Genomic DNA, 56573 nt, shown 5'->3' with positions numbered 1-56573 from the left:
ACCCCGGACGGCAAGCCGGTGGGCCGGGTGACATCCGGAGCCTACGGCTACTCGGTCGGGAAGTCGCTGGCGCTGGGATATGCCAACCCGGCAGTTGCCAAGCCGGGGGATGAGGTCGAGGTCTATATCCTGGGCAAGCCGCACAAGGCGCGGATTCTGGAAGCTGCGGCTTTCGACCCCTCCGGCGCGCGCCTGCGGGCCTGAGATCCACCCAACCAGTCAGCGGGCCGCCTCAATTGGCGGCCCGAATTGAATCGAGAGGGGCAGTGCCGACCGCGGGCGGAAGCGAAGCGCCCGCCCATGGGGGCGGTCGGGCGCTGCCCGGCCTTCGTCCGGGCGGGTCTTTTGTGCAAGGGGGCCGAAGTATTAAATCGGCTGCATCCCTGCCGTCAGCCACTCCGCAAATGCCTGCTCGTCCACATCCCCGGTGGCGAGGTCCTCCATCATCCGCACACCCTCCACCGGCTCCGGGCGGAACTGGTATCCGTTCAGCCGCAGAAACGTAACGGCGGTCACGAAGGCCGTGCGCTTGTTGCCGTCGACAAAGGCATGCGCCTTGGCAATCCCGAACGCATACGCCGCGGCAACCTCCGCCACGCCTGCATCCGAATAGGCCGCCAGGTTCATCGCCCGCGCGCAGCCCATCTCCAGCAATGCCCTGTCGCGCATCCCCGCCGCGCCGCCGTGGCGGGCAATCTGCCGGTCATGAATAACAGTAACGGCTGCCAGCGGCACCCATTTGTAGGTGCTCACGCCAGGGCCTGAAGCAGACCGCGGTTCTCATCCATCACGATCTCGGCCGCGGCCAGCGCCTCGGCCACCGAGGGGTCATGCGCCATCACCCGCAGGCTGCCGTCATCGCCGCGCACCACAAACAGCGTGTCGCCTTCCTTGGCGTCCAGCATGGTGAGCATCTCTGTCGTCAGCGTGATGACGGCAGAATTTCCGACTTTCCTGATTTTGGTCTCAATCATTGGCAGGCCTCATGTATATATACTCGTATATACGGCAAGGGCCACAGAATTTCAATGTCCGCGGCAAACGGCGGTCAGGCCCTACAACTCCATTTCTGCCGCAGCCTTCAGCAGCCAGGTCTTGAAATGCTTGACCGAGGGCGTCGCCGCCTTGTCCTTGAACGTGGCGAAATAGGTCCAGGGGCAGTCAAGGTCGAACGCGAACGGCTCCACCAGCCGCCCGCTGGCCACATGGCTCCGCACCAGCGATTTCGGCAGCACCACGCAGCCCATGCCGTTCACAGCAAACTCCAGACCCATGTTGGAGGAATTGGTCTGCAGCCCGCCCTTATGCTCAATCCCGGTCAAGCCAAAGTGCTTGGCGATCTTCTCCCAATAGACCGGGCGGCCCAGGATGTGGATCAGCTTGGCCTCCGCCAGCTGTTCCGGCCGGGTCAGCGCCTCACCGCCAACCCGGTAGTCCGGCGCGCAGACCAGCGCCAGCTTCTCGTCCCACAGCTTCACTGCCGGCCCGATCACATCATCCACATGGTTGATAGTGATCGAAATGTCAGAGACCTTGGTTTCCACATCCACCCAAATGGTGCTGTGAATGGTCAGGTCGATATCCGGATGTGCCGCGGTGAACTCCTCGACCACGTTGATCAGCCATTTCTCCGCCAGGCTGACCGGGCAGGAGATCACCACCTCCCGCTTGTGGCTTTGCGAGATCAGGAGCTGGGTGGCTGAATCAATCTCCTGCAGCGCATGGCGGACCGAGGGCAGATAGGCCTCCCCCACATCGGTCAGCGACAGCGACCGCGGGTGGCGCACGAACAGCGGCCGGCCGATGAATTCCTCCAGGCTGCGCACGTGGTTGGACACCGCGGACTGGGTGCAGTTCAGCTCATCCGCCGCCGAGGTAAAGCTGAGATAGCGCGCGGCGGCCTCGAACGAGCGCAGGAATGTCAGGTGGGGGAGATTCTTCATCAGGCAGTCCGCTGGCGGTTTCGGGGCCATGTTCACATGCTTTGGAATGCGCCGCAATTCCCAAGGGTTAGCGGCCCGGGATGGTTCAAAAACGACGTCCAGCACGCATTTCACGAAATAAAGCAGGCCTATGACCCCGGTTTATTTGCGGGTCACCGGCCCCCGGAAAGCCTAGCCTGACGCCCAAACCGCCCCTGCGAGAGATCCGCCATGACTGCCGCCTTCGACCGCGCCGCCGACTTCACCTTCGGCCTCACACCCGCCGTTTTGCCGGAAACCACCCGCGAGGCGGCGGCGCTGATGTTCCTCGACACCCTGGGGATCACCATCGGCGCCACCCCGATGGAGGCCGGCCGCATCGCCCGCGACACCGCCGTGGCGCTCTATGGCTGCGGCGAGGAGGGTTTGGCCGCGCGCATGATGTTCGACGGCCGCAAGGTGAGCGTCGCGGGGGCCGCCTATGCCGCCGCCACTGCCACCGACAACCTGGACGGCCATGACGGCTATGCCCCGACCAAGGGCCATATCGGCGTGGTGGTAATCCCTGCCATCGCCGCACTTGCGGAAACCGTGCCGGACTTTTCGGGGCCTGAGGCGCTGGCGATCACCACCCTGGGCTATGAGCTGGCGGGCCGCGCCGCCCTGTCGCTGCACGCCACTGTCAGCGACTACCACACCTCCGGCGCCTGGAACGCGCTGGGGGTGGCCGCGATGGCGGCCCGGATGCGCGGCCTTTCCCGCGCCCAGCTGCGCGAGGCGCTGGGGATCGCCGAATTCCACGGCCCCCGCAGCCAGATGATGCGCGAAATCGCCAACCCCTCGATGCTGCATGATGGTTCGGGCTGGGGCGCGATGGTGGGTATGTCAGCGGCGGTTCTGGCGGAGAAAGGTTTCACCGGCGCGCCCGCAATCACCATCGAGGAAGACCGGGTAGCGGAGCACTGGGAAGACCTCGGCAGCTTCTGGCAGATGGAGCATCAGTACGTGAAGCCCTACCCGGTCTGCCGCTGGGCCCATGCCCCGATCGACGCGCTGCGCCAGGTGATGCTGGAGCACGGTCTGACTCACGAACAGCTCGCCAGGATCCGCATCAACACCTTCCACGAAAGCGCCTGCCTCTACCCTGGCATCCCCGCGACCACCAGCCAGGCGCAGTATTCGCTGGGCTTTGCGGTGGCGGTGCAGGCGGTCCATGGCCGCATCGGCGTCGAGCATATCTCAGGCGCGGGCCTGGCGGATCCGCTTGTGGCCTCGATCCACGAGCGGATCTCGGTTGCGGAAGCCGCGCGCCATTCGGTCCGCTTTCCGGCCTGCCGGGTCGCCGATGTGGTGGTGACGCTGACCGACGGGCGGGTGATCGAATCCGGTGACGTCCACGCCCGCGGCGGCCCCGAAGCACCGTTCTCGCAGGCGGATGTGGTGCGCAAGTTCATGGAATTCGCCACCCCCGTGTTGGGCGGGACCCGCGCCGCTGCAATCCGCGATGCCGTGCTGGGGTTCACCCGGGACGGCAGTAAATTCTCCGATCTGAGCCGCTTGATTTACGCTGCGCCTTAAGCGGGTGGAAGCGAGGGGCCGGCCCCTCGCGCTCCCCGGAGTATTCTCGCAAAGGTGAAAACGCCAGGGGACCGGGAAGCTCCCTGGCGTTTCGCGCTGCAAGCGGGCTCAGCCGAAGTGCAGGGTTTTGACTTCCTGATAATCCTCCAGCCCCAGCATCCCGCCTTCGCGGCCGTTGCCGGACTGCTTGTAGCCGCCAAAGGGCGAACCATAGTTGAAGCCGCCGCCGTTGATATGCACGGCCCCCGCCCGCAAGCGGGCGGCGACCCGCTCGGCCCGCTCCTCGTCGCCCGTCTGCAAATAGGCCGCCAGCCCGTAAGGCGTGTCATTGGCGATGCGGATGGCATCTTCTTCGTCCTCGAACGGGATGATCACCAGCACCGGGCCAAAGATTTCCTGCTGCGCAATCTCCATGCCGTTGGTGACATCGGCAAAGACAGTGGGGCGCACGTACCAGCCCGTGTCCATCCCCTCGGGCCGGCCCAGACCGCCAGCCAGCACCGTGGCCCCTTCGTCGATGCCCTTTTGGATCATGCTCTGCACCCGGTCGAACTGGATTTGGTCGAACAACGGGCCGATGTGATCGCCTTCCTCCGCCGGGTCGCCCACGGCCTGGCCCTCGGCCGCCGACCGGGCGATGTCCAGCACCTGATCGTAGCAGCTCTTCTCCACCAGCATCCGGGTCGGCGCGTCACAGCTCTGCCCGGTATTGTACATGCACTCCAGCACCGAGGCGGTGACCTTCTCCTCCAGATCGGCATCGGCAAACACCAGGTTCGGGGATTTGCCGCCCAGCTCCAGCGTCACCCGCTTTACCGTGTCGGCGGCGTCCTTGGAGACCGCAATCCCCGCCCGCGTCGAACCGGTAAAGGACATCATGCCGATATCCGGATGCCGCGACAGCCCGGCGCCAACGGTCGGCCCGTCGCCGTGGATCAGGTTGAACACCCCCGCCGGGAAGCCCGCATCATGGATCATCTGCGCATAGACGGCGGCGGACATCGGCGTGTGCTCCGACGGTTTCAGCACGCAGGTGCAGCCGGTGGCCAGCGCCGGCAGCACCTTGAGCGCGATCTGGTTCACTGGCCAGTTCCAGGGCGTGATCAGCCCGCAGACGCCAATCGGCTCACGCACCAGGATATCGCCGTTTGGCAGCGTCTCGCGCAGCTCCTGGGTTTTCAGCGCGTCCAGGATGCCCTCCAGATGGCCGATCCCGGAATCGGCCTGGGCATCGCGCGCCATCGAAATCGGCGCGCCCATCTCAGCCCGAATTGCCTGCGCCAGCACTTCCCGCCGCTCTTTGCTGATCTCCAGCAGCTTCTCCAGCAGCGCAATCCGCTCCTCCCGCGAGGTCCGTGAGTAACTGCCGAAGGCTTCCTTGGCCGAAGCGACAGCAGCGTCCACATCCATTTCGTCACCGAGGATGATCGTCCCGATCTGCTCCTCCGTGGCCGGGTTCAGCACCGGGAATTCCCGGGTCGAATGCGGCGTCACCCAGGCGCCGCCGACATAGAATTTTTGCAGTTCCATCAGGTTGTTCTCACTTTCACGTCGCGGTTGCGGTTCGGCTGCCAGGCAGGGCCGCCGGCGGGCTGACAGCCGTGATCCAGTCCGCCCGCGGGCAAACAGTGGACGGGCCGTGTGCTTGCGTCAAGCTCGGGCACAGGCAGGCGGTTGTGCTCCTCCTGGCTGCCAAAGCCCTGCGCGTTGGCCCGGCAGGATGGCCTTCCACCGCCTTGCCTGAGGGGCCAAATCCGGCAGAACCACCCGGTTTTCCGCAGTTGCCGGCCTGTGGGCCAGGCGCATCAGTACCCCGCAAAGTCTGCCCTTGCGGCAGGAAGTTGTTCGCCGCAACAGCCGGTGCTGCCTAAGATTGCTGTAATGCCCGCATCAGACCGGGCGCCCAGAGGCAAGCCATGAGCAGATCCAATTGGACAGCCCGTTCCGTGCTGCTGGCCGGAACTCTCCTGTGCAGCTGCACCGTTGCAGGCCGGGATTACCAGCGCCCCGGTTTCGCGGTGCCCGCCAGCTATTACCAGTCCCGCACCTATGCCACCGTCCAAGGCGCAACCGAGGCCTGGTGGCAGGCGCTGGACGATGCCACCCTGAACCGCCTGGTGGCGGCAGGCCTGGCGCAGAACCTGAACATCAAGTCTGCCCGCCAGCGTCTCAAGGCCGCCGAGGCCGTGCGCCGCGCCAGCGGCCGCCCGCAACAGGTAAGCGGCGATCTGGAGGGCAGTTCAATCTTCTCGCGCCGTGAATCGCAGGACGGTTCGACCAGCCTCGACTCCGCCGAAATCGGCGCCACCTATGTCTTCGACCTCTTCGGCGGTTTCCAGCGCCGCTCGGAACGGGCCGTTGCCGACCGCGACGCGCAGTTCTACCAGATGGCCACCACCCGGCTGGCGATCATCGACGCGATAACGCGTACTTATATCGAGGCGCGGTTCTTCCAGCGCGGCGCCGCCGTCACCCGCAAGACAATTCAGCTGCGCCAGCAGATCCTGGCCACGGTGGAGGAACTTAAGGCCGCCCGCGCCGTCCTGGCCCTGGACCTGGAGCGCACCAAGCTGCAGGTCGCCAGCGCCAAGGCCGATCTGCCGGCCTTCATTTCCAACTATGAAACCTCCGTTTTTGCGCTGGCCACGCTCCTGGACCGCGACGCCGCAGAGGTGTTTGCAATGATGCAGAGCGGCTCTGGCCAGCCTTCCCCCGCGACCCAGCCGGAGCTGGGGGTGCCTGCTGCCCTGCTGCGCAACCGGCCCGACGTGCTGCTGGCCGAGGCCCAGCTGCGCAGCGCCACCGCCGATATCGGCATCAACGAGGCACAGCTCTATCCGTCGCTCGAAGTTACCGGCTCCATCGAGGCGTTCCGCGGCCTGCCCGACCTCTACCAGATCGGCCCGGCGCTGACGCTGCCGCTGTTCAACCGCCCCGTGCTGCGCGCCTTCCACCAAAGTGCCATCGCTGAGGCCAAGGCCACCGAATACGATTACCGCTCAACGGTGCGCGGCGCGGTGGAAGAGGTGCAAGCGCAGCAAAGCGCGCTCAAGTCCGCCCGCGAACGCACCGCCGCGCAGGCCCGCGCGGTCAATCTGGGCACCAAGGTTGCCGGTCTCGCGCGGGAAACCTTCCGGGCCAATGAAATCACCCTGTTCGACCTCCTGAACACCGAAGAGGCGCTGCGCGACAACGAACTGAACCTGATCGCCGCGCGGCGCGACCTGGCGCTGGCCTGGTCCCGCCTGCAGATTGCTTTGGGTAAAGGCTGGGCCCCGGACCAAAACCCGGCCGCGGCGGCGAGGCAAGGCCCTGCGGCAGAGTGAAAAGCCGTTTCCCTGCGAGGGAAACGGCCATGAAAGATCAATTTTTCATGGCTGAAATCCGCGCCGGATTTCAGCCCCCGGCCAGCCTCAGGCCTTCTGCTCTTCCTGCATCCGCTCGACCATCTGCCGCGCGCGCTTGCACTGCAGCTTGTCGCGCAGCGGGCTGTCGGGGTCGATGTCCTTGGAGCAAACCACACATTTGTCAGCACCGGAAATCGCATTCAGGCCGCCGCAGCTTCCCTTGATCTTCTTGCCCATCAGCATGACGCCCAGCGACATGCCCAGGGTCACGATCAGCAGCAGGATGAAGGCCAGAAGAAAGGTGCTCATTGGGGTCCCTCGCAGTATCGCTCAGTACGCGGCTCAGTTTCCGGTCAGCGCCTCGAAAGCGCTGCTCTGCGCTGTCATATAGGCATCTTCGCCGGCTTGCACGTCCCGATCTATGAAAAACACGGCAAGTTTATGCTGCTCCGCCAGCTTCAGCCCGTCCTCGCTGCCCAGAACCAGCATCGCGGTCGCCCAGGCATCCGCCAGCATCGCGTTTTCCGCAATCACCGTGACCGAGGTTGTCGGATGCGTCACCGGCCGCCCGGCGACCGGATCAAGGATATGGGAATAGCGCTGGCCCTCGTGCTCGAAATAATTCCGGTAATCGCCGGAGGTCGCCAGGCCCAGGTTGCTGACCGGCACGATCAGCTGCACCGTCTGCGCCGCGGCGTCCGGTTTCTCGATGCCGATGCGCCAGGCCTCGCCCTTGGCGTTCTCGCCCTTGGTGACCAGATCGCCGCCGATTTCCACCATGTAATGCTCGACGCCAAAGCCCTGCAGCGTCTGCGCCACCGCATCGACGCCATAGCCCTTGGCGATGGCCGACAGGTTGATGCCGGTCTCCGGCGCCGACTTCTTCAGGGTCCCGGCCCCGGCATCCAGCGTCAGCAGCCGTGCCTGCCCGACGCCCTCCAGCGCCTCAGTGATGGCCGCATCCGATGGCACCGGGTCCTCCGGCTTGCGCGGCCCGAATCCCCACAGCTCGATCAGCGGGCCCAGGGTCACGTCGAACTTGCCGCCGGTTTTCTCATGCACGTCGTTGGCCGCGGCCAGCACATGGGCAAACTCCGGCGAAACCCGCACCGGCGCGGTGCTGCGCGCGGCCGAAAAGGTGGAAACCTCCGAGGCCGGATCCCAGTTCGACATCTTGGCATTGACCGCCGCCAGGGTGGCCTCCACCTCCGCCGCCAGAACCTCCTGATCCAGATCCTCGCCAATGGCGATCACGCTGTAGGTAGTCCCCATGGTCTGGCCCGTCAGGCGCACCTCCTCCGGCTCGCTGCCGAACCAGCAGCCGGACACCAGCAGCACCGCGGGCAGGATCAGGGCAAGCAGAAACCGTCTGGGCATCGGTCAACCTCCGGGGATAAAGCTGGCGCTGCTATGCCCCTGCCCCGCGCCAGAGTCAAATGCGGCCTCAGAACTTCAGCGGCAGAAAGGCCAGCGCCAGAAGGCCCAACGCGGCCGGCACGCCGTAAAGCCACGCCCTGAGCCGCGCATCATGCGCCTCGGACTTCCAGTTCTGCCGGTAAAGATGGCCGCAGACCACCACCAGGAACACGGTCAGCGCGCCGGTCACAGGGGTCAGGTAAAGGGTTTCGAACATATTGTTTTCCGGCCTTTGTTAGCGCTCGCGTCATTTCGCCCCTTCCCGGATCGTGATCCGCCGTTAAGATGGGGGCAGGACCTGATGCAGGATAGGAGGAGACCCGCGCATGGCACCGTTCTCATACCAGCCTCCGACCCGGGGCGACAAGGCCGGCCAGGAAAGCCACAGCCAGTCGCCCGAGTCGAATTTGTCGCACGGCCAGTCGACCGTTGCGAAACTACTGGAGGCCAAGGGCGACGCGATTTTTGCGATCCGCCCGAACGACACCGTCGGCCATGCGGTGGAGGCCCTGCGCGACAAGCGCATCGGCGCCCTGGTGGTGACCGACCAGAACGGCGCGCTGCAGGGCATCCTGTCGGAGCGCGACATCGTGCGCCGTCTGGCAGAGACGCCGGGCCACACCCTGCCGCAGCTGGTCGAGGATATCATGACCCGCGAGGTCAAGACCTGCGATCCGGACGATCTGCTGATCGACGTGGCCAAGGTGATGAACGAGGGCCGCTTCCGCCACCTGCCGGTGGTCAAGGACGACCGCCTGTGCGGCATGATCACCGTCGGCGACGTGGTGAACTTCCGCCTGCAGGAGCTGGAGTATGAGGCCCTGCGCATGAAGCAGATGATCGTCGGCTGACTCAAGGTTTGCGGCAGCGGCGGATCAGGGAAATGGGCCGCCGCCCGTCTCCTGCAGGTGTTCCAGAAACCCCTGCAGGTCCCCGGCCCTGGCCAGCGCCTCCATCTTGCGCTTGATCGCGGGGCCATAGACCGCCCACATCTTGAGGCGCAGCGCCGCGCCCTCGGCGGTTATGTGCAGTATTTTACCGCGCCGGTCCTGCTCAAAAACCGTTTCGCGCACCAGCCCTTGTTTGATCATCTGCGCCAGAATGCGTGACAGGTTGGACTGTTCGAACAGCAGGTTCCTGGTCAGCTCAAAGGCGCGCACGCCGCCCTCCCCCGCCATTTCGATCCCCCACAGCACGTCATACCACCGCAGCGGCGGCAGCCCGGCCTCCCGCAGCTCCGCCTCCATCTCCCGGTGCGCCTGACGGTGAGCCCGGTTCAAAAGAATCCAGATTTCAGTTTCCCGTTTGCTTGGTGTCATTTGCCTTCACGAGTTGGTGAGCGAACTGGCCGCCAGGCCAGTTGCTTATGGATACGCCGAAATAGATGTCATAGCATCTACCTTGCATTCAATGCGTAAAAGGACCCTAGAACTTCACAATCGCCTCAAGACATATCAGACAGGAAGAACCTCATGCTGATCAAGATTGCCCCGCTTGCAACCGCAGCCCTGCTTGCTGCGCCCGCCGCCCTGGCGGCCACCTACAAGACCGATCAGGGCCATACCGAGGTCCGGTTCAGCTGGAGCCACGCAGGTGTCTCGATGCAAAGCGGTGAATTCACCGAGGCAGAAGGCACGCTAGAGCTGGACGCGGAAAACCCGGAGGCATCCTCGCTGACTGTCACGATCCAGGCAGACAGTGTCTCCACCGGGTTCGGGCCGCTGGACGACCACCTCTCCAGTGCCGATTTCCTTGAGGTCGCAACCTATCCGGAAATCACCTTTGTCAGCACCGGCATCGAAAAAACCGGCGACAAGACGGCCAAGGTAACCGGCGACCTGACCATTCACGGCACCACTCATTCCGTGGTGCTGGATACCACCATGACCCACCTGGGTCCGCATCCTCTGGGCGGGGCGCTGGAGTATTACCAGGGCGAATGGGCGGCCTTTGAGGCGACCACTACCATTGATCACCAGGCCTTTGGCGTCGGCGGCTTCTCCACCGGCCCGATCACCATCCAAATCGTCAGCGAGCTGAAGGCGGAGTGATCTCTGCCCCGCCGGTGCACGGCCGGTGCACAGGGGGTGTACAGGGGGTGTACAGGGGGTGCACAGATATCACCCCCCCTCCCCGGCCCGTTTCTGAGAACAGAAAAAGCCCCGGATGTTTCCACCCGGGGCTTCTGATTTTCTGCCTTGCTCTCTGGCTTAGCCGCCGAAGTCGTCGAGCATGATGTCCTCGCGGTCCACGCCCAGATCCAGCAGCATGTTGATCACCGACTGGTTCATGATCGGCGGGCCGCACATGTAGAATTCGCAGTCTTCAGGCGCCGGGTGGTTCTTGAGGTATTCCTCGTAAAGGACGTTGTGGATGAAGCCGGTGTAGCCTTTCCAGTTATCCTCCGGCTGGGCGTCGGACAGGGCGACGTGCCATTCGAAGTTGTCGAACTCCTCGGCCAGCTGGTCGAAGTCCTCGACAAAGAACATCTCCTTCTTCGAGCGCGCGCCGTACCAGAAGCTGATCTTGCGGTCGCGGTTCTCCAGCCGTTTCAGCTGGTCGAAGATATGGGAGCGCATAGGCGCCATGCCGGCACCGCCGCCGATGAAGACCATTTCCTTCTGGGTGTCACGGGCGAAGAACTCGCCGAACGGGCCGGAAATGGTGACTTCGTCACCCGGCTTCAGGTTGAAGATGTAGGACGACATCTTGCCTGCCGGAATATCGGTGGAGCCCGGCGGCGGCGAGGCCACACGGACGTTCAGCATGATGATGCCCTTCTCGTCCGGGTAGTTCGCCATCGAATAGGCGCGCTCGATCGGCTCGTCCACGACGGATTTGTACTGCCACAGATTGAAGCGGTCCCAATCCTCGCGGTACTCCTCCTGGATGTCGAAGTCGGTGTAGGACAGCTGGTGCTCCGGCGCTTCGATCTGGATGTAGCCGCCGGCGCGGAAGTTCACGTCCTCGCCTTCGGGCAGTTCCAGAACCAGCGCCTTGATGAAGGTCGCCACGTTGTCGTTGGAGCGCACCTTGCAGCGCCATTTCTTGACGCCGAAGACCTCTTCCGGAACTTCGACCTCCATGTCCTGCTTGACCGCGACCTGACAGGACAGGCGGTCGCCGCAGGCGGCTTCGCGCTTGGTGATGTGGCTTTCCTCGGTCGGCAGGATGGAGCCGCCGCCGGAATGCACCCGCACCCGGCACTGGGCACAGGTGCCGCCGCCGCCGCAGGCGGAGGGGACGAACAGTTTCTCTGCCGCCAGCGTTTGCAGCAGCTTGCCGCCCGCAGGCACCGAGATGGTTTTTTCACCGTTGATGGTGATGTTGACATTGCCGGTCGCGACCAGGCGGGAGCGGGCAGCCAGAATGATGGCCACCAGCGCCAGCACGATCACCGTGAACAGAACAACGCCGAGCGAGAAAGTTTCCATAACTTCAGACGCTCCCTTACAGTTTGACGCCGCTGAAGGACATGAAGGCCATCGCCATCAGACCCGCGGTGATAAAGGTGATGCCCAGGCCCTGCAGGCCGTCCGGCACGTCGGAATACTTCAGCTTCTCGCGCACACCCGCCATCGCGGTGATCGCCAGCGCCCAGCCGAAGCCGGAGGAGAGGCCGTAAGTGGTTGCTTCCGCGAAGTTGTAGTCGCGTTCCACCATGAACAGCGAGCCGCCCAGGATGGCGCAGTTCACCGTGATCAGCGGCAGGAAGACCCCCAGCGCGTTGTAGAGCGGCGGGAAATACTTATCGAGGATCATCTCCAGGATCTGCACCATCGCCGCAATCACCCCGATATAGGAGATCAGGCCGAGGAAGGTCAGATCCACATCCGGGAAACCCGCCCAGGCCAGCGCGCCCGGCTTCAGCAGGTAGGTCAGCAGCAGGTTGTTGGTCGGCACGGTGATCGCCTGCACCAGCATCACCGAAATCCCCAGACCCAGCGCGGTGGAGATCTTCTTGGACACCGCGATGAAGGTGCACATGCCCAGGAAGAAGGAGAGCGCGAGGTTCTCGACAAAGATGGCCTTAACGGCGAGTGAAATCAGCCCTTCCATCAGTGCGCCTCCACGGATTGGATTTTGTATTCACGCTCTTCCACCTGGTTCGGTTTCCAGGTGCGGAACGCCCAGATCAAGAGGCCGATCACGAAGAACGCCGAGGGGGGCAGCAGCAACATGCCGTTCGGGACATACCAGCCGCCGTTGTTCACGGTTTCCAGGATGGTGATGCCGAACAGGGAGCCGGAGCCGAACAGCTCGCGGACCACGCCCACCAGCATCAGGATCAGGCCGTAGCCCAGACCATTGCCCAGACCGTCGATAAAGGACGCCACCGGCGGGTTGCTCATGGCAAACGCCTCGGCGCGGCCCATCACGATACAGTTGGTGATGATCAGGCCGACGAAGACCGACAGGGTCTTGGAAATCTCAAAGGCATAAGCTTTCAGCACCTGGTCCACCAGGATCACCAGCGAGGCGATGATCACCATCTGCACGATGATCCGGATCGAGCTGGGGATCTGGTTCCTGAGGATCGAGATGAACATCGACGAGAACGCGGTCACGAAGGTCACCGCCAGGGTCATTACGAATGCCACCTGCAGCGACGAGGTCACCGCCAGCGCCGAGCAGATGCCCAGCACCTGCAGGGTGATCGGGTTGTTGTCGACCAACGGGTCGATCAGCATGTCTTTCTTGCTCTGGGACATCAGAACTCTCCCGCTTGCAGTGACTTGAGGAACGGCCCGTAGCCTTCTTCGCCCATCCAGAACCGCACCAGGTTGTCCACGCCGACAGAGGTCAGCGTCGCACCGGCGAGGGCGTCGATGTGGTGTTCGGGTCCGGCGGCAGGCACGGTCTTGGACACGGTGATCTCCAGATCGCCGTCTTCATCCCGCAGCTCCTTGCCATGCCACAGTGCTTTCCAGCGCGGGTTGTCCACCTCGGCGCCCAGGCCCGGGGTTTCGCCGTGCTGGTAGAACTGCAGGCCAAAGATGTCGTTGCCGTTCTCCTCCACCGCGATGAAGCCATAAAGGGTGGACCACAGGCCATAGCCGTGGATCGGCAGGATCACCTTGTCCAGATCGCCGTTTTCCTCGCGCAGCAGGTACACGGTCTTGTAGCGCGACTGGCGGCCGATGCCCGCCGGGTCATTCACCAGCTCGCGGCTCAGCTCCGGATCCTGCGCGGCGGCAAGGCCGTCAAAGGTGGCGGCGTCGAACTGGTCGGTGAAGGTGCTGGTTTCCAGATCCAGCACCTGCGGCTCAAACGCGGCAAAGGCTTCGGCCACGTTCTGGCCCGGCTCATAAAGGCCGGCCACCTGCAGAACGTTCAGCTGCTTGTCGCGCTTCTTGTTGGTTTCCTGCACCGGGCGCAGGGACACGGCGGCGGTGGACACGATCATCGAGGCCACCAGGCAGACGGCGACGGCGATGAACACGGTCTTGCCAACCGAATCCGGCGATGCGGCGAGGAAGCGGCCAATCAGGCCCTTGCTTTGGGTATCAGCCATGGCGGCGCGCCCTCCGTTTGATGTTTGCCTGCACGACGAAGTAGTCGATCAGCGGTGCAAAGACGTTGCCGAACAGGATCGCCAGCATCATGCCTTCGGGGAAGGCCGGGTTCAGCACCCGGATCAGCACCACCATCACGCCGATGAGGGCACCATAGATGTAGCGGCCCGCGTTGGTGTGCGACGCCGAGACCGGCTCGGTCACCATGAACACCAGGCCAAAGGCATAGCCGCCCAGCACCAAGTGCCAGTACCACGGCATCGCGAACATCGGGTTGGTGTCGGAACCGATAACGTTCAGCAGCGCTGAAAAGCCGATCATGCCGCCCAGGCAGCCCACGATAAGGCGCCAGTTGGCAATCTTGGTCGCCAGCAGGAAGACCAGGCCGATGGCGCAGGCCAGCGTCGAGGTCTCGCCAAAGCTGCCCTGGATGGTGCCATAGAACGCATCCGACCATTCAATGCCCTTGGCGGCCAGAGCCTGCACGCCCTCAGCAGCGGACACACCCAGCGCGGTTGCGCCGGAGAAGCCGTCAACCGGGGTCCAGACACTGTCGCCCGACATGTTGGCCGGATAGGCGAAATACAGGAACGCACGGCCCGTCAGCGCCGGGTTCAGGAAGTTCTTGCCGGTGCCGCCAAAGACTTCCTTGCCGATCACCACACCGAAGATGATGCCAAGCGCCACCTGCCACAGCGGCGTCGAGGCCGGCAGGATCAGCGTGTACAGCATCGAGGTGACCAGGAAGCCCTCGTTCACCTCGTGGCCGCGGACGGTCGCAAAGACGACCTCAAAGATGCCGCCCGCAACCAGCGTCACGATGTAGATCGGCAGGAAGTACAGGAACCCGTGCGCGATATTGGCCATCGGGTTCGCCGCATCCAGCGAAATGCCGAACATCTGCAGCAGGGCAATCCGCCAGCCGGTCGCGGCATCGGACCCCAGCGCTGCAATTGCCGAGTTCGCCTGATAGCCGGTGTTCCACATGCCCCACAGGATGCACGGGATGGTGGCGATCACCACATAGGTCATGATCCGCTTCATATCGATGTAGGAGCGGGCATGCGGCGCCACGGTGGTGACGGTTTTCGGGGTATAAAGGAAGGACTCCACCATTTCGTAGACGGGGAAGTACTTCTCGTACTTGCCACCCTTCTCGAAATGCGGCTCGATCCTGTCAAAGAAGCTGCGCAATCCCATCCGGCTCAGCCCTCCTTTTCAATCTTGGTCAGGCAGTCGCGCAGCGCCAGCCCGTATTCGTACTTGGCCGGGCAGGCAAAGCCGACGAGGCCCATGTCCTCTTCATCCAGCTCCAGCGCACCCAGCTCCTGTGCGGAGTCGGTGTCCATCACCAGCAGCGCGCGCAGCAGCTGCGTCGGAAGGTAGTCCTGCGGCATCAGCCGCTCGAAGGTGCCGGTGGGCACCATCGCCCGGCGGCCGCCGTTGAGGTTGCTGGTCAGGTTGAACAGCTTGCGGCTGAGGGCAGAGCCCAGCACCGGCTGCACGGCGTATTTGCCGGGCATCGGGCGGATCCAGCCCATCGGGATCTGCTCGCGGTCTTCCTCGATGATCGCGACCTGGCGGGCAAAGCGGCCCAGATAGGCCAGCGGCCCTGCCGCCTGGCGGCCGGACAGGATCGAACCGGAGATCACCCGCACCGGGCCGTCAACGGCGATCTCGCCGCGGGTCAGCTCCTCGGTAGAGGCGCCCGTCACGGTGCGGACCAAACGGGGGCTGCGCGCAGCGGGACCGGCGATGGCAACCACGGTGGAGGGGTCCAGGTGGCCGGTCAGCAGCAGGCGGCCGATGGCGATCACGTCCTGATAGGACACGGTCCAGACCTGATCGTCAGCACGGACCGGATGCAGGAAGTGGATGTGGGTGCCAGCCAGGCCCGACGGATGCGGCCCGTCAAAGGCAGCAGCTTCCACACCGGCAAGATTGGCACCGGGGATGCTGTCGCCTGCCTTCTGGCACAGGAAGGTGGTGCCGTCGGTCAGCAGGGTAATCGCCTTCAGGCCCGCCTCGAACGCCTCGGCAGCGTCATTGATGATGACCGCGGCATCAGCGGCCAGCGGCTCGCTGTCCATCGCGGTCACGAAAATCGCTTCGGGCTTGGACCCCGGCTGCGGCATCTTGGAATAGGGACGGGTGCGGAACGCGGTCCACAGACCGGCCGCGCACAGCTTGGCGGTCAGGCCCTCAGCCGTGCCGGCATCGCCAACGGCGGAGAAATCGATGCCCTTGTCTTCGGCATCCGAAATCTCGATCACCACGCTTTGCAGAACACGGCGCGCACCGCGGTTGATCGCCACGACCTTGCCGGTCATCGGCGCGACCATCACCGCGTCTTCCGCGTCCTTGTGGCAGAACAGCGGCGTGCCGCGCTGCACGTCCTCGCCTTCCTGCACCAGCATGCGGGGTTTCAGACCCAGATAGTCGGGGCCCAGCACGGCCACCGAGGTGATGGCGGGGCCTTGGTGGATTGTCTGTTCCGGTGCGCCTGTCACCGGCAGATCCAGCCCCTTTCTCAAGTTAAATGTCTTCATATTTGCGCTACGTCCCTCCAAGGCCGAATCCCGTGGCGGTTCTTACCCCGTTCCGGCAGCGGCGGCAAAGAAAACGCACAAAACGCCGTTTTCCGCACATCCGCACAGCCTGTCCTGATTTCCGGCGCACTCGAATCAAATTCGGCACCGATTGGCAAGGCTGTGGCCCTGCCTGTATCTCAAATTCCTGTGCATAGCGCGGATTTGTCAGCCTGTTGGCGCTCACGGGCCTTGGGAAACCGTCAAAGCAGGCGGGCGGAAACGGCAACGCCGTTCCGGCAGGCGCCGCTAAAGCGGGCCTGTGTGCCTGCCTGGCTCAACGGTGCGTTGAAACTGATTCTACCAAATACTGCGTATTCAGGCGTCCCAGACGGCCTGCGGTTCGCCCATCAAATCGCGGTCAACGGTGATCCCCAGCCCCGGCGCATCCGGCACCAGCACGCCGCCGTCCATTACGGCTGCGTCGAACTCTGCCGTTTTCAGCGTCACCATATCGCGGCAGTCCAGAATGCAGCGCAGCGACCTTTCCGGCACCGTCGCGCCCAGATGGGCGATGGCCGAAAACGCCACCACCGATCCGACGGTATCCTGCACGCTCACGGTCGCGCCCGCGGCCAGGCACATGTCGCGGTGCCGACGCCCATGGGTCAGCCCGCCCGCCTTGGAGATCTTGAGGCCGATACCGTCGGCCACATCCTCCGCCAGCATCAGGGCGACATCCTCATCCTGCTGCACCAGCTCATCCAGGATGATCGGCACGGTGCAGCGCTTGCGCAGCGACATCGTCTCGCGCCAGGTCTTGCAGGGGGCCTCCATCACGAAATCCAGCCCCTCCGGCAGCATCCGCAGCATCCGCAGGGCGGTTTCCGGCGTCAGCCCGCCATTGGCATCGACCAGGAAGAACTCGCCCGGTTGCCGGTCGGCCAGCGACGCGCGGATGCGCTCGGCGTCCAGCGCCGGGCCGCCCTCGGCATCAAGCGCGCCGATCTTCACCGAATGGCCCAGATAGCCCATCTCGCGGTGCTGAGCGACACGGGCGCGCATGTCCTCGGGTGAGCCTGCATAGATCGAAGAGATCACCGGCAAGCGTTTCCCGGTAGAGCCGCCCAGCAGCTCGCAGACCGGCATGTTCACCGATTTGCCGAACAGGTCCCAGCAGGCCAGATCAATTGCGGATTTGGCATGATTGTGGCCCAGCAACGACTCGTCCATCGCCTCGTTGATGCGGTCCATCTGCCGCGGGTCGCGGCCCAAGAGATAGGGCGCAATCTCGGCGATGCCCGCGCGTGCGCCCAGGGCGTGCGCGGCGATATAAGTGGAGCCGAACGGCGTGCTCTCGCCCCAGCCCTCGAGGCCCGTATCGGTGGTGATCCGCACAAAAGATGCATCAAAGCTGCGGTACTCCCGCCCGCCTGACAACTTGTAGACGCCGCCGGAATAGGGCAGATCCAGTTGATAAAGCTCGATTTTCTTGATCTTCATGCCTCAACCTCCGGGATCATCAGCACCAGCTTGCCGGTGTGCTTCTTGCTCAGGAAGTCCTCCTGCGCCGTTGCAATCTCGCTCAGCGGGTAGGTCTTGGCGACCAGCGGGCGGATTTCCCCGGCTTCGATGTAGGAGATCAGATTGGCGAACACCTCATCCTCCTGGAAGGTGCAGCCCATCAGGGTCAGATCCTTGAGGTAGAGCGTGCGCACGTCGATCTCAGAAATCGGCCCGGCGATGGCACCGGCGGTGGCGTAACGTCCGCCGCGCCGCAAAACGTCCAGAAAAGAGGGCCACTGCGGACCGGCCACCAGGTCCACCACCACGTCGATGGACCCCTCGCCCAGCTCCTTCACCAGGTCGGCGTTGCGGTCGACCACCCGGTCGGCCCCCAGCGCCAGGACCTCCTTCGCCTTGGCGGCGGAGGACAGCGCAATCACTGTGGCCCCGCGGCGTTTGGCCAGTTGCACAGCAGCAGAGCCGACGCCGCCCGAGGCGCCGGAGATCAGCACGGTTTCGGCGCCGAGGCCCACCCGGTGCAGCATGTTCTCCGCCGTGGAATAGGCGCAGGGGATCGAGGCCAGCTCCGCATCGGACCAGTCGCAGTTCACCGCGTGGGTTTCCCGCGCAGGCGACACCGCGAACTGAGCAAAGCCGCCGTCGCATTCGCTGCCGAAGGTCCAGCATTCATGGGGGCGGTAATCGACGTAAGTTCGCAGCATGTTGCGCACCAGAACCCGCTCGCCGATGCGGGCGGGGTCAACGGTCTCGCCCACCGCGGCGATATAGCCGCAAGCGTCGGCACCTTGAATGCGGGGAAATTCCAGCGGCTTGCCGGACCAGCTGGCGTCGTCGTCGTTGACGCTGTCAAAGCCGGTGGCGCCGCCGGCGTTGGTGTCGGCGTCCACCGCCTTGGAGTACCAGCCGATACGGGTGTTGATGTCAGTGTTGTTCATGCCCGCCGCCGCAACGCGGATCAGCACTTCACCTGGGCCGGGCTGCGGCACCGGCACGTCGGTGCGGTAGTCCAGTTTCTCGATGCCGCCGTGGCCGGTCAGCAAAACCGCTGCCATTTTCTCCGGGATCATGCCCCTGCCCTCCCCTTTCAGAATTAGATTGGCCGGCCCTCCCCTGCCGGCCAAAACAGGCTGCTGTCCCCGCGGGGACAACGGCCTGAAACTTGTGTCACAGCTCCAGCGGATGCGCCCGGCCGCGGTCCGCCAGGCGGCGGTTCAGCTCGCGGGCTTCCGGCAGCCCGGCCTCCAGCGCAAAGACAAAGGCGTGGGTCAGGTAGAAGCAGGCGGCGTCGATATTGCCCGCCGCCTCCGCCATGTCACCGGCCAGCGTGTAAAGCCGGACCAGCTCTTCGCTGTTCTTGTCTTCATGCGCCTGCAAAAGCGCCCGGTCGAGCTCTGCGCGCTCCATCGCTCAGCCCTTCAGCGAGATCGCGATGTTCTTGGTGCGCACATAATTATAAAGCGCCTCCAAGCCCTTCTCGCGGCCGAAACCGGATTTGCCGACGCCGCCAAACGGGGTGGAGATGCCGCCCGCGAACCATTCGTTCACGAACACCTGCCCCGCCCGCAGACGGTTCGCGACGCGATGCGCCCGCGCCAGATCGCGGGTGAAGACACCGGCCACCAGCCCGAACTCGGTGCCGTTTGCCATGGCAATCGCTTCCGCCTCGGTGTCAAACGGAGTGAAGCAGGTGACGGGGCCAAAGATTTCTTCCTGCGCCACGCGCGCGCCCGGGTCCACATCCGCCAGAATGGTAGGCGCCATGAAGTAGCCTTCGCGCTCCAGCCGGGCACCGCCTGAGGCCGCGCGGGCGCCGCTTTGGCGGGCCGTAGCGGTGAGGGTTTCGATTCCGTCGAGCTGACGGGCAGAGATTACCGGCGTGAGTCCGGGGTTTTCCAGCCCGTGGCCGACGCTGAGGCCACCCGCCAGCGCTGCGGCGCGTTCGACCGCCTCGTCATAGATCGAGCGGTGCACCAGGACCCGCGACATGGCGGAGCAGACCTGGCCCGCATTGTAGAAGATGCCGCTTTGCAAGGAGGACATCAGCGTGTCCAGATTGGCATCCTCAAACGCCACCGCCGCGGACTTGCCGCCCAGCTCCATCAGCGCGGGCGTCACCGGGTTGGCGGCGGCGCGCAGGATGGCCTGGCCGGTTGGCACCGAGCCGGTGAAGACGATCTGATCCACCGCCGGGCTTTCGACCAGCCGCGCGCCGAGTTCAGAGCCGATGCCATTCAGGATAGACACCGCCCCCGCGGGGACCTCAGCGCGTTCCAGTGCCACACCCAGCATGGCGAGCGCCATCGGGTCCAGCTCGGGTGATTTGATGATCACCGAGTTACCAACCGCCATCGCAGGCGCCAGTGAGCGCGCCGCAATCGACACCGGGAAGTTCCACGGCACGATCTGCGCGGAAACGCCGTAGGGCTCATAGACCGTAAAGTCAGCGTAATCGGGGCCGAGCGGGATCGACTTTCCTTCGATCTTGTCGGCCATGCCGCCGTAGTATTCGAAATACTGCGCGGCCTCTTCGAATTCATCATGCGCCGCGCTGAGGCTCTTGCCGCTTTCCCGGCACAGAAGTTCAGCACCCTCGTCGGCAATGCCCCGGATCTCCGCCGCGATGCGCTGCATGAGCTGGCCGCGCTTGGCGGGTTTCATCGCCGACAGATCGCCGCGCTCGAAACTTGCCCGCGCCGCTTCCAGCGCCTTTTCCAGGGTTTCCTCACCCGCCAGCGCGCAGTCACCCACGTGGCTGCCGTTGCCGGGATCCTCGACGGCCATGCGCGCACCGCCGTCGCCTTCGACCCATTCGCCGGCCAGGAAATTCCTGGCCAGCCCGTCTTTCAGGAAAGACCTCATGCCTCGCGGCCTTTGGTCACCTGATCGGCCACCCAGGCGTGGAAGTTGTGGGTCGGACCGTCCATCGCCGGCGAAAAGCGGCCGCCGTCGAACAGCTCGCCGTGGCGGCCTTTCTGCATACCCTCGACGACAAAGACGTCTTCCTCGAACACAGTCTTCCACAGTTTCGCGTTTTCGGTGCGCAGGTCTTCCAGCTCCGGCGTGTCCTCGTTGGACTTCGCGTAGTAGAGCTCGATGTGCTCGACGGTGTTTTCGGTGTCGACCGGCTCCAGGATGATCGCGAACGCATGGTCGCGCTGCACGCCCAGCAAGACGTTCGGATAAACCGCGGTGTATTCGCCGCCCTCATCCCATTTGCTGCTTAGGCCCTCGAAATCCGGGAACAGCTCGCCGTTTTCGCCCTTCAGCTGGCGGTAGACCAGGGTGCCTTGGCCGGAATACTTGCCCGGCACCTCGATGTTGTAGTGGTCTTCCAGCCGGGAATAGCTGTTGAGACCCGGATGCACCCACGGCAGGTGGTAGCTTTCGCAGTAGTTCTCGACCGCCAGTTTCCAGTTGGTTTTGACTTCCAGCTTGAAGCCGGAGTCTTCACCGCCGTGGTGCACCGGGGTCTCGAATTCCTTCCAGCGCTCCAGCAGGTCGGCGTGGGCCTCCTCGAATTCCGGAGCGGTGCCGTCGACGTTCACGAACACCACATCGCGCCAGACATAGGAGCGGATGCGCACCAGGCCCAGTTCGTCCAGCTTGATGTCTTCATGCTTGTTGTTGCCGGGGCCGCCGACATGCGGGGTGGAGACCAGGCGGCCATCGAGGCCATAGCACCAGCTGTGATAGGCGCAGCGGATGGCGCCGCGGATCTTGCCCGGCTTGTCGACCAGGATCATGCCGCGGTGGCGGCAGGTGTTCTGAAAGACGCCGACTTCGCCGTCCTTGTCGCGCACGATCAACAGCGGCATGCCCAGGAAATCCACCGGCTTGGCATAACCCGGCTCCGGCACATCCTTGCCAAATCCGATGCCGGACCAGTTCTTGAACAGGACTGAGCGTTTTTCTTCGGCAAAGACGGCGGGGTCGATGTAATGGGCGTTCGGCAGGCCGTTGGCCACGTTGACCGGAGCCATAACCGGGGCAAGCGTGTCATGCTTGTTCATCTGGGTCTCTCCAAGGCAGGAAATAGATGTGCGCGTTTTGCGCCATTGAAGGGAGAGAGCGGATTCACTCAATATCAGGAATTTTCGCGCTGGGATTAGCTGGATTCACCTGAACTTCGATTGACCTCGTCAATGACCCAATTGCGAAGCAATCGGGCGGATTCCGACAGTTCTGCGTCGGGGCGGCCCACCAGATGGAAGCCATGCGGCGCGGCCAGAACATGCGGGCCGATCGGCACCAGCTGGCCGGTGGTCAGCAAGGGGTGCAGCAGCCGCTGCCAGCCCAGCACCAGCCCGACCCCGTCCTGCGCCGCCTGCAGCGCCACCGCGTAGTTGTTGACGCGCACGCCCGGCGCGATGGGACCGTCATAGCCCAGCTGCTGGAACCAGTCCGCCCAGGTCGTCCAGCTCTTGTCGTCGGACTCCAGATGCAGCAGCCGCTGCTGCGCCAGTTCCTCCAGCGGGCAGCCGGTGAGCTTGTCCGCCAGTTCCGCGTTGCCGACCGGCACCAGATGGTCGCGGTAGAGTTCGGTCTGCTCCACCCGGGTATCCCGTTCACGCCCGTAACGGATATAGAAATCCACATCCGGTACGCTGCGCAGGGGCCGGTCGTTGACGATCTGGTTGACGTTCACGTCCGGGTGCTTGCGCCAGAACCGCACCACCGAGGGCGACAGCCACAGAGAGGCGACGGCGGAGGTGGAGCCGATGGTCACGGTATCACCAGTCTGCCGGTCGCGGATGGTTTTCAGGCTGAGCGAGATCTTGGAGAACGAGGATGCCAGGGTTTCAAACAGCGCCTCGCCTTCCTCCGTCAGTTCCACGCCGCGGTGTTTGCGCTGGAACAGCGGCACCTGCAGCTCTGCCTCCAGCGCCTTCACCTGGTGGCTGACGGCGCCGGGGGTGACAGACAATTCCTGCGCGGCGTTCTTGAAGCTGAGGTGCCGGGCGGCGGCCTCGAATGCGGCCAGAGTGGTGAGCGGCGGCAGGTTGTAGTGGCGGCGGGACATCTGCGGCTCCTGGCATGTGGCTCGGATGAAAGGGCTTCATTCCAATATGGGAAATGCAGCTTTGAAGGCCAGCAAAGATTTCGCCCCAAGCCCGCCGTTTTCATTCGATGAAAACGGCCATGAAAAAACGATTTTTCATGGCCGGAAACCGCGCCGGTTTCCGGCTCCTAGCCGATCCGGCCGCGTTGCAGCATCGGGGTTACGTTAAATGCTGCCTTATACACCCGCGAGAAATGGCCCGGGCTGTCAAAGCCACAGGCCAGTGCCACATCGGTCACCGAGGCCTCGGTCTGGATCAGCAGGTTGCGGGCGCGCTCCAGCCGCATTTCCATCGAGTATTTCTTGGGCGAGGTGTTCAGGTATTTGCCGAACAGCCGTTCCAGCTGGCGGGTGGAGATGCCGATATCATCGGCGATGCGGGCGGGTGAGATGGGATCGCTGATGTGATCCTGCATCATGTGGATGGCGCGGGCCAGGTGCGCGTTGCGCATGCCGTTGCGCGATTGCAGCGAGACCTTCTGCTCCGCCGTGGCATTGCGCACCGCGTTATAGACCATCTGATCTGCCACCGCGACGGCCAGGTCATAGCCGTGGCCGCGCTCGATCAGATGCAGCATCAAATCCGCCGTCGCAGTGCCGCCCGAAGCCGTCACGTGCTTTTCATCCGCCACGAACACATTGCGCACCAGGTTCACCTCGGGAAACGCCTCCATGAAGCTGTCGTGGTATTCCCAGTGGATTGCCGCCTGCATCCCGTTCAGGAATCCCGCTTCGGCCAGCACCCAAGCGCCGGAGCACAGCGCGCCGACTGGTGTCCCCCGCGCCCTCTCCCGGCGCAGCGCCGCCAGCAAGGGTTTGGTGACATGGTTGCGCATGCGGATGCCTGACAGCGCAAACAGCCGGTCGCATTTCGGGATCGCGTCAAAACCGTAATGCACCAGCGTAACCGAGCCGTTTGAACAAGTCGCGGTCTCGCCGTTCTCCGATCCGAACGACCAGTCATACAGATCCTCGCCGCTGACCAGGTTTGCAATGCGCAGGGGCTCCACCGCGCAGGAAAACGCAAGGTGGGAGAACTCCTCCACCAGCAGAAAGGCAAAATGCTGTGTTTTAGACATGGGACTACCGCCTGACAAGTAACGCTGGGCGGGCCTGGCTGCACAGCCCTGCGGCCCGGACAGGCTAAGCCTCCCGCCCTGCCGGCCGCAAGTGGTGAGCACCCGCAGTTTGCACACACCATATTTTTTCTGTGTACACAATATGTATTTTCGTGTCATAGAGGCCGCGAACAGACGAATCCGTCCCGCAGCAGCGGCAGGAGAGATCCCCATGAAAGACGCCTCAAAGAACCGGAAGGCTGCGCTCTACAGCCGCCTGAAGACCGCAATCATGACGCTGGAGCTGCGCCCCGGCGCCGATCTGGACGAGGCGAAGCTGTCCGAGGAGTCTGGCCTGTCGCGCACCCCGCTGCGGGAGGTGCTGCGCCAGCTGGCGGGCGAGGGATATGTGGATCTGCGCGAAAACCGCGGCGCGCGGGTCAGCGAGATGTCGCATATGACCCTGCGCGATTTCTTCCTGGCCGCGCCGATGATCTATGGCGCGGTCATGCAGCTGGCAGCCAAACACGCCACGCCCGCGCAAGTCTCGGCGCTGAAAGCCGCGCAGGAGGCGTTCAAGGCGGCACTGCGCACGGGCTCCAGCGCCGACCGGGCGATGGCCAACAACCGTTTTCACGAGATCACTGGTGAAATGGCGGACAATATCTATCTGCTGCCGTCCTTCCAGCGGCTGCTGATCGACCATGCCCGCATCGGCATGACCTTCTACCGCCCCCAGGACGCCCGGATGGCGGAAAACCTGGATGAGGCCAGCAGCCAGCACGACACCATCATCGCCGCCATCGAAGCGGGCGACGAGGCGGCGGCGGGCCAGCTGGCAATTGAGCATTGGAACCTGTCACGCGACCAGATCGAGCTGTTCGTCATGCCCGCCGGGCTGGACGTGCCGCTGGGCACAATCGCGCGCAAAACCCCTGCATGAGGACGCAGATGACCCCTATTTTCAAGTTCGAAGGGATCTACACCCCTGTGGTGACACCCCACTTTGAGGACGGCAGCGTCAATTGGGACGCGCTGGCCGATGTCATCGAATATCTGATCGACGCCGGTGTGCACGGGCTGATCTCCGGCGGCTCCACCGGCGAGAACTATGCTCAGACCGTGGAAGAGCGCGTGGCCCTGGCCCGCTTCACCCATGAACGGCTGAAGGGCCGCCTGCCGCTGGTGGTGGGCACCGGGGCGATGCTGACCAGCGATTCCATTGCGCTGGCGGAAGGCGCCAAGGAGATCGGCGCGGATTCGATCCTCTTGGCCTCGCCCCCCTACTCGGTCCCGACTGACCGCGAAAACGCGCTCAATGCGTTGGCCATCGACAAGGCCGCGGATCTGCCGGTGATGCTCTATAACTACCCGCACCGCACCGGCACCATGATGGGCGAGGAGTTCCTCGACCGCGTCGGCCGTTCCCGCAATTTCTGCGGCATCAAGGAAAGCTCCGGCGATATCAACCGGGTGCATCTGCTGGCGCGGGACTATCCGCATATCCAGCTGGGCTGCGGCATGGACGACCAGGCGCTGGAGTTCTTTGCCTGGGGCGCGCCCTTCTGGGTTTGCGGCGGCTCGAACTTCCTGCCGAAGGAACACGTGGCGCTCTATAATGCCTGCGTGATCGAGGGCAATTTTGCCAAGGGCCGCCGGATCATGTCGGCAATGATGCCGCTGATGCGTGTCCTCGAACAGGGCGGCAAGTTCATCCAGACCATCAAACACGGTGTCACCATGAACGGCATCGATGCCGGTGCCATGCGCGCGCCGCTGAAGGGGCTGAACAAGGACGACAAACGCGCGCTGGAACAGGTCGTGCGGGTGCTGAAACAGAAAATCGCAGATATCGAGGCGGAGGGCTGATCCATGTCGCTGCTTACACAGGACGAATACAAATCCATCGCCGCCAATCTGGACCTGCCCACGGGCGCGTTCATCGACGGCAAATTCTGCCCGGCCGCGTCCGGCAAGACGTTCGAGACCGTGAATCCGGCCACCGGCGAGAAACTGGCCGACATCGCGTCCTGCGGCGCCGCGGATGTTGATGTCGCGGTTGAAAAGGCGCGCGAAGCCTTCGACGATGGCCGCTGGTCCCGCCTGCACCCGTCAGAGCGCAAGGACGTGCTGATCCGGCTGTGCAAGCTGATGACCCGCAACGCCCATGAGCTGGCGGTGACGGAAAGCCTGGATTCCGGCAAGACCATCTATGACTGTGAAACCGTAGACGTGCCGGAGACCATCCACTGCCTGAAATGGCATGCCGAAGCCATCGACAAGATCTATGACCAGGTGTCGCCCGCCTCCGACGATCACATCGCCATGGTGGTGCGCGAGCCGATCGGCGTGGTCGGCCTGGTGCTGCCCTGGAACTTCCCGCTCTTGATGCTGGCATGGAAGATCGGCCCGGCGCTGGCCGCAGGCTGCTCCGTGGTGGTGAAACCCGCCGCCGAGACCACCCTGACCGCGCTGCGGGTTGCGGAACTGGCAATGGAAGCGGGCCTGCCCCGCGGTGTGCTGAACATCGTGCCCGGCGGAGGTGCAGAGGTGGGCGAACCCATCGGCCGCCACATGGATATCGACATGGTGTCCTTTACCGGCTCCACCGTGACCGGCAAGCGCTTCCTGACTTATTCCGCGGAAAGCAACGCCAAGGAGGTGGTGCTGGAGATGGGCGGCAAGAACCCCGCCATCGTCATGGACGACGCCGAGAACCTGGACCGGGTGGCATCGCATATCGTGAACGGCGCCTTCTGGAACATGGGCGAGAACTGCTCTGCCTCCTCCCGCCTGATCGTGCATAAGGATGTGAAGGCAGAGCTGCTGGAACGCATCGCGCATCACGCCAAAGCGTGGAACGTCGGCGACCCGCTGGACCCGGAAACCCGCATGGGCGCGCTGGTGTCTGCCGCGCATTTCGACAAGGTTTGCGGCTATCTGGAGCAGGCCGACAACGTGGTGCTGGGCGGCAAGGCGCATGACGGCGCATTTGTCGAGGCCACGGTCGTCGAGGTGCCCGGCAACGACACGGTGCTGGCGCGCGAGGAGATTTTTGGCCCGGTGCTGTCGGTGATCGAGGTTTCCGGCTTTGACGAGGCGATCCGCATCGCCAATGAAACGCAATACGGCCTCTGCGCTTCGATTTTCACCGCCAACGCCAAGCGCGCGATCCGCGGTGCCCGCGCCATCCGCGCAGGCACGGTGACGGTGAACAGCTTTGGCGAGGGCGATATCTCCACCCCCTTCGGCGGCTACAAACAGTCGGGCTTTGGCGGCCGCGACAACTCTGTCCATGCCCACGACCAGTACACCCAGCTGAAAACCATCTGGATCGACCTGGCCGACGACGCAGACGAGGCCGTGGATTGACCGCGTACACCGCCCAGCGTCTGCCCAAGCAGACAGGGGCTGCGGGATGGAATGCCATCCTGCCGCCCCAGGCCCCCTTGCCGGTGCTGGACTGCGATCTGACCGCCGATGTCACCATCATCGGCGGCGGGTTCGCGGGGCTGTCCGCCGCCCGCCGCCTGCATCAGCTGGACCCTTCGCTGAAGGTGGCGGTGCTGGAAGCCGGCCGCTTTGCCGAAAGCTCCGCCGGGCGCAATTCCGGGTTCATGATCGACCTGCCGCATGATCTGGCCTCCGACAATTACGCGGGAGCGGGGCTTGAAGCGGACAAGGCTGCCATCGCCATGAACCGCAAGGCCATCGCGTTTGCCAAAGACGTGGCCGAAGACTGCGCCCTGCCGCAGGAGATGTTTGATCCCGCCGGCAAGATCAACGCCGCCGCGACCAAGGCCGGCGACAAGCACAACCGCGATTTCGCCGCCCATCTGGAGCGGCTGGGCGAACCGCATACGCTTCATTCCCAAGCGGAAATGCAGGCGCTGACCGGCAGCCCGCATTACACCTCCGGCCTTTATGCGCCCGGAACCGTGATGATCCAGCCCGCGGCCTACGTCAGGGCATTGTCCAGCCATCTGGCCGGGCAGGTCAGCGTGTTCGAAAACTCCCCCGCCACCGGGTTTGAGAAACAGGGCAACGGCTGGCTGGTCCAGACGCCAAAAGGCCGGATCTCCACCGGCGCGGTCATCCTCGCCAACAACGGCCACCTTGAAAGCTTCGGCTTCTACCAGCGCCGCCTGATGCACATCTGCCTCTATGCCTCGATGACGGAACGGCTGACGCCGGAGCAGATCGGGCGGCTGGGCGGTGAATCCCGCTGGTCGGTCACGCCGGCGGATCCGATGGGCACCTCGGTGCGGCGGATTTCCGGGTCTTACGGCGACCGGATCCTGATCCGCACCTGCTCCAGCTTCCACCCGACAATCGAGACCAGCGACGTGCGCCTGCGCAACGCGGGCTGGGTGCACGACCGCAAGTTCAAGGAGCGGTTCCCGCAATTGGGCGGCGTGCGGATGGAGCACCGCTGGGCCGGGATGCTGTGCCTTAGCCGCAACGGATCGGCGGCGTTCGGGGAGCTCGACCAGGGCGTCTATTCCACCTGCTGCCAGAACGGCCTCGGCATTGCCCGCGGCACCCTGCAGGGCATGGGCATCGCCGAGTTGCTGGTGCAGGGCGGCTCAGACATCGCCAGCCACTTCCTGGCCCAGCCGGTGCCGCCGAAGCTGCCGCCGGAACCCTTTGCCTCGCTTGGCGCCAATACCTACCTGGCGTGGAAGGAATGGCGGTCAGGCAAGGAGTAGCGGGGGCATCCTGCCGGATGCCCCCGGCGGGATCAGCTCGCCAGCACGTTGCGGAACAGCCAGGGATCGCTTTCGTCGATGTCCTCGGGGAACTGCACCCAGCGGTCTTGCAGCGGCGTCCAATCGGTATAATGCGCCTCGACCGGGCCAAGATAGGGCCGCTGCACCTCAAGACAGCGGGCATGGTCCATCTCGTCCGTCTCGACAATCCCGGCCTCGGGATTTTCCAGGGCCCAGACCATGCCGGCCAGCACTGCCGAGGTGACCTGCAGCCCGGTTGCGTTCTGATAGGGCGCAAGATCGCGGGCCTCCTCATTCGACAGCCGTGAGCCGAACCACAGCGCGTTCTTTTCGTGGCCATAGAGCAGCACGCCAAGCTCATCGATGCCTTCGATGATCTCGTCCTCAGTCAGGATATGGTGCCGCTCCTGCTGCTGGCCCGAGCCGAACAGCTCATGCAGGCTCAGCACCGCGTCGTCGCAAGGGTGATAGGCATAGTGGCAGGTCGGGCGGTATTCGGGATCGGCGCCCGCGCCCACGGTGTAGTAGTCGGCGATCGAGATCGCCTCGTTATGGGTGACCAGAAAGCCGAACTGCGGCCCCGGTGTCGGGCACCAGGTGTGCACCCGGGTGATTGCGCCCGGGCGCTCCAGCCAGATGGCGGCTTGGCAGCCGGTGTCCTGCCGGTGCCCGTTCTCGGGGAACCAGGTCTCGTGCGTGCCCCACCCCAGTTCGGCGGGCTGGAAGCCTTCGGCGATAAACCCCTCGACCGACCAGGTGTTGACGAAAGTGCCCCTGGCGCGCGGCACCCGGCGGGCCTGGGTATCCCGTTCGGCGATATGGACGCCCTTGACGCCAAGCGACTGCATCAGCCGCGCCCAGCCCTCTCGGCTGGCAGGCGTCTCAACCTCGCGGCCGGTATCGCGGGCCAGCGTCAGCAGCGCTTCCTTGACGAACCAGCTGACCATGCCGGGGTTGGCACCGCAGCAGCTGACCGCCGTCGTGCCACCGGGATTGCGCGCCTTTTCATCCCTGACCGCCTGCCGCAGCGCGTAATTTGTACGGGCCGCGTTGTCGGTGGTGCCGAAGTAGTATCCGGCCCAGGGTTCCACCACGGTATCGATGTACAAAACGCCGAGCTCCCGCATGAAGGTCATGAGTTCGAGCGAGGACGTGTCCACCGACAGGTTGACGCAGAACCCTTTGCCCTCGCTGAACAGCCCGCCCAGGACCTCACGGTAATTTTCCGGCGTCAGCGAGACCTGCAGATGGTTGATCTTGTGCTGGCGCAGGAAATTTGCCTTGGCGGCATCTGGCTCGATGACCGTGAGCTTGGAGGCGTCGAAATCGAAATGGCGCTCGATCAAGGGCAGCGTGCCTTTGCCGATCGACCCGAAGCCGATGATGACGATGGGACCGTCGATCCGGCCATAGATGGGATAGTCTTGTGCCATAAGGGTCTCCTCGCAGAATCGGGCGCTGCCGCCAGTATGGGCCAGCTGGCGGAAATCCGGGTGCGAATAATGCGCTTGGAGCCTTTCAGCAGCTTTACGTCCGCCGCCGGAAGTATCGGCAGCCTGCCTAATAATTGGGCACAGCCGGGCGGTACGCCGTCCGCGCGCCCTGGCAGGCCTTTACAGATTGCACGCCCCAAGCCGATGTACTGGCTCATGCCTGATGCCCTGTCCATCATCGTCGTCGAAAGCGACCGGGAACGCGCGTTCATGATCGTGGACGGACTGCGGGAAGCCGGGGAATTCGATATTCAGGTGATCTCAGAGCCATCCGGCCTTGCCCGCCAGATACAGGTCCGGGACCCGGACGTCGTGCTGATAGACATCGCAGACCCCTCGCGCGATGTGCTGGAAGAGCTGACATTGGCCTCCGGTCCAAAGGAGCGCCCGGTGGCGATGTTTGTCGACCGCAGCGCGGAAGGGCTGTCCGCGGCCGCCGTCGAGGCAGGTGTCTCCGCTTATGTGGTCGACGGGCTGCAGCCTTCCCGGCTGAAGCCGGTTCTGGACGCCGCCATCGCGCGGTTCCGGATGTTCCACCGGATGCGCACCGAGCTGGCCGAGGCCAAGCGGGCACTGGAAGAGCGCAAAGTGATCGACCGCGCCAAGGGCATGATCATGAAGGCCCGGGGCATCGAAGAGGATGCGGCCTATGCGCTGTTGCGCAAGGCCGCGATGGACCAGAACAAGCGCGTCGCAGAGGTGGCGCAGGCGCTGGTGACGGCGGCGGGGCTGCTGGCATGAGCCTGACGAGGATCCCTGCCGGTTATGTCCCGCTGACGGATGCCGCGCCGCTGATTGCCGCACAAGAGATGGGGTTTGCCGCGGAAGAGCGGCTGACGCTGGATTTGCACCGCGCGCCGTCCTGGTCGTCGCTGCGGGACATGCTGGCCTTTGGCCAGGTGGATGCCGCCCAGATGCTGGCCCCGGTGCCGGTGGCGGCGGCCATGGGCCTGGGCGGTGCCAGCGCGCAGTTTTCCGTGCTGTCAGTGCTGTCCATCAATGGCACCGTTATTGGTGTCAGCAGCAGGCTGGCCCGCAAAATGGCGGCTGCGGGTTACAGCTTTTCCTTCGGCGATGCAGTTGCCGCCGGGCGGGCTTTGGCTGCCGCCTCCGGCGGGGAGCTGCGGATTGGTGTGCCCTTCCCCTTTTCCATGCATGCCGAGCTGCTGGCCTATTGGCTGGAAGGGCTGGGGCTGAGCACATCTCAGGACATCATAATCCGCACAGTGCCGCCGCCGCTGATGGCTGACGCACTCCGGCGCGGCAGCATTGACGCCTTCTGCGTCGGCGAGCCCTGGGGGTCCATCGCTGTCGAGCAGGGCGAAGGCGCGCTGCTGCTGCCGGGCCGGGCCATCTGGTCCTGCGCGCCGGAAAAGGTGCTGGCCGTCCGCAGCGATTGGGCCGAAACGGAACCCAGCCTGTCCGGCCGGCTGATCCGGGCGCTGTGGCGCGCAGGGCGCTGGCTGGCCGATCCCTCCTGCCGCGGTCTGGCCGCGGAAATTCTGTCCGCCCGCCATTATCTCGACCTGCCCGCCGAAATCATCGAGCGCGGCCTGCTGGGCAAGTTCACTGTGACCGCGCAGGGGCTGCAGCGCGAAGCGCCTGGCTTTGTCGGCTTTCATGACGGTTCCGCCGGCTTTCCCTGGCGCAGTCAGGCCCAATGGATTGCGCTGCGGCTGGCGAAACGGAACGGCCTGGATCCGCAGACCGCGCTGAAAAAAGCGGCGCCTGTGTTCCGCAGCGATTTGTACCGCACCGCCCTGAGCGGCACGGGCGCGGAGCTGCCGGCAGCATCGTCCAAGCTGGAAGGCGCGTTGGACGCCGGAACGCTGGCCGCCGGAGAATCGGACCCGGCCGCCTTGCTGGAAAACCGGTTCTTCGATGGCCGCGTTTTTGATCCCTTGGCCGCCGGCTGATGAAAAATCAGGCAATCTGCTGAACACCAATGCTGCAATGCAGAATTTCTCGCTGCATCAGCAAAGAACCCTTTGGCGCCGGGCCGCTCTTCCTGCACACTGAACCCAGACAGGCAATGGCGCCTGACAAAAAAGTTTTTCCCGACGACCGGGTTTCACTGAGCAAAGCCGCTCGACCCACCGCCACTCCTCCCGGCGGTGCGCGTCAGCGGCTTTTTTTCTGTCCGGGCGTCTGCCCCGGACGCAGCAAACAAAGGAAACCAACCCGATGAAGACCCTGATCCTTGCCCTCGCAGGCTCCACCGCCCTGACTGCCCCGGCACTGGCTGACATGCTGGAGCTGGAAAAGGACGTGCTGACCTTCGGCTTCATCAAGCTGACCGACATGGCGCCGCTGGCGGTCGCCTATGAACAGGGGTTCTTCGATGACGAGGGGCTGTTTGTTACGCTGGAGGCGCAGGCCAACTGGAAGGTGCTGCTGGACGGGGTGATCGACGGCACCCTGGACGGCGCCCACATGCTGGCGGGACAGCCGCTGGCCGCCACCATCGGCTATGGCACCGAGGCGCATATCATCACCCCCTTTTCGATGGACCTGAATGGCAACGGCATTACCGTCTCCAACGAGGTCTGGGAGATGATGAAGCCGAGCCTGCCCACCGACGCTGACGGCAAGGTCTCGCACCCGATCTCCGCCTCCCATCTGAAACCGGTGATCGAGGACTTCAACGCCAGGGGCAAGCCGTTCAACATGGGCATGGTCTTCCCGGTCTCCACCCACAATTACGAGCTGCGCTACTGGCTGGCCGCCGGCGGCATCAACCCCGGCTACTACAGTCCCGAGAACGTGACCGGCCAGATCGCCGCCGAAGCCTTCTTGTCGGTGACCCCGCCGCCGCAGATGCCCGCCACGCTGGAGGCCGGCACGATCTCCGGCTACTGCGTGGGCGAGCCCTGGAACCAGCAGGCGGTGTTCAAGGGCATCGGCGTGCCGGTGATCACCGACTACGAACTGTGGAAGAACAACCCGGAAAAGGTCTTTGGCATCACCGCGGAATTTGCCGAGGAGAATCCCAACACCACACTGGCGGTTGTCAAAGCGCTGATCCGCGCGGCGATGTGGCTGGATGAAAACGATAACGCCAACCGCCCGGAAGCGGTGGAGATCCTCAGCCGCCCCGAATACGTCGGCGCCGATTACGATGTGATCGCCAATTCGATGACCGGCACCTTCGAATATGAGAAAGGCGACACCCGCGCGGTGCCGGACTTCAACGTGTTCTTCCGCTACAACGCAACCTATCCGTTCTATTCCGACGCGGTCTGGTACCTGACCCAGATGCGCCGCTGGGGCCAGATCGCCGACCCCAAGCCCGACAGCTGGTTCGATGAGGTCGCCCGCTCTGTCTATAAGCCGGAGATCTATCTGGAAGCGGCCCGGCTGCTGGTCGCGGACGGCCTCGCCGATGAGGCGGACTTCCCCTGGGAGAGCGACGGCTACAAGGCCCCTACCCCGCCGGAGGATGTGATTGACGGCATCCCCTATGACGGCCGCGCGCCGAACGCCTACCTCGACAGCCTGCCGATCGGCCTCAAGGGCAGCCAGACCGTCGTTGGCAACGCCGTCCAGGGCTGAGCCCGGACGGGAGGGCGGGCGGGGCGAGGCTCCGGCAGGAGCGAGCGCCGTCCCCCTCCCCCGCATCAGCCAACCCAGCAAAACGCCAAGGTGAGACCTTCCCCATGACAACCGTTGACCCCGCATCGCTCAACACCGAGGCCCGCCGGGCCAGGCTTTTCAACCGCATCAGCAAGGCCGACGCCTGGTTTCAGGTACTGGGCCTCGCCTGGATCACCCCCATCCTGAAGGCCGCAGCGGGCGACAACCCGCGCGCCCAGGCCAAGGAAATCTGGCGCCTGCTGGCGGTGCCGCTGCTGGCCATTCTCGGGTTCCTGCTGCTGTGGGGCACGCTGGCCCCGCGGGTGCAGACCTCGCTCGGCGCCATCCCCGGACCCGCCCAGGTCTGGGCGGAAGCCGTCAGCCTGCACCAGGACGCGCAGCAGAAGGCGGTCAAGGAAGCCGCCTTTTACGAACGGGTCGACCAGCGCAACGAACGGCTGATTGCCCAGGGCAAGGCGGACCAGGTCAAGGACATCCCCTATACCGGCGCGCCCAGCTATTACGATCAGATCTGGACCTCGATTCAGACCGTGTTCTTCGGTTTTTTGATCGCGGCGATTGTGGCCATCCCGCTGGGCATTCTGGGCGGGCTGTCACCGCTCGCCAATGCGGCAATCAACCCGCTGGTGCAGATCTTCAAGCCGGTCTCGCCGCTGGCCTGGCTGCCGATCGTGACCATGGTGGTCTCGGCGCTTTATGCCAGCAATGACGGGCTGTTCGCGAAATCCTTCCTGGTCTCCGCCATCACCGTGACCCTGTGCTCGCTGTGGCCGACGCTGATCAATACGGCGCTTGGGGTGGCCTCCATCGACAAGGATCTGGTGAATGTCTCCAAGGTCCTGAAGATGAGCACCCGCGCCAAGATCACCAAGCTGGTGCTGCCCTCAGCGCTGCCGCTGATCTTCACCGGGCTGCGGCTGTCGCTCGGGGTCGGCTGGATGGTGCTGATCGCCGCCGAAATGCTGGCCCAGAACCCCGGCCTTGGCAAATTCGTCTGGGACGAGTTCCAGAACGGCTCCAGCCAGTCGCTCGCCCGCATCATCGTCGCGGTGCTGACCATCGGCATCATCGGCTTCCTGCTGGACCGGGTTATGTACGCGCTGCAGTCGCTGTTCACCTTCTCAAACAACCGGTGACCCGTCATGAGCATTCTTGAATTCAAAAATGTCTGCAAAAGCTTCGGCGAAGGCGCAAACCGCACCGGCGTGCTGAAAAACATCAGCCTCAGCGTTCAGGAGGGCGAGTTTCTGGTGCTGCTGGGCTTCTCCGGCACCGGCAAGACAACGCTGATCAACCTGATGGCGGGGCTGGAGACACCGACCTCCGGAACCGTAACCTTCAAGGGCCGCCAGATCACCGGCCCCGGCCCCGAGCGCGGCGTGATCTTCCAGAATTACTCTCTGATGCCCTGGCTGACAGTGGCGGGCAACGTGGGACTGGCAGTGGACTCGCTCTTTCCCGGCCTGGCGGCTGGCGAAAGGCAGGCCAAGGCAGCGCATTACATCCGGATGGTCGGCCTTTCCCACGCCGCCAGCCGCCGCCCGGCGGAGCTATCGGGGGGCATGCGCCAGCGGGTCAATGTGGCGCGGGCGCTGGCGATGGACCCGGAGGTGCTGCTGCTGGATGAGCCCCTGTCGGCGCTGGATGCGCTGACGCGCGCCAACCTCGCCGATGAGATCGAAGCGATCTGGGAGGCGGACAAGAAGACCTGCGTGTTGATCACCAATGACGTGGACGAGGCGATCCTGCTGGCCGACCGCATCATTGCGCTCAACCCGGACGGCACGCTGGGAGAGGAGTTCAAGGTCACCCTGCCCCGCCCGCGCGACCGCAGCGCGATGAACCACGACAAGACCTTCAAGACGCTGCGCGCCGGGATCACCGGCTACCTCATGGACGCAGGTATCAAGGGCAAGACCGGCGGCGACAGGGTGCTGCCGGATGTGACCCCGATCCACAAGCTGCCAGCCGCGGTTGCCGAGGCCGGCAAGTCGATGGCCGAAGAACGCTACCTGGATTTTTCCCAGCTCCACAAGATCTACCCGACGCCGAAGGGGCCGCTGACCGTGGTCGAGGATTTCAACCTCAAGATCAACAAGGGCGAGTTCATCTCACTGATCGGCCATTCGGGCTGCGGCAAGTCCACCGTGCTGACCATGGCAGCCGGGCTGAACCCGATCTCCAAGGGCGCGATCAAGCTGGACCGCCGTCATGTGGAGGGCGCCGACCCGGAGCGCGCGGTGGTGTTTCAGTCGCCAAACCTGTTCCCCTGGCTCAGCGCGCGGGAGAACTGCGCCATCGGCGTCGACAAGGTCTATCCCAAGGCCAGCCAGGCGGAACGGCAGGACGTGGTGGAATACTACCTCGAACGTGTCGGCCTGGCGGACGCGATGGACAAGCCCGCAAACGCCATGTCGAACGGCATGCAGCAGCGGGTCGGCATCGCCCGTGCCTTTGCGCTCTCGCCCAAGCTGCTGCTCTTGGATGAACCCTTCGGCATGCTCGACAGCCTCACCCGCTGGAAGCTGCAGGAGGTGCTGATGGAGGTCTGGAGCCGCACCAAGGTGACCGCGATCTGCGTGACCCATGACGTGGACGAGGCGATCCTGCTGGCGGACCGGGTGGTGATGATGACCAACGGCCCGCAGGCCACCATCGGCAAGATCACCGAGGTCAACCTGCCCCGCCCGCGCACCCGCAAGGCGCTCTTGGAGCACCCGGATTACTACACCTACCGGCAGGAGGTGCTCGATTTCCTCGAGGAATACGAGCACGGGGCGACACCCAAGCCCAAGGCAGCCGCAAACCAGATTGCAGCGGAGTGAGACCATGACCCAGAAACTCGTCATCATCGGGGCCGGCATGGCCTCTGGCCGGGTGATCGAGCATCTGCTCGACGCGGACCCGGATGCCTATGACATCACCCTGTTCAACGCCGAGCCGCGCGGCAACTACAACCGCATCATGCTGAGCCCGGTGCTGTCGGGCGAGAAGACCTATGAGGAGATCGTCACCCACTCGGACGATTGGTATGCACAGAACGGTGTCACCTGCCGCTTCGGCGAGCATGTGGTGAAGATCGACCCCGAGATGAAAGTGGTCGAGGGCGAGAACGGCCATGTGCCTTACGACAAGCTGGTGATCGCCACCGGCTCCGCCCCCTTCATCATCCCGGTGCCGGGCCACGATCTGCCGGGGGTGATTTCCTACCGCGACCTGGACGACACCAACGCGATGATCACCGCCGCCGCCAATGGCGGCAAGGCGGTTGTGATCGGCGGCGGCCTCTTGGGGCTGGAGGCGGCCGCGGGGCTCAAAGAGCGCGGCATGGATGTGACCGTGCTGCATCTGATGGGCCACCTGATGGAACGCCAGCTGGACGAGGCCGCAGGCTACCTCTTGCGCAAGGATCTGGAGGCGCGTGGCATCACCGTGAAGACCCAGGCCTCTACCAAGGCGATCCTGGGCGAGGACCGCGCCGAAGCGGTGCTGCTGGAAAGCGGCGAGACGCTGGGGGCGGATCTGGTGGTGATGGCGGTGGGCATCCGCCCGGAAACCCGCCTCGCCACCGATGCGCATCTGGATGTGGCGCGCGGCATCGAGGTGAACGCGCAGATGCAGACCTCGGACCCGGATATCTACGCGGTGGGCGAATGCGTGGAGTTCGGCGGCCATCTGTTTGGCCTCGTCGCGCCGCTCTATGATCAAGCGAAGGTGCTGGCGGACAGCCTGCTGGATCAGCCGAATGCCTTCGTGGTCAAGGAACTGGCCACCAAGCTCAAGGTCACAGGCTGCGACCTGTTCAGCGCCGGGGATTTCGCAGAGGGTGAAGGGCGCGAGGATATCGTCTTCCGCGACCCGGCCCGCGGCATCTACAAGCGGCTGGTGATCGAGGACGACCGGCTGGTCGGCGCCGTCATGTATGGCGATACCGCCGATGGCAGCTGGTTCTTCGGCCTGATCAAGGACGGCACCAACATAGATGAGATGCGCGAGACGCTGATCTTCGGCCCGGCCTTTCAGGGGGGCGCCTCCGCGGACCCTCTGTCAGCCGTTGCAGCCTTGCCGCCTGAGGCGGAGATCTGCGGCTGCAACGGCGTCTGCAAGGGACAGATCACCAGCGCCATCAAAGGCGGCGCCAACGACCTCGGCGCGATCCGCGCCACGACCAAGGCCAGCGCCTCCTGCGGCACCTGCACCGGGCTGGTGGAGCAGCTTCTGTCGGTGACGCTGGGCGACGATTACGCCGCCCCGCAGGCGCAGCCCATCTGCGGCTGCACCCATCACACCCACGAGGACGTCCGCCGCCTGATCAAGTCTCAGGAGCTGAAAAGCCAGGCGGCGGTCTGGCAGGAGCTTGGTTGGACCACCCCAAACGGCTGCCATGTCTGCCGCCCGGCGGTGAACTACTACCTGCTGGCGGACTGGCCGCTGGAATACCGCGACGATCCGCAGAGCCGTTTCGTCAACGAGCGCAAGCACGCCAACATCCAGAAGGACGGCACCTTCTCGGTGGTGCCGCGCATGTGGGGCGGCATCACCACCCCGGATGAGCTGCGCGCCATTGCCGATGCCGCGGACAAATACGATGTGCCGACGGTCAAGGTCACCGGTGGCCAGCGCATCGACCTATTGGGCGTCAGAGGCGAGGACCTGCCTGCGATGTGGTCCGATCTGAACAAGGCAGGCCTCGTCTCTGGCCACGCCTATTCCAAAGGGCTGCGCACCGTGAAGACCTGCGTCGGCACCGACCACTGCCGCTTCGGCACGCAGGACAGCACCGGCCTTGGCATCAAGCTGGAGAAGCACCTCTGGGGCTCCTGGACGCCGCACAAGCTGAAGCTGGCGGTCTCCGGCTGCCCCCGCAACTGCGCCGAGGCGACCTGCAAGGACATCGGCGTGGTCTGCGTTGACAGCGGCTATGAAATCCACGTGGGCGGCGCCGCGGGCATGGAGATCAAGGGCACCGAGATCCTGTGCAAGGTGGCCACCGAAGAAGACGCGATCGAGGTGATCTCGGCGATGACCCAGATCTACCGCGAAAACGCCAAGTACCTGGACCGGATCTACAAATGGCTCGCCAAGGTCGGCCTCGACTGGGTCAAGGAACAGATCGTGGAGGACGTTGAGAACCGCAAGGCGCTCGCCGCCCGGTTCGAGCTCTCGCAATCCGTCTACCGCAAGGACCCCTGGGCCGAACACGCGCAGGACAGCACCACCCGGGCGCAATACGCGCCGCTTGCCAATCTCACACTGGAGGCTGCCGAATGAGCTGGATCGACATTGGCCATATCGACGACATCCCGCTGCATGGCGCGCGGGTGGTGAAAACGCCCGTGGGCTGCGTCGGCTTGTTCCGCACCGGCCCGTCGGAGGTCTTTGCAGCCTCCGACCGCTGCCCGCACAAGGGCGGGCCGCTGTCCGAAGGCATCGTGCACAGCCAAAGCGTGACCTGCCCGCTGCACAACTGGGTGTTCGACCTCAACACCGGCGAGGCGCAGGGCGCCGACGCCGGCCGGATCGAGACCTACCCGCTGCGGGTCGAGGCAGGCCGCCTCCTGCTCGACGGCGCCGCCGTCGGCAAGCGGAGCGCGGCGTGATGGCAGGCCCCGGCTGCAAGGAGGTCCGTTCAACTTGTCCCTATTGCGGCACCGGCTGCGGCGTGCTCCTGCGCCCGGACGGCCAGGGTGGGCTGGCGGTGCGCGGCGACCCGGACCACCCGGCCAACCGCGGGCGGCTCTGTTCCAAGGGGCTGGCGCTGGGGGAAACCCTGGGGCTGGAGGGCCGCCTGCTGGCGCCGCAAGTGATCGGGCAGGAAACGGATTGGGACAGCGCACTGGATCTGGTGGCCGCCAAGTTCCGTCAAGCCGTGGAGGAGCACGGCCCGGGCAGTGTCGGCTTCTACCTGTCGGGGCAGATGCTGACCGAGGACTATTACGTCGCCAACAAGCTGATGAAGGGCTTTCTCGGCTCCGCCAATATCGACACCAACTCGCGCCTGTGCATGGCTTCGACCGTGGCCGGTCACAAGCGCGCCTTTGGCACCGACACGGTGCCCGGCACCTATGAGGATCTGGACGAGGCGGATCTGATCGTGCTGGTGGGCTCCAACCTCGCCTGGTGCCACCCGGTACTGTACCAGCGCATCCTGGCGGCACGCGAAGCCCGCGGCACCCGGCTGGTGGTAATCGACCCCCGCCGCACGGCGAGTTGCGAGCAGGCGGACATGCACCTGAAGCTGCGCGCGGGCAGCGATGTGGCGCTGTTCAACCGCCTGCTGGCGGCGCTCTATGAGGGCGGCGCGCTGGATGCAGACTACCTTCGGCACGTGGAAGGGCTGGGCGCGGCGCTGGAAGCCGCCTTTGCCTCTGATGCCGCGGTGACCGGGCTGGAGGAGGCTGAACTCGCAGCGTTCTGCGATCTGTGGATGCGCACCGAAAAGGTGGTGACCATCTTCAGCCAGGGCGTGAACCAATCCACCTCCGGCACCGGCAAGGTGAACGCCATCCTGAATTGCCACCTGGCAACCGGCCGGATCGGCAAGCCCGGCTGCGGGCCGTTCTCGGTGACCGGCCAGCCCAACGCCATGGGCGGGCGCGAGGTGGGCGGGCTGGCCAATATGCTGGCCTGCCATATGGATCTGGAGAACAGCAGCCACCGGGCTGCGGTGCAGAAATTCTGGGGCGCCCCTGCGATACCCGACCGCGCGGGCCTGAAAGCGGTCGACCTGTTCCGCGCCGCAGGCGACGGGCGGCTCAAGGCGCTGTGGATCATCCACACCAACCCCGCCGTTACCATGCCGGAAGCCGATGCTGTACGCGCCGCGATCCAAGCCTGCGACTTCACCGTGGTGAGCGACATCACCGCCGCGACCGATACGGCGCGGCTGGCGGATGTGCTGCTGCCGGCCGCGGCCTGGGCGGAAAAGGACGGCACCGTCACCAATTCGGACCGCACCATCAGCCGCCAGCGCGCCGTTCTTCCTGCGCCGGGCCAGGCCCGCCCGGACTGGGACATTCTGGCCGATACGGCCAGGCGCATGGGCTGGGCCAAAGCCTTTGACTATCAGACCCCGGCGCAGATCTTCCGGGAGCACGCAGAGCTTTCGGGGATCGCGGGCCGTTTCGGGCTGGATTTCGATATCTCCTGCCTCAGCCGTATGTCCGATGCAGACTACGGCGCGCTCCACCCGGTCCGCTGGCCGGTCAGCAACAGCCGTCAGGGCGGGCGCTTCTTTGCAGAGGGGAAGTTCTATCACCCAAACGGCAAGGCCCGGATGCTGCCGGTCCGCTGCCAGCCGCCGGCGGCTCCCCCTAGCGCTGATTTTCCGTTCCGCCTGAATACGGGGCGCATCCGCGATCAATGGCATACGATGACCCGCACCGCGCAGTCCCCGCGCCTGTCGGGGCACCTTGCCGAGCCTTTCGCCGACATCCACCCGGAAGACGCCCGCAAGCTGGGGGTCCAGTCCGCCGACCTGCTGCGCCTGCGCAGTCCGCATGGGCAGGCGATCCTGCGGGCGCGGATCACGGCGGATGTGCAGCCCGGAGACCTGTTCGTGCCGATGCACTGGACGGGGGAAACAGCACCGTCGGCGCGCGTCTGCTCCTTGGTTGCCGCTGCGACCGACCCGGTGTCCGGCCAGCCCGAAAGCAAGGCTTCGGTGGTGGCCGTGGAGCGCCTGCAAGCTGCCTGGTATGGCTTTGCCGTGTCCTGCCGGCCGATGAAACCCGAGGCAGAATACTGGGCCATGGCGCGGACGGAGACCGGATACCGCGCGGAACTTGCCGGCCTGACGCCGCTCTGCGATCCGGAGGCCGCGGCGCGCAAGATGTTCGCCTTGCCCGATGCCGAAATCCAGATGATGACCGACAGCCGCAGGGGAATTGCCCGGTTAGCCTTGCACCAAGGCGGCAAGCTGATGGCGGCGCTGTTCATAGCGCCGGAGCCGGTTGCCGTCCGCCGCGACTATCTGGCGGGATTGCCTGGCACCGGCATGGCAGAGGTACTGACCGGACAGCCGGCGGAAGACCTGCCGGATCCCGGCCCGGTGGTCTGCTCCTGCTTCAATGTCGGGGCAAACACGATCCTGCGGGCCATCGAGACGGGCAGCCTCGTCAGTGTCGCCGATGTCGGCGCGGCGCTGCAGGCGGGCACCAGCTGCGGCTCCTGCCGCTCAGACATTGCCGGGCTGCTGGCACGCCCCCGCTTCAAACAGGCCGCAGAATAGAGAGCTTGCAAATGACACATCTTTCCGTACCGCCGGTCCCCTCCGGCACACTCGCACTGGTCGGGGCCGGCCCCGGCGCCAGCGACCTCCTGACGCTGCGGGCCGTGCGCAGGCTGCAGCAGGCTGACACGGTGTTCTACGACCGCCTGGTTGACCCCGAAGTCCTTGAACTGACCTCCCCCGCCGCCAGGCGGATTTTCGTCGGCAAACATGTCGGAGCGCATTCCTGGCCGCAGGAGAAGATCAACAGGGTGATGGTTGCGGAGGTGCTGAAGGGCCGCCGCGTTGTCCGCCTCAAATCAGGAGATCCGGGTATTTTCGGGCGTGCAGCGGAGGAACTGGAAGCGGCGCGTGCGGCAGGGATCAACGCGGAAATTGTGCCCGGCATCACTGCCGCCTGCGCCGCCGCCGCCCAAACAGGCATTCCGCTGACTGAACGCGGCGTTTCCGACACGCTGGTGCTGACCACAGCGAAATGCAAGGCCGGCGACCCGCTGCCCGATTGTGCCCGCCATGCCAAGCCGGGAACCACGATTGTCTTTTATATGTCCGTCCAGCAGGCCTCGCGCGTAAGCGGCGCGCTGCTCCGCCTCGGCATCCCCCCGCGCACGCCGGTGGTTATTGCCGTTGATGCGGCCAAACCGGGCGCGCGAACCGTGTTCTGCGACATCGGAACGATCCCGGAAGCAGTGAGACAGCACGCAATAACCGGCTGCGCAACACTCATCATAACCTGGCCGAAGACCTGCGCAGAACAGACGACGCCTGTGACAGGGAATGTCCAGATGGCGCTTTAGGGGCGACATTAACTGCTAACCTTATGAGGCCAGCGAAGGATTTCCACCTGTCTGCCGGTGCCGGGGCTAGTTTAACCGCCCCTTCCGGAGCTCGATGAGACCACGCAGCGCACGCAAAAAGACCCCGCGGTCGCGATGGCCAACTTGCGATAGCATCGAAATCACCTCGCTCTGCTCCCGTGTCAGCGTACCGCAAGACTCCGGCATGTCCGGCGAAACCATGTGGGCCCGTGAGACCAGCAGCGCAAGCGACCTCTGGTCCAGTCCTTCGGTCAGATCAGACCAAAAGCCAAGGCTTCTTCCGGACGCCTCGCAGGCCTTTCTCAGGAGCTCGCGTTCGCCTTGGGACAAGTCCCGGCCGCCCCCGGCGTGAAAAAACTTTTTGTCTGTCTGCTCCAATAGAAACTCGCCTATTCATAAACTGCGCACACGCATTGATTGTTGATGCTTAGACTGATAGGTGTCAACTATTGGTTTAATAATTCACATATGTAAACTTTTGAGGCGAGGATGATAGCTGACCGCATTGATGCTGCCTGCAAGGTCGCTGGTGTGAAATTGAAGACAGCCTGCACGATTTCGGGCGTCAATTACGGCACGCTCCGAAGCCAGATGAGGAATAACCGCGAAATCCCCGCGTCCTCGCTGGCGCTTCTTTCCGCCGGCCTGCGCGTTCCCATCCAGTTCTTCTTTGACCTCCCCGGTGAAAACCTGTCGTCTGTAACCCGACTGAACCGCTGGTGGGCGGCAGAGGCCGCCAATACGGAACATGCCGCGTGCTCCAGGGCGGGTTTCAACGTGACAACGGACCACATTCTGGATTGGTACCACCAGGAAGGCGGTCAGCTGAACAACTGGGAGTGGTTTGAGGACCAGATTGACATCTACGAGCCTCTAGAGCCTACGGACCGGATCATGCACCCGATCCAGATCGGCAAGCGCAGCGCCGCCGCAGAGCGGCTGATGCTTGCCGGGAACCGTGACTTTTACCGCATCGTCGGATCCTTCGAAGAGAAGATTATTCAGCGCGCAATGCATTCGCATAGAATGCTCAGCGAGGTTCCGTACATCGTCACTGATGAAGAATTGGACGTGCTCATCAAGGGGTTGCGGGTGCGCGGCGGCTACCGCAAGGTGACAATGCGGGTCACCGGCCCCCAAGGAGAGCCGGTGACTGCTGTTTTCTCAAAGCTGACCTGGCTCGACACTGCTGACAATGTGCGAGAAGTGGACCGCGTTGAGGCCTAGGATCATCTGATCGTTTGCCAGGCCTTCCGGAACCGGATCCGCCCAGGAAATCGCGTTACGGTATTTGCCGTTGAAACCGTAGTCATCCGCCAGGCGGCGGTGCTTGTAGGCAATGATCGTGTACATCCAGTCAAAGTCCCACCGCGAGGCGGCCAGCAGCTTCACATATTGTGCGAAATCGCCAAGCCTGCGGATGCCACCCCGTTCGTCCGGCGCAACTTCGATACCGCCGAAGTAGATAAGCCTGCCCTGGAATTCATCGACCAGCGGCTGCGAGACGCTCGCCACGACCCCGTCGCGGCCGCCATAGCGGGAGGATGCGAGGCCCCGGAAGTAGTTCCCGAAGTCCTTGCTTCCAAGGTCCACACTCTTGGCCGAGATGCAGGTAATGCAACGGTCTTCCCTTTTCAGGAAGAGCCAGAATGCCCTGCCCGAATTCAGGTCGTCTGCACTGACCTCGGACATCGGATGGACGCGCTTCTTTCCCACATCCTCAAGAAGGGCTGGCAGCTGTTCCGGGTTGGTACACACATGGAGGGTCAGGCCATCTGCGTTGAACCTGTCTTCAATAGCCCGCATGTGTGTGAGGATGCTCTTACGTTCCATGTTTTTCTCCTTACAAAAATGGAATGCTGCACTCGCAATGCGGGTGCAGGTGTAAGGTTTCCCTCATTTTTAGTTGTAGAACAGGTCTTTCCCGCAGGTTGCAGAGCGCCGGGCCGGGTAAGCACCAGGAATTCTGCGGGCCGACCGGTTTCCAGCAGCGGAAAGGCCGGTTTAGGTCTTGAAATAGGTGCCGGCGGCGCCGGATCCGGCGCAGATGGGCCAAAACGGGCAGGTTTCGTCCCCGCCCGTCCAGACGTTGCGGGCCGTCAGTTTCACCAGCGTATTGTTCAGCGCTCTGACTTCGGCATTGGCAGTGGTTCAGGGCCATTATTCGCAGGCAAAGCGCGTAAGTGGATGTGGTTTCCCGCAATCTTCCTGTGCTTGCCCTGAAAAAAGAAAGCCCGCCCGGTTTAAGGGGCGGGCCAGTCGGGGAGGAAAGATCAGTAGCTCTGATTCAGCTCATCCGCCGCGGGAATTTCGCGCTCGCGCCGGGCGATGTAGTCGAGCAGTTCCTCGTTCTTCGCCTCATCCAGCTTGGGCTCTTCGTAATCCGCCAGCAGCTTTTTGGCGCGGGTCAGGGCGCGTTCGGTGATCTCGACGCTGCCTTCGGCCTGCCATTGCTCGATCGAGTTGTTGTCGAACAGCTCCGGCATGAAGAAGGCTTCCTGGAAGTTCGCCTGGGTGTGCGGGTGGCCCAGGTAGTGGCCGCCGGGGCCGACATCGGGAACCGCCGCAATGGCCTGGTCGAAGTCGTGCCATTTCGGGCCTTCCGCCATCCGGTAAGCCATCGCGCATTGCTCCGCATCGACGATGAACTTGGCAACCGAGCAATGCATCCCGGCCTCGTTCCAGCCCGCCGAGTGCCAGATGTAGTTGGCGCCGGCGTGGACGACAGCCTGAAGGGTGGTTGCGGATTCGTAACCTGCCTGCGCGTCAAAGGTCTTGGCGCCGCCCAGGGTGTTGGAGGTCCGCCACGGCACATCGTAGTAGCGCGCCATCTGGCCGATCATGAAGTTCATCAGCGAAATCTCGGGCGTGCCCGCCATCGGCGCGCCGGATTTCATCGAGACGGTCGACAGGTAGTGGCCATAGATCGCCGGCGCGCCCTTGCGGATCACCTGGGTGTAGGCCAGTGCGCTCAGCGCCTCGGCGTTCAGCTGCGCCACGGTCGCGGGGACCGAGGCCGGGGTGTTGGCGCCGCCCAGGACAAAGGGCGAGCACAGCACCGGCTGCTTGCGTTTGCAGAAGGCGCGCATCGCGCCCAGCATGGTTTCATCCCAGACCAGCGGCGAGTTGCCGTTGCAGTTGCCGGTGGTGACCGGGTGATCCTCCAGGAAATCCTCGCCGAACAGGATCGCGCACATCTCCATCACGTCTTCGGCGTTCTTGGGGCTGGTGGTCATGCCCATGAACGTCTTGTCGGAGTATTTCATCGACGAATAGGTGATCCGCAGGTGGCGCTGGCTGATCGGATGATCATAAGGCTCCACAATGTGGTGGGCCGAGGAATGCAGGGCCGGCATCATATGCGCCAGCTTGTGGAACATCGCCAGGTCTTCCAGCATCGGATTGCGGCGCACGTCCTCCAGGTCGCGCAGGAACGGCGCGCCGGTCATCGGCACAAAGATCGAGTGCTTGCCGCCCAGGCGCACGTTCTTCTTGGGGTCGCGCGCGTGGTAGGTGAAATCGCTGGGGATGGTTGCAATCAGCTCCCGCACCAGGCCGCGGTCGAGATAGACCAGCTCGCCCTCGACCTTGGCACCGGCTTTCTTCCAGTCCTGCAGCGCAATGGGGTCGCGGAACTGGACGCCGACATTCTCCAGGATGTCCATCGAGGCATTGTCGATCATCTCGACCTGGGCTCCGTCCATCACCTCGCACAGGGGGATGTTGCGGGTCAGGCCCGGCAGCATGTCGAATTTCGGCGCGGTGCGCAGGGCGCGGCGGGCGTTGCGGCCGCCGGAGCGGGTGCGCGGGACAGTGGCTTGCTCATTCATGGCAGGGATCTCCTTTGACCGGCAGTTTCGCCAAAGGATTGGGGTTTCACCTGCAGGATTGCGAAATACGGTTGCAAAAACCGACATTCCATTTGAAGGATCCGCCTTGAGGGCGCGGAAGCCGCTGCCGGTGCGCGGGCGAAGGGGTTGTCACCGCCTGTATAGACCCTGATTAGAGCCTGTTTTGCTTTCTCTGCGGGAGTTTCCGGGCCGGGGCGAGTCGCGCGCGGACTCCGGTTGCGGATCGTGCACAGTGCGGAAGCGATTTTGGCGCCTCCCCTGCCCCGTTCGTCCTGAAAGTCATTTTGCTTATTCATTTCAGTTACTTATTAGCGTTTTCTGCCCAACTCCCGCAAGCCGGCAAAAAACCTAATATCCGGTCTGCAACCTGTAAATGAAGGAATCTATTGCAAAACGCTGTTCGCATTGCGTATAGAAACGATAAATAAAGCGCTGACGCAAAACAGCGTTACTATCGAGAGGGCAGCAGTTGGCAGTAGCACTCCACATCAATCAGCGAATCCGCGAAAACGCGGAGAACCTCAGTGCGGCCCTCGAAAGCCACATGCTGGCCAGTTTTGCGCCGGATGCAAGGAAGGAATTGCGCCTGTTCAGCGCCGGGGAAGCGGCGGAGATGCTGGGCATCTCCCCCAGTTTCCTGCGCAAGCTGCATTTTGAAGGCAAATTCCCCGAGGTGCACACCACACCGGGCGGCCGGCGCCATTATTCCGCGGCCGATCTGCTGGAAATGCGCAAGATCCTGGATGCCTCGGCCAAGACGCCGGGCACCTACCTGCGCGGCCGCCGCGAGGGCGACAAGGTGCAGGTGCTGTCCTTCCTGAACTTCAAGGGCGGATCGGGCAAAACCACCTCGTCCATTCACACCGCGCAGCGGCTGGCGCTCAAGGGCTACCGGGTGCTGGCGGTGGATATCGACCCGCAGGCGTCCTTGACGACGCTTTTCGGCTATAGGCCAGAGGTCGATTTCCTGGAAACAGGGACGATTTATGACGCGATCCGCTATGAAGACCCCCTGCCCCTGCGCCAGATCATCCAACAGACCTATTTCACCGGCCTCGACCTGGCGCCGGGCGGTCTGATCCTGCAGGAGTTCGAGCATGAGACCCCGCAGGCGCTGATCAACAACGTGCAGCCCGCGTTTTTCGCGCGCATGGCCGCAGCGCTGGAGGAAGTCGAGAAAGATTACGACGTGATCATCTTCGACTGCCCGCCGCAGCTGGGCTATCTGACGATGTCTGCGCTCTGCGCCTCCACCGGTGTGATCATCACCGTGGTGCCGAACATGCTCGACATCGCCTCGATGTCGCAGTTCCTGCAGATGTCGGCCGAGTTGCTGGATGTCGTCTCGAATGCCGGGGCAGCTCTGGAGTTCGATTTCCTGCGGTTCCTGATCAACCGCTACGAGCCGAACGACGGACCGCAGCAACAGGTGGTTGCATTCATGCGGCAGCTTTTCGGCGAGGAGGTCATGGTCGCCCCGATGCTGAAATCCACCGCGATTTCCGACGCGGGCCTGACCCAGCAGACGGTTTATGAGGTCGAAAGATCCCAGTTTCACAGGTCAACCTATGACCGTGCGGTGGATTCACTCAATCAAGTGAACGATGAAATAGAGTCGCTCCTTCAACAAGCATGGAGGCGTTGATGGCACGCAAAGGCATTCTCAGCACGGCACTCAACAGCCCGGCAGCATCCGCTGGCGGGCCGAAACCCAAGATGATGCCGCGCGGCGCGGTCGGGGCGCTGCAATCCTCGCTCAGCAAGCTGCAGGAAAGCGCGGTGCAGGAAATCGACACGGCCCTGATCGAAGACGCGGGCTACGAGGACCGTCTGGGCATGGATGGGGCCGCCTTCAACCAGTTGAAGGACAGCTTGCAGACCTACGGCCAGCAGGTGCCGGTGCTGCTGCGCCCGCATCCCAAGACGCAGGGGCGGTTCGAAATCGTCTATGGCCGCCGCCGTCTCAAGGCGCTGCGCGAGCTGGGCCTGCCGGTCAAGGCGATGGTGCGCCAGCTGGACGACCACGCACTGGTGATGGCCCAGGGCCAGGAAAACACCTCGCGCCAGGACCTCAGCTTTATCGAAAAGGCTGCCTTTGCGGCGCAGCTGCAAGCGGATGGCTATGGACGGCAGACAATTGCCGCCGCGCTGTCCATCGACCTGCCGATGGTGTCGCGGATGCTGAAGGTCGGCACTGCCTTTGATCTGCCCTTCCTGCGGGCCATCGGTTCTGCCCCCGGCATTGGCCGCGACCGCTGGATGATGCTGGTCAAGCTGTTCGACGACCCCGCGGCACGGTCCCGGGCCCACACCCGGACAAACCGGCCCGATTTCACGACTTATGACTCCGACGGGCGGTTCGAGGCCGTTCTAAAGCACGCCCAGGGGGTGACCCAGGCGCCGGAACCAGCCCCTGCCCCGCCCAAGACGCGCGCCCTGCCCGGCAGCAACGGCGCTGAGGTCGCAGGCATCAAGACCACCGCCAAGGGCATCACCCTGACGATCTCCGGCAAGGACACGCCCGGTTTTGACACCTGGTTCGACGCCCACGCGGAGGAGATCATGGCAGAGCTTCACGGCCGCTGGCAGCAAGACCAGCCTGAGCAGCCGGAAGAGTAACAAGAGCAGAGAAAACAGGACAGGAGGCACGTAGCAGGCAAAAGAAAAGCCCCCCAGGACATTACATCCCAGAAGGCCGTTCTCAGATTTAGCACCTTTGGAATAGCCTCTCAGACTCGTCAGTGTCAACTCCATGCGCCGCATGGGGGCGGGTATTTTTTGTCTTTCGTGAAAAAATCATGGAACAGGCGTCCCAAATCGCATTTGGGCGGCAGGATCCGTGCGGCCGGCTGGCAGGTACCCACGACAAGTGGGACCTTCTGGCTGCGCTCACGCACGCCGCCGCGGAATTCGAGCTGAGCCACCGCACCCTAGGGGTGCTGAAGGCCTTGCTCACCTTCTTTCCAGACCGGGCGCTGCCTGCGGAGCCGGACAGCGCTGTCGTGTTCCCGTCGAACCGCAAGCTGATGGAGCGGCTCAACGGGATGCCCGAAAGCACCCTGCGCCGCCATCTGGCCGCTCTTACCCGGATCGGCATTGTCAGCCGGAAAAACAGCCCCAACCGCAAGCGCTACGCGCGCCGCAGCGGCGATCAAACGGCGCTGGCCTTCGGGTTCGATCTGTCCCCCCTCGCCCGGCACGCCGGCCAGATCTTTGACGCCGCGCTGGAGGCCAAGGCACGTGCCGAGCATCTGGCGGTCCTGCGCGACCGGGTTGCCGTACTGCGGCAGGAATTGCAGGAACTGGCGTGCGGCGCTGCTGAGTTGCTGGAAGCTGCCCGCAAACTCCTGCGCCGCAAACCCTGTGAAACCGAATTGAACAATATGGCCGAAGCCCTGCGTGGTGAAATTGCCAGCCGTACACCTGCGGAAGCCCCCCAGGTCTCCAAGACTCCTGCACGCGTTTTGAGCGCCAGCGGCAGCCGGAATGAGCGGCACATACAGTATTCAATAAAAAAAGATTCTGACTCTGAAGCGGCGCAAGCCGAAGCGCCCTCCCCTCAGGCCCAGCATTCAGATTCAAACGTTAGAGCAGCTGAGAAAGCCAATGACCTGACCACCGTCCTGCGCGCCTGCCCCGAAGTGCAAAGCTACTATCCGGGCGGGCTGCGCAGCTGGCAGGATGCAGACCGGATTGCAGAGAAGTTGTCGCCGATGATGGGGATCGAAATGCCCGTTCTCAGCGATGCACGCGCCGCTATGGGCCGCAAAGATGCGGCAACTGCCGTAATGTGCATTCTGGAGAAGCTGGGCTCTATCCGAAGCCCCGGCGCCTATCTGCGGCGTCTGGCGCAAAAGGCACGGGCCGGTCAGTTCTCTACCGCTCCGATGCTGAATGCGCTGCTTCAGACTGCCGGGGCGAGGCAAGTTGTCAGCTGACAATTTTTGCCTAAGGCGGTTTTGCGGTTGGGTAGCAGGCTTGGAATTGCCCCCTGGTGTTTGCGCATTCCCTGCCCTGCAAACTGGTTGAAGCCTGCCTGGTCAGGCCGCTGGAGCAGAATTGCCAGCTGACAATTCTTCCACCCGGTTCGGGTTCTCAGCGCAACGAGCGCCCGTCGGCGAAAACAATTCCGGCTGATCGAAGCGCCGCCTTGGTTCGCTTGCGTATTGCGGGAAACTAAAAATTGTCAGCTGACAATTTTCGCCTCTACCGCTTCGTCCGCGTCATTCCAGGGATTGCCTTTGTTGCATCCGGACGGCCAAAGTGACGGCAACGCTCCCAGCCCAAGGACCCCGCCGCCCATGCTTTCCATTCTGCGCAATCGGACCTACCGGCATTTGTTTCTCGCCCAGATCGTCGCGCTGACCGGCACCGGGCTGGCCACTGTGGCGCTGGGGCTTCTGGCCTTTGATCTGGCGGGCGAGCGCGCGGGTTTGGTGCTGGGCACCGCGTTGACGATCAAGATGGTGGCCTATGTCACCGTGGCCCCGGTCGCGGCCGCCTGGGCGGAACAGGCCGACCGGCGGAAGATGCTGATCGGGCTGGATCTGGTGCGGATGTCGGTAGCGGTTTGTTTGCCGTTTGTTTCCGAGGTCTGGCAGGTCTATGTGCTGATCTTCGTGCTGCAGTCGGCCTCTGCCGGGTTCACCCCTGCGTTCCAGGCTTCGATCCCCGACGTGCTGACGGAGGAAAAGGATTATACCCAAGCGCTGTCCCTGTCGCGGCTGGCGTTTGAGCTGGAAAGCCTGGCCAGCCCGATGCTGGCCGCGGCGCTGCTGCTGGTGGTCAGTTCCGGCACGCTGTTCTGGGGCACTGCGGCGGGGTTCGCCGGGTCCGCCTTGCTGCTGCTGACAATCGTGCTGCCGTCGCCAGCGCCCAAGGCGCCGAGGCCGGTCTGGGAGCGCACCACCCGGGGCCTCCGAAACTATCTGAGGACGCCGCGGCTGCGCGGGCTGCTGGCGCTCAATTGGGTGGTGTCTGCCATCGGCGCAATGGTGATCGTCAACACGGTGGTGCTGGTGCGCGCAGGCATGGCGCTGCCGGAAAGCTCCGTGGCGCTGGCGCTGGCGGCGTTCGGCGGCGGGTCGATGCTGTCTGCCATGCTGCTGCCGCGGCTGCTGGAACGGCTGCCGGACCGGACTGTCATGCTGGCCGGGGCAGGGCTGAGCATTGCTTGTATGGCCAGCCTGTCGCTGGCCGCGTTTGCTGAACCGCTGACGTTTGCACGGCTGGCAATTGGCTGGGCGGTGATCGGAGCGGGCTGGTCTGCGGTGCTGACACCCTCGGGGCGGCTCTTGGCGCGGTCGGCCCATGCGGCGGACCGGCCGGCCATCTTTGCTGCGCAGTTCACCCTGTCGCATGCTTGCTGGCTGGTTTTCTATCCGCTGTCGGCCTGGCTGATGGCCGCCTGGGGAGGAGCCACGGCGATGCTGGCGCTGGCGCTTCTGGCCGGGGCAGGGCTGATCGCCGCGCAGCGCCTGTGGCCCAAGGACAGCGCATCCCCCGTAGCCCACAGCCATCCGGACTTGCCAGCGGACCATCCGCATCTGCAGGGCGCTCGCCCGCACGCGCATCCGATCATCATCGACGATCTGCACCCGCGGTATCCGCAATAAGAGGCTGAATACCGCTGCCGGGCAGGGCGCGTCGCTTTCATTTTATGACTAGACATAATATCCTAAATGAGTAGCTTATTGCCAAACCGGCAATCAAGCGACTCGGGGGGATTCCGTGACAGGGAACTATGTTCTAACAGGCGCCCGGCTGGCCACGATGGCCAGTGCAGACACGCCTTATGGGCTGATTGAGGACGGGGCCGTTGCGGTCTCCGACGGAAGGATCGTCTGGGCTGGGCCGCGGGAAAAATTGTCAGCTGACAATTTTCCGTGGAAGCACGTGGATCTCGGCGGACGGCTGGTGACGCCGGGGCTGATCGACTGCCACACCCATATCGTCTTTGGCGGCAACCGCGCGATGGAGTTCGAGATGCGCCTGAACGGCGCGTCGTATGAGGAGGTCGCAAGGGCAGGGGGCGGCATTGTCTCCACCGTGTCGGCCACCCGCGAGGCGTCGCTGGAGGATCTGGTTCAGGACGCGCTGCCGCGGCTCGATGCGCTGATCGCCGAGGGCGCCACGGTGGTCGAAGTGAAATCCGGCTACGGGCTGGACCTGGCAACCGAACTGAACATGCTGCGCGCCGCCCGCCGCCTGGGGGAGCTGCGCCCGGTCACGGTGAAAACCACCTTCCTCGGCGCCCACGCGACGCCCGGCGAATACAAGGGCCGCGACGATGAATACATCGACGAGGTCTGCATCCCCGCCCTGCGCGCCGCCCATGCCGAGGGGCTGGTGGATGCAGTGGATGGATTCTGCGAAAACATCGCCTTTGCACCGGGGCAGATCGAACGCGTGTTCAAGGTCGCGCTGGAGTTGGGGCTGCCGGTGAAATTGCATGCGGAGCAGCTGAGCCACCAGGGCGGCACCAAGCTGGCGGCGGACTACGGCGCGTTGTCAGTCGATCACGTGGAATACGCAACCGAGGATGACGCCAAGGCGATGGCCGCCGCTGGCTCTGTCGCGGTTATCCTGCCGGGCGCGTTCTACACCATCCGAGAAACCCAGGCGCCGCCAATTGAACATTTCCGCACCCACGGCGTGCCGATGGCGCTCGCGACCGACTGCAACCCCGGCTCTTCGCCGCTGACCTCCTTGCTGCTGACGATGAACATGGGCTGCACCCTGTTCCGCATGACGCCGGAGGAGGCGCTGGCAGGCGTCACCCGCAACGCAGCGCGGGCGCTGGGGCTGGCGGACCGGGGAGAGATTTCTGCCGGTATGCGGGCCGATCTAGCGGTCTGGGACGTGGAAACGCCCGGAGAGCTAGCCTACCGCATCGGCTTCAACCCGCTTTACACCCGTATCTATGAGGGCAAACAATGATCGAGATGATCCCCGGCACGGTGACGCTGGCCACGCTGGAAGATATCTACCGCAACCTGACCCCGGCCAAGCTGGACGCCTCCGCCCGCGAACCGGTGGAAGCTGCAGCCCGGATGGTGGCAGATGCCGCCGCCGGAGAGGAAGCCGTCTATGGCATCAACACCGGCTTCGGCAAGCTCGCCTCGACCAAGATCGCGCCAGCCGACACCGCCACCCTGCAGCGCAACCTGATCCTCAGCCACTGCTGCGGGGTAGGGGAGGCGCTGCCGGAGGACAAGACCCGGCTGATGATGACGCTGAAGCTCCTGTCGATGGGCCGCGGCGCGTCGGGCGTGCGATGGCTGGTGATCGAACAGATCGAGCAAATGCTGGAGCGCGGCGTGGTGCCGGTGATCCCGTCGCAGGGCTCGGTCGGCGCATCGGGCGACCTTGCACCGCTGGCGCATATGGCGGCGGCGATGATCGGGGCAGGGGAGGCCACGTTCGAAGGCACCCGCATGTTCAGCCTTGACGCACTGAAAAAAGCCGGGTTAGAGCCTATTGTGCTTGGCCCCAAGGAAGGTTTGGGGCTGATCAACGGCACCCAGTTCTCCACCGCTTGCGCGCTGGCCGGGCTGTTTGACGCCTGGCGCATGGCAGAAGCCTCGATGGCGATTGCTTCGCTGTCCACCGATGCCATCATGGGCTCCACCGCGCCGCTGATCGCCGACATCCACACCCTGCGCGGCCATGCTGGCCAGATCGACGTCGCCCAGCAGATGCGGGAGATCATGGACGGCTCGGAGATCCGCGAGAGCCACCGCGAAGGCGACACCCGGGTGCAGGACCCCTATTGCATCCGCTGCCAGCCGCAGGTGGTAGGCGCGGCGCTGGACGTGCTGAGGATGGCCGCCAAGACGCTGGAGATCGAGGCCAACGCCGTCACCGACAACCCGCTGGTGCTGGTGGGGGAGGGGCGCATCGTCTCGGGCGGCAACTTCCACGCCGAATACGTGGGCTTTGCCGCCGACCAGATCGCGCTGGCAGTGGCCGAAATCGGCGCCATCGCGCAGCGCCGGGTGGCGCTGATGGTCGACCCGACCCTGAGCCACGACCTGCCGCCGTTCCTGACGCCCGATCCGGGGCTGAACTCCGGCTTCATGATTGCCGAGGTGACCACCGCTGCGCTGATGAGTGAAAACAAGCATTTGGCGAATCCGTGCGTCACGGACTCAACCCCAACGTCGGCAAACCAGGAGGACCACGTGTCGATGGCCGCCCACGGCGCGCTGCGGCTTTCGAAGATGAATGCGAACCTCTCGGTAATCCTGGGTGTTGAAATGCTCTGTGCCGCGCAAGGGGTGGAGGCGCGTGCGCCGCTCAAGACCTCAGCCCGCTTGCAGGACGTGCTGGCGATGCTGCGCGGGGAGGTTCCCTCGCTGGCGGAGGACCGCTACCTGGCGCCCGACATTGAAACCGCCAGTGCCATGGTCCGCGCGGGCCGCGTGGCGGCGGCTGCGGGCGTGGAGGTGGCGGCATGATCGAAGTGACCCAAGGCAACTCGCCGCTGGTGCTGGGGCTGCCCCACACCGGCACCGAAGTGCCGCCAGAAATCTGGGACAGCCTGAACGAGACCGGCCGGGCGCTGGCGGACACCGACTGGCATATCCACGACCTTTACGCGGGTTTGGTAGAGGAGGTGACAACCGTCCGCACCCCCATCCACCGCTATGTTATCGATGTGAACCGCGATCCCGCCGGAATCAGTCTCTATCCCGGGCAAAACACCACCACTTTGGTACCCATGACCGATTTCGACGGGCTGCCGATCTGGCGCGACGGGCAGGAGCCTGACGAGGCCGAAATCACCCGCCGCCGCGACGCTTATCACGCGCCCTACCACGCCGCGCTGACGGCAGAGCTGGAGCGGGTGAAAGGCATCCACGGTTTCGCCATCCTCTATGACTGCCACTCGATTCGCGGCGACATTCCGTTTCTGTTCGAGGGCCGCCTGCCGGACTTCAACGTCGGCACCAACATGGGCGAAACCTGCGATCCGTCTATCGAAGCCCTCACGGTGGCCCATTGCGAGGCGGCTGAGGGCTATACCTCCACCCTGAACGGGCGCTTCAAGGGCGGATGGACCACCCGCCACTATGGTCGCCCCGCAGGCGGCCTGCACGCCATCCAGATGGAACTGGCGCAGGCCACCTACTGCCAGGAAAGCCCGCCCTGGACCTATCTGCCGAAGCGCGCGGAAGCCCTGCGCACCCATCTCACCAAAATTCTCACCGATCTTCAGACCTGGAGGCCCGCATGAGCGATCCCCGCAAGAACACCCGCGACATCTTCCCGCCGACCGGCCCGGAACTGAACGCCAAATCCTGGATGACCGAGGCGCCGCTGCGGATGATGATGAACAACCTGCATCCCGACGTGGCGGAAAACCCGCATGAACTGGTGGTTTACGGCGGCATCGGCCGCGCCGCGCGCACCTGGAAGGATTTCGACCTGATCGTCGAAACCCTGAAAAACCTTGAGGAAGATCAGACCCTTATGGTGCAGTCGGGCAAGCCGGTCGGCGTGTTCCAAACCCACAAGGACGCGCCCCGCGTGCTGATCGCCAACTCCAACCTGGTGCCGCATTGGGCCAACTGGGATCACTTCAACGAGCTCGATAAGAAGGGCCTGATGATGTACGGCCAGATGACCGCTGGCTCGTGGATCTACATCGGCACGCAAGGCATCGTGCAGGGCACCTATGAGACCTTTGCCGAGGCGGGCCGTCAGCATTATGGCGGCGATCTGAAGGGCAAGTGGATCCTGACCGGCGGCCTTGGCGGCATGGGCGGCGCGCAGCCGCTGGCGGCTGTGTTTGCCGGTGCCTGCTGTTTGGCGGTGGAATGCAACCCCGACAGCATCGACTTCCGCCTGCGCACCAAATACCTGGACGAGAAGGCCGAAACCCTGGACGAAGCGCTGGAGATG

51 protein-coding genes (2 of these 51 only partly in view) are annotated in these 56573 nt (G+C 64.1%); 27 read left to right on the top strand and 24 right to left on the bottom strand.

Features of this window, described 5'->3' with window-relative positions; translation table 11 throughout:
• Window positions 1-204, top strand: partial view of a GcvT family protein gene (locus AC4HIX_RS12070; RefSeq protein WP_475053624.1) — the end only. Its footprint begins 2214 nt before the window's first position; 204 of the gene's 2418 nt are visible here — the last part of the coding sequence; the start codon falls outside the window, past its left edge; it ends in the stop codon at window positions 202-204.
• Between the two features lie 162 nt (window positions 205-366).
• On the opposite strand, the gene AC4HIX_RS12065 is transcribed toward AC4HIX_RS12070, so the two are convergent.
• The 3 genes from AC4HIX_RS12065 to AC4HIX_RS12055 all read right to left on the bottom strand — a co-directional run bounded on the left by AC4HIX_RS12065 (window position 367) and on the right by AC4HIX_RS12055 (window position 1943).
• On the bottom strand, window positions 367-753 hold the full coding sequence (locus tag AC4HIX_RS12065; RefSeq protein WP_475053622.1) for a type II toxin-antitoxin system death-on-curing family toxin: 387 nt from the start codon (window positions 751-753) through the stop codon (window positions 367-369).
• Window positions 750-974 carry an AbrB/MazE/SpoVT family DNA-binding domain-containing protein gene (locus AC4HIX_RS12060; protein WP_475053619.1) on the bottom strand — a complete coding sequence of 75 codons (225 nt, stop codon included), beginning with the start codon at window positions 972-974 and terminating at the stop codon, window positions 750-752. Before AC4HIX_RS12060 ends, AC4HIX_RS12065 begins: the two co-directional genes overlap by 4 nt.
• 81 nt (window positions 975-1055) lie before the next feature.
• Window positions 1056-1943, bottom strand: a complete 888-nt coding sequence (locus AC4HIX_RS12055; RefSeq protein ID WP_475053617.1) for a LysR substrate-binding domain-containing protein — start codon at window positions 1941-1943, stop codon at window positions 1056-1058.
• Window positions 1944-2153: 210 nt separating this feature from the next.
• Between AC4HIX_RS12055 and AC4HIX_RS12050 the strand changes: the two genes are divergently transcribed.
• Complete coding sequence (locus AC4HIX_RS12050; protein ID WP_475053615.1) at window positions 2154-3500, top strand: MmgE/PrpD family protein; 1347 nt, start codon at window positions 2154-2156, stop codon at window positions 3498-3500.
• 108 nt (window positions 3501-3608) lie between these two features.
• Here the strand turns inward: AC4HIX_RS12050 and AC4HIX_RS12045 are convergent, their stop codons facing one another.
• A complete protein-coding gene (locus AC4HIX_RS12045; protein WP_475053613.1) occupies window positions 3609-5030 on the bottom strand; it encodes an aldehyde dehydrogenase family protein in 1422 nt (473 codons plus the stop codon).
• Between the two features lie 386 nt (window positions 5031-5416).
• Here AC4HIX_RS12045 and AC4HIX_RS12040 point away from each other — a divergent pair, with 386 nt between their 5' ends.
• Window positions 5417-6826: an efflux transporter outer membrane subunit gene (locus AC4HIX_RS12040; RefSeq protein ID WP_490399108.1), complete on the top strand. Its 1410-nt coding sequence runs from the start codon at window positions 5417-5419 to the stop codon at window positions 6824-6826.
• A gap of 87 nt (window positions 6827-6913) precedes the next feature.
• Here AC4HIX_RS12040 and AC4HIX_RS12035 read toward each other — a convergent pair whose 3' ends face one another.
• The 3 genes from AC4HIX_RS12035 to AC4HIX_RS12025 all read right to left on the bottom strand — a co-directional run bounded on the left by AC4HIX_RS12035 (window position 6914) and on the right by AC4HIX_RS12025 (window position 8480).
• Window positions 6914-7156 carry a hypothetical protein gene (locus tag AC4HIX_RS12035; protein WP_421056568.1) on the bottom strand — a complete coding sequence of 81 codons (243 nt, stop codon included), beginning with the start codon at window positions 7154-7156 and terminating at the stop codon, window positions 6914-6916.
• 33 nt (window positions 7157-7189) lie between these two features.
• A complete protein-coding gene (locus tag AC4HIX_RS12030) occupies window positions 7190-8224 on the bottom strand; it encodes an FAD:protein FMN transferase (RefSeq protein WP_490399107.1) in 1035 nt (344 codons plus the stop codon).
• 67 nt (window positions 8225-8291) lie between these two features.
• Window positions 8292-8480 (bottom strand): hypothetical protein, encoded by a 189-nt coding sequence (locus AC4HIX_RS12025; RefSeq protein ID WP_475053603.1) that lies wholly within the window; start codon window positions 8478-8480, stop codon window positions 8292-8294.
• A gap of 109 nt (window positions 8481-8589) precedes the next feature.
• On the opposite strand from AC4HIX_RS12025, the gene AC4HIX_RS12020 reads away from it, so the two are divergent.
• The gene (locus AC4HIX_RS12020; RefSeq protein ID WP_475053600.1) at window positions 8590-9114 is read left to right on the top strand and encodes a CBS domain-containing protein; all 525 of its coding nucleotides are present in this window, start codon (window positions 8590-8592) and stop codon (window positions 9112-9114) included.
• A gap of 24 nt (window positions 9115-9138) precedes the next feature.
• Here the strand turns inward: AC4HIX_RS12020 and AC4HIX_RS12015 are convergent, their stop codons facing one another.
• The gene (locus tag AC4HIX_RS12015; RefSeq protein WP_475053597.1) at window positions 9139-9582 is read right to left on the bottom strand and encodes a MarR family winged helix-turn-helix transcriptional regulator; all 444 of its coding nucleotides are present in this window, start codon (window positions 9580-9582) and stop codon (window positions 9139-9141) included.
• Between the two features lie 153 nt (window positions 9583-9735).
• Between AC4HIX_RS12015 and AC4HIX_RS12010 the strand changes: the two genes are divergently transcribed.
• Entirely contained in the window at window positions 9736-10314 is a 579-nt protein-coding gene (locus AC4HIX_RS12010) for a YceI family protein (protein ID WP_475053596.1), read from the top strand.
• A gap of 159 nt (window positions 10315-10473) precedes the next feature.
• On the opposite strand, the gene nqrF is transcribed toward AC4HIX_RS12010, so the two are convergent.
• From nqrF to AC4HIX_RS11945, 13 genes are all read right to left on the bottom strand, one after another.
• Window positions 10474-11697: an NADH:ubiquinone reductase (Na(+)-transporting) subunit F gene (gene nqrF / locus AC4HIX_RS12005; protein ID WP_475053593.1), complete on the bottom strand. Its 1224-nt coding sequence runs from the start codon at window positions 11695-11697 to the stop codon at window positions 10474-10476.
• A gap of 16 nt (window positions 11698-11713) precedes the next feature.
• Entirely contained in the window at window positions 11714-12322 is a 609-nt protein-coding gene (nqrE, locus tag AC4HIX_RS12000; RefSeq protein ID WP_019296950.1) for an NADH:ubiquinone reductase (Na(+)-transporting) subunit E, read from the bottom strand.
• Window positions 12322-12975 carry an NADH:ubiquinone reductase (Na(+)-transporting) subunit D gene (locus AC4HIX_RS11995; RefSeq protein WP_475053591.1) on the bottom strand — a complete coding sequence of 218 codons (654 nt, stop codon included), beginning with the start codon at window positions 12973-12975 and terminating at the stop codon, window positions 12322-12324. Before AC4HIX_RS11995 ends, nqrE begins: the two co-directional genes overlap by 1 nt.
• Window positions 12975-13778: a Na(+)-translocating NADH-quinone reductase subunit C gene (locus AC4HIX_RS11990; RefSeq protein ID WP_475053588.1), complete on the bottom strand. Its 804-nt coding sequence runs from the start codon at window positions 13776-13778 to the stop codon at window positions 12975-12977. The genes AC4HIX_RS11995 and AC4HIX_RS11990 overlap by 1 nt, the downstream gene beginning before the upstream one ends.
• Window positions 13771-14979 carry an NADH:ubiquinone reductase (Na(+)-transporting) subunit B gene (locus AC4HIX_RS11985; protein ID WP_475053586.1) on the bottom strand — a complete coding sequence of 403 codons (1209 nt, stop codon included), beginning with the start codon at window positions 14977-14979 and terminating at the stop codon, window positions 13771-13773. Before AC4HIX_RS11985 ends, AC4HIX_RS11990 begins: the two co-directional genes overlap by 8 nt.
• A 5-nt stretch (window positions 14980-14984) precedes the next feature.
• Window positions 14985-16328 (bottom strand): Na(+)-translocating NADH-quinone reductase subunit A, encoded by a 1344-nt coding sequence (locus AC4HIX_RS11980; protein ID WP_475053584.1) that lies wholly within the window; start codon window positions 16326-16328, stop codon window positions 14985-14987.
• 357 nt (window positions 16329-16685) lie between these two features.
• Window positions 16686-17810, bottom strand: coding sequence for a mandelate racemase/muconate lactonizing enzyme family protein (locus AC4HIX_RS11975; RefSeq protein WP_475053582.1), 1125 nt, complete (start codon window positions 17808-17810; stop codon window positions 16686-16688).
• Complete coding sequence (locus AC4HIX_RS11970) at window positions 17807-18901, bottom strand: alcohol dehydrogenase family protein (protein ID WP_475053580.1); 1095 nt, start codon at window positions 18899-18901, stop codon at window positions 17807-17809. The genes AC4HIX_RS11975 and AC4HIX_RS11970 overlap by 4 nt, the downstream gene beginning before the upstream one ends.
• 97 nt (window positions 18902-18998) lie before the next feature.
• Window positions 18999-19238: a hypothetical protein gene (locus tag AC4HIX_RS11965; RefSeq protein ID WP_475053578.1), complete on the bottom strand. Its 240-nt coding sequence runs from the start codon at window positions 19236-19238 to the stop codon at window positions 18999-19001.
• Between the two features lie 3 nt (window positions 19239-19241).
• The gene (locus AC4HIX_RS11960) at window positions 19242-20693 is read right to left on the bottom strand and encodes an aldehyde dehydrogenase family protein (RefSeq protein ID WP_475053577.1); all 1452 of its coding nucleotides are present in this window, start codon (window positions 20691-20693) and stop codon (window positions 19242-19244) included.
• On the bottom strand, window positions 20690-21844 hold the full coding sequence (locus tag AC4HIX_RS11955; protein WP_475053576.1) for an aromatic ring-hydroxylating oxygenase subunit alpha: 1155 nt from the start codon (window positions 21842-21844) through the stop codon (window positions 20690-20692). Before AC4HIX_RS11955 ends, AC4HIX_RS11960 begins: the two co-directional genes overlap by 4 nt.
• A gap of 95 nt (window positions 21845-21939) precedes the next feature.
• Window positions 21940-22854: a LysR substrate-binding domain-containing protein gene (locus tag AC4HIX_RS11950; RefSeq protein WP_475053575.1), complete on the bottom strand. Its 915-nt coding sequence runs from the start codon at window positions 22852-22854 to the stop codon at window positions 21940-21942.
• Window positions 22855-23021: 167 nt separating this feature from the next.
• Window positions 23022-23972, bottom strand: coding sequence for a GlxA family transcriptional regulator (locus AC4HIX_RS11945; protein ID WP_475053574.1), 951 nt, complete (start codon window positions 23970-23972; stop codon window positions 23022-23024).
• Between the two features lie 211 nt (window positions 23973-24183).
• On the opposite strand from AC4HIX_RS11945, the gene AC4HIX_RS11940 reads away from it, so the two are divergent.
• The 4 genes from AC4HIX_RS11940 to AC4HIX_RS11925 are packed head-to-tail and all read left to right on the top strand — an operon-like array spanning window position 24184 to window position 28660.
• Entirely contained in the window at window positions 24184-24894 is a 711-nt protein-coding gene (locus AC4HIX_RS11940) for a GntR family transcriptional regulator (protein ID WP_475053571.1), read from the top strand.
• Window positions 24895-24902: 8 nt separating this feature from the next.
• Window positions 24903-25820: a dihydrodipicolinate synthase family protein gene (locus tag AC4HIX_RS11935; RefSeq protein ID WP_475053569.1), complete on the top strand. Its 918-nt coding sequence runs from the start codon at window positions 24903-24905 to the stop codon at window positions 25818-25820.
• A 3-nt stretch (window positions 25821-25823) separates the two neighbouring features.
• Window positions 25824-27323 carry an aldehyde dehydrogenase gene (locus AC4HIX_RS11930; protein ID WP_475053568.1) on the top strand — a complete coding sequence of 500 codons (1500 nt, stop codon included), beginning with the start codon at window positions 25824-25826 and terminating at the stop codon, window positions 27321-27323.
• On the top strand, window positions 27320-28660 hold the full coding sequence (locus AC4HIX_RS11925; RefSeq protein ID WP_475053565.1) for an NAD(P)/FAD-dependent oxidoreductase: 1341 nt from the start codon (window positions 27320-27322) through the stop codon (window positions 28658-28660). The genes AC4HIX_RS11930 and AC4HIX_RS11925 overlap by 4 nt, the downstream gene beginning before the upstream one ends.
• Before the next feature lie 32 nt (window positions 28661-28692).
• Here the strand turns inward: AC4HIX_RS11925 and AC4HIX_RS11920 are convergent, their stop codons facing one another.
• Window positions 28693-30114 (bottom strand): homospermidine synthase, encoded by a 1422-nt coding sequence (locus AC4HIX_RS11920; protein ID WP_475053564.1) that lies wholly within the window; start codon window positions 30112-30114, stop codon window positions 28693-28695.
• A 216-nt stretch (window positions 30115-30330) separates the two neighbouring features.
• On the opposite strand from AC4HIX_RS11920, the gene AC4HIX_RS11915 reads away from it, so the two are divergent.
• The 10 genes from AC4HIX_RS11915 (at window position 30331) to AC4HIX_RS11870 (ending at window position 44043) form a co-directional block, all read left to right on the top strand.
• Window positions 30331-30915 (top strand): ANTAR domain-containing response regulator, encoded by a 585-nt coding sequence (locus tag AC4HIX_RS11915; RefSeq protein ID WP_475053563.1) that lies wholly within the window; start codon window positions 30331-30333, stop codon window positions 30913-30915.
• Window positions 30912-32090 carry a CmpA/NrtA family ABC transporter substrate-binding protein gene (locus AC4HIX_RS11910; RefSeq protein ID WP_475053560.1) on the top strand — a complete coding sequence of 393 codons (1179 nt, stop codon included), beginning with the start codon at window positions 30912-30914 and terminating at the stop codon, window positions 32088-32090. Before AC4HIX_RS11915 ends, AC4HIX_RS11910 begins: the two co-directional genes overlap by 4 nt.
• 268 nt (window positions 32091-32358) lie before the next feature.
• On the top strand, window positions 32359-33726 hold the full coding sequence (locus AC4HIX_RS11905; protein ID WP_475053557.1) for a CmpA/NrtA family ABC transporter substrate-binding protein: 1368 nt from the start codon (window positions 32359-32361) through the stop codon (window positions 33724-33726).
• A gap of 104 nt (window positions 33727-33830) precedes the next feature.
• Window positions 33831-34904 (top strand): ABC transporter permease, encoded by a 1074-nt coding sequence (locus tag AC4HIX_RS11900; protein ID WP_475053555.1) that lies wholly within the window; start codon window positions 33831-33833, stop codon window positions 34902-34904.
• A gap of 6 nt (window positions 34905-34910) precedes the next feature.
• Window positions 34911-36593, top strand: coding sequence for an ABC transporter ATP-binding protein (locus tag AC4HIX_RS11895; protein ID WP_475053553.1), 1683 nt, complete (start codon window positions 34911-34913; stop codon window positions 36591-36593).
• A gap of 4 nt (window positions 36594-36597) precedes the next feature.
• Window positions 36598-39039 carry a nitrite reductase large subunit NirB gene (gene nirB, locus AC4HIX_RS11890; RefSeq protein ID WP_475053551.1) on the top strand — a complete coding sequence of 814 codons (2442 nt, stop codon included), beginning with the start codon at window positions 36598-36600 and terminating at the stop codon, window positions 39037-39039.
• A complete protein-coding gene (gene nirD, locus AC4HIX_RS11885) occupies window positions 39036-39368 on the top strand; it encodes a nitrite reductase small subunit NirD (protein ID WP_475053549.1) in 333 nt (110 codons plus the stop codon). Before nirB ends, nirD begins: the two co-directional genes overlap by 4 nt.
• Window positions 39368-41998: a molybdopterin-dependent oxidoreductase gene (locus tag AC4HIX_RS11880; RefSeq protein WP_475053547.1), complete on the top strand. Its 2631-nt coding sequence runs from the start codon at window positions 39368-39370 to the stop codon at window positions 41996-41998. Before nirD ends, AC4HIX_RS11880 begins: the two co-directional genes overlap by 1 nt.
• Window positions 41999-42009: 11 nt before the next feature.
• Window positions 42010-42795 (top strand): uroporphyrinogen-III C-methyltransferase, encoded by a 786-nt coding sequence (cobA, locus tag AC4HIX_RS11875; RefSeq protein WP_475053544.1) that lies wholly within the window; start codon window positions 42010-42012, stop codon window positions 42793-42795.
• Window positions 42796-43347: 552 nt separating this feature from the next.
• Window positions 43348-44043, top strand: coding sequence for a hypothetical protein (locus tag AC4HIX_RS11870; RefSeq protein ID WP_490399106.1), 696 nt, complete (start codon window positions 43348-43350; stop codon window positions 44041-44043).
• On the opposite strand, the gene AC4HIX_RS11865 is transcribed toward AC4HIX_RS11870, so the two are convergent.
• Complete coding sequence (locus AC4HIX_RS11865; RefSeq protein ID WP_475053539.1) at window positions 43981-44649, bottom strand: hypothetical protein; 669 nt, start codon at window positions 44647-44649, stop codon at window positions 43981-43983. The two genes, AC4HIX_RS11870 and AC4HIX_RS11865, sit on opposite strands and share 63 nt — an antisense overlap.
• A 440-nt stretch (window positions 44650-45089) precedes the next feature.
• On the bottom strand, window positions 45090-46646 hold the full coding sequence (locus AC4HIX_RS11860; RefSeq protein WP_475053538.1) for a trimethylamine methyltransferase family protein: 1557 nt from the start codon (window positions 46644-46646) through the stop codon (window positions 45090-45092).
• Window positions 46647-47136: 490 nt separating this feature from the next.
• Here AC4HIX_RS11860 and repA point away from each other — a divergent pair, with 490 nt between their 5' ends.
• The 8 genes from repA to hutU form a co-directional block, all read left to right on the top strand.
• Complete coding sequence (gene repA, locus AC4HIX_RS11855; protein WP_475053536.1) at window positions 47137-48312, top strand: plasmid partitioning protein RepA; 1176 nt, start codon at window positions 47137-47139, stop codon at window positions 48310-48312.
• Window positions 48312-49286 carry a plasmid partitioning protein RepB gene (gene repB, locus AC4HIX_RS11850; RefSeq protein WP_475053533.1) on the top strand — a complete coding sequence of 325 codons (975 nt, stop codon included), beginning with the start codon at window positions 48312-48314 and terminating at the stop codon, window positions 49284-49286. The genes repA and repB overlap by 1 nt, the downstream gene beginning before the upstream one ends.
• Window positions 49287-49465: 179 nt before the next feature.
• Window positions 49466-50605 (top strand): plasmid replication protein RepC, encoded by a 1140-nt coding sequence (gene repC / locus AC4HIX_RS11845; RefSeq protein WP_475053531.1) that lies wholly within the window; start codon window positions 49466-49468, stop codon window positions 50603-50605.
• A gap of 363 nt (window positions 50606-50968) precedes the next feature.
• Complete coding sequence (locus tag AC4HIX_RS11840) at window positions 50969-52282, top strand: MFS transporter (protein WP_475053528.1); 1314 nt, start codon at window positions 50969-50971, stop codon at window positions 52280-52282.
• Window positions 52283-52397: 115 nt separating this feature from the next.
• Window positions 52398-53606, top strand: a complete 1209-nt coding sequence (hutI, locus tag AC4HIX_RS11835) for an imidazolonepropionase (protein ID WP_475053526.1) — start codon at window positions 52398-52400, stop codon at window positions 53604-53606.
• Window positions 53603-55126, top strand: a complete 1524-nt coding sequence (gene hutH / locus AC4HIX_RS11830) for a histidine ammonia-lyase (RefSeq protein WP_475053523.1) — start codon at window positions 53603-53605, stop codon at window positions 55124-55126. The genes hutI and hutH overlap by 4 nt, the downstream gene beginning before the upstream one ends.
• On the top strand, window positions 55123-55905 hold the full coding sequence (hutG, locus tag AC4HIX_RS11825; protein WP_475053520.1) for an N-formylglutamate deformylase: 783 nt from the start codon (window positions 55123-55125) through the stop codon (window positions 55903-55905). Before hutH ends, hutG begins: the two co-directional genes overlap by 4 nt.
• Window positions 55902-56573 carry the 5' end (the start) of a urocanate hydratase gene (hutU, locus tag AC4HIX_RS11820; protein ID WP_475053517.1) on the top strand. It continues 1011 nt past the right edge of the window, so the window shows 672 of its 1683 coding nt (coding positions 1-672); it begins with the start codon at window positions 55902-55904; the stop codon falls past the right edge of the window. The genes hutG and hutU overlap by 4 nt, the downstream gene beginning before the upstream one ends.

The organism is Leisingera sp. (genome assembly GCF_982940295.1).
Note: the sequence above shows the minus strand (reverse complement) of the source record. Positions and strands in the feature narration are given on the sequence as shown.

What these genes read in the sequence shown, in the direction of transcription:
- AC4HIX_RS12060 (WP_475053619.1), bottom strand. Translation starts at nt 974, where the DNA reads ATGATTGAGACCAAAATCAGGAAAGTCGGAAATTCTGCCGTCATCACG.
- AC4HIX_RS12055 (WP_475053617.1), bottom strand. Translation starts at nt 1,943, where the DNA reads ATGAAGAATCTCCCCCACCTGACATTCCTGCGCTCGTTCGAGGCCGCC.
- AC4HIX_RS12050 (WP_475053615.1), top strand. Translation starts at nt 2,154, where the DNA reads ATGACTGCCGCCTTCGACCGCGCCGCCGACTTCACCTTCGGCCTCACA.
- AC4HIX_RS12045 (WP_475053613.1), bottom strand. Translation starts at nt 5,030, where the DNA reads ATGGAACTGCAAAAATTCTATGTCGGCGGCGCCTGGGTGACGCCGCAT.
- AC4HIX_RS12040 (WP_490399108.1), top strand. Translation starts at nt 5,417, where the DNA reads ATGAGCAGATCCAATTGGACAGCCCGTTCCGTGCTGCTGGCCGGAACT.
- AC4HIX_RS12035 (WP_421056568.1), bottom strand. Translation starts at nt 7,156, where the DNA reads ATGAGCACCTTTCTTCTGGCCTTCATCCTGCTGCTGATCGTGACCCTG.
- AC4HIX_RS12030 (WP_490399107.1), bottom strand. Translation starts at nt 8,224, where the DNA reads ATGCCCAGACGGTTTCTGCTTGCCCTGATCCTGCCCGCGGTGCTGCTG.
- AC4HIX_RS12025 (WP_475053603.1), bottom strand. Translation starts at nt 8,480, where the DNA reads ATGTTCGAAACCCTTTACCTGACCCCTGTGACCGGCGCGCTGACCGTG.
- AC4HIX_RS12020 (WP_475053600.1), top strand. Translation starts at nt 8,590, where the DNA reads ATGGCACCGTTCTCATACCAGCCTCCGACCCGGGGCGACAAGGCCGGC.
- AC4HIX_RS12015 (WP_475053597.1), bottom strand. Translation starts at nt 9,582, where the DNA reads ATGACACCAAGCAAACGGGAAACTGAAATCTGGATTCTTTTGAACCGG.
- AC4HIX_RS12010 (WP_475053596.1), top strand. Translation starts at nt 9,736, where the DNA reads ATGCTGATCAAGATTGCCCCGCTTGCAACCGCAGCCCTGCTTGCTGCG.
- nqrF (WP_475053593.1), bottom strand. Translation starts at nt 11,697, where the DNA reads ATGGAAACTTTCTCGCTCGGCGTTGTTCTGTTCACGGTGATCGTGCTG.
- nqrE (WP_019296950.1), bottom strand. Translation starts at nt 12,322, where the DNA reads ATGGAAGGGCTGATTTCACTCGCCGTTAAGGCCATCTTTGTCGAGAAC.
- AC4HIX_RS11995 (WP_475053591.1), bottom strand. Translation starts at nt 12,975, where the DNA reads ATGTCCCAGAGCAAGAAAGACATGCTGATCGACCCGTTGGTCGACAAC.
- AC4HIX_RS11990 (WP_475053588.1), bottom strand. Translation starts at nt 13,778, where the DNA reads ATGGCTGATACCCAAAGCAAGGGCCTGATTGGCCGCTTCCTCGCCGCA.
- AC4HIX_RS11985 (WP_475053586.1), bottom strand. Translation starts at nt 14,979, where the DNA reads ATGGGATTGCGCAGCTTCTTTGACAGGATCGAGCCGCATTTCGAGAAG.
- AC4HIX_RS11980 (WP_475053584.1), bottom strand. Translation starts at nt 16,328, where the DNA reads ATGAAGACATTTAACTTGAGAAAGGGGCTGGATCTGCCGGTGACAGGC.
- AC4HIX_RS11975 (WP_475053582.1), bottom strand. Translation starts at nt 17,810, where the DNA reads ATGAAGATCAAGAAAATCGAGCTTTATCAACTGGATCTGCCCTATTCC.
- AC4HIX_RS11970 (WP_475053580.1), bottom strand. Translation starts at nt 18,901, where the DNA reads ATGATCCCGGAGAAAATGGCAGCGGTTTTGCTGACCGGCCACGGCGGC.
- AC4HIX_RS11965 (WP_475053578.1), bottom strand. Translation starts at nt 19,238, where the DNA reads ATGGAGCGCGCAGAGCTCGACCGGGCGCTTTTGCAGGCGCATGAAGAC.
- AC4HIX_RS11960 (WP_475053577.1), bottom strand. Translation starts at nt 20,693, where the DNA reads ATGAGGTCTTTCCTGAAAGACGGGCTGGCCAGGAATTTCCTGGCCGGC.
- AC4HIX_RS11955 (WP_475053576.1), bottom strand. Translation starts at nt 21,844, where the DNA reads ATGAACAAGCATGACACGCTTGCCCCGGTTATGGCTCCGGTCAACGTG.
- AC4HIX_RS11950 (WP_475053575.1), bottom strand. Translation starts at nt 22,854, where the DNA reads ATGTCCCGCCGCCACTACAACCTGCCGCCGCTCACCACTCTGGCCGCA.
- AC4HIX_RS11945 (WP_475053574.1), bottom strand. Translation starts at nt 23,972, where the DNA reads ATGTCTAAAACACAGCATTTTGCCTTTCTGCTGGTGGAGGAGTTCTCC.
- AC4HIX_RS11940 (WP_475053571.1), top strand. Translation starts at nt 24,184, where the DNA reads ATGAAAGACGCCTCAAAGAACCGGAAGGCTGCGCTCTACAGCCGCCTG.
- AC4HIX_RS11935 (WP_475053569.1), top strand. Translation starts at nt 24,903, where the DNA reads ATGACCCCTATTTTCAAGTTCGAAGGGATCTACACCCCTGTGGTGACA.
- AC4HIX_RS11930 (WP_475053568.1), top strand. Translation starts at nt 25,824, where the DNA reads ATGTCGCTGCTTACACAGGACGAATACAAATCCATCGCCGCCAATCTG.
- AC4HIX_RS11920 (WP_475053564.1), bottom strand. Translation starts at nt 30,114, where the DNA reads ATGGCACAAGACTATCCCATCTATGGCCGGATCGACGGTCCCATCGTC.
- AC4HIX_RS11915 (WP_475053563.1), top strand. Translation starts at nt 30,331, where the DNA reads ATGCCTGATGCCCTGTCCATCATCGTCGTCGAAAGCGACCGGGAACGC.
- AC4HIX_RS11910 (WP_475053560.1), top strand. Translation starts at nt 30,912, where the DNA reads ATGAGCCTGACGAGGATCCCTGCCGGTTATGTCCCGCTGACGGATGCC.
- AC4HIX_RS11905 (WP_475053557.1), top strand. Translation starts at nt 32,359, where the DNA reads ATGAAGACCCTGATCCTTGCCCTCGCAGGCTCCACCGCCCTGACTGCC.
- AC4HIX_RS11900 (WP_475053555.1), top strand. Translation starts at nt 33,831, where the DNA reads ATGACAACCGTTGACCCCGCATCGCTCAACACCGAGGCCCGCCGGGCC.
- AC4HIX_RS11895 (WP_475053553.1), top strand. Translation starts at nt 34,911, where the DNA reads ATGAGCATTCTTGAATTCAAAAATGTCTGCAAAAGCTTCGGCGAAGGC.
- nirB (WP_475053551.1), top strand. Translation starts at nt 36,598, where the DNA reads ATGACCCAGAAACTCGTCATCATCGGGGCCGGCATGGCCTCTGGCCGG.
- nirD (WP_475053549.1), top strand. Translation starts at nt 39,036, where the DNA reads ATGAGCTGGATCGACATTGGCCATATCGACGACATCCCGCTGCATGGC.
- AC4HIX_RS11880 (WP_475053547.1), top strand. Translation starts at nt 39,368, where the DNA reads ATGGCAGGCCCCGGCTGCAAGGAGGTCCGTTCAACTTGTCCCTATTGC.
- cobA (WP_475053544.1), top strand. Translation starts at nt 42,010, where the DNA reads ATGACACATCTTTCCGTACCGCCGGTCCCCTCCGGCACACTCGCACTG.
- AC4HIX_RS11865 (WP_475053539.1), bottom strand. Translation starts at nt 44,649, where the DNA reads ATGGAACGTAAGAGCATCCTCACACACATGCGGGCTATTGAAGACAGG.
- AC4HIX_RS11860 (WP_475053538.1), bottom strand. Translation starts at nt 46,646, where the DNA reads ATGAATGAGCAAGCCACTGTCCCGCGCACCCGCTCCGGCGGCCGCAAC.
- repB (WP_475053533.1), top strand. Translation starts at nt 48,312, where the DNA reads ATGGCACGCAAAGGCATTCTCAGCACGGCACTCAACAGCCCGGCAGCA.
- repC (WP_475053531.1), top strand. Translation starts at nt 49,466, where the DNA reads ATGGAACAGGCGTCCCAAATCGCATTTGGGCGGCAGGATCCGTGCGGC.
- AC4HIX_RS11840 (WP_475053528.1), top strand. Translation starts at nt 50,969, where the DNA reads ATGCTTTCCATTCTGCGCAATCGGACCTACCGGCATTTGTTTCTCGCC.
- hutH (WP_475053523.1), top strand. Translation starts at nt 53,603, where the DNA reads ATGATCGAGATGATCCCCGGCACGGTGACGCTGGCCACGCTGGAAGAT.
- hutG (WP_475053520.1), top strand. Translation starts at nt 55,123, where the DNA reads ATGATCGAAGTGACCCAAGGCAACTCGCCGCTGGTGCTGGGGCTGCCC.